The organism is Amycolatopsis sp. NPDC051371 (genome assembly GCF_040682155.1).
Taxonomy (GTDB): Bacteria; Actinomycetota; Actinomycetes; order Mycobacteriales; family Pseudonocardiaceae; genus Amycolatopsis.
The window spans coordinates 117,287-173,991 of record NZ_JBFBAG010000018.1; the positions used below are offsets into that span (position 1 = coordinate 117,287).

55 protein-coding genes and 1 tRNA gene (2 of these 56 running past the window's edge) are annotated in these 56,705 nt (G+C 70.8%); 39 read left to right on the top strand and 17 right to left on the bottom strand.

Features of this window, described 5'->3' with window-relative positions; genetic code table 11:
• The 13 genes from AB0M59_RS22880 to AB0M59_RS22940 form a co-directional block, all read left to right on the top strand.
• On the top strand, positions 1 to 105 hold the 3' portion of the coding sequence (locus AB0M59_RS22880; protein ID WP_364617990.1) for a carbohydrate ABC transporter permease. Its footprint begins 735 nt before the window's first position; only the last 105 of its 840 coding nucleotides appear in the window; its start codon lies beyond the left edge, outside the window; its stop codon occupies positions 103 to 105.
• Positions 106 to 129: 24 nt separating this feature from the next.
• Positions 130 to 1,431: a glycoside hydrolase family 27 protein gene (locus tag AB0M59_RS22885; RefSeq protein WP_364617992.1), complete on the top strand. Its 1,302-nt coding sequence runs from the start codon at positions 130 to 132 to the stop codon at positions 1,429 to 1,431.
• A 166-nt stretch (positions 1,432 to 1,597) separates the two neighbouring features.
• Positions 1,598 to 2,407, top strand: coding sequence for a CoA-transferase (locus AB0M59_RS22890; protein WP_364617994.1), 810 nt, complete (start codon positions 1,598 to 1,600; stop codon positions 2,405 to 2,407).
• Positions 2,404 to 2,541: a hypothetical protein gene (locus AB0M59_RS22895; protein WP_364617996.1), complete on the top strand. Its 138-nt coding sequence runs from the start codon at positions 2,404 to 2,406 to the stop codon at positions 2,539 to 2,541. Before AB0M59_RS22890 ends, AB0M59_RS22895 begins: the two co-directional genes overlap by 4 nt.
• The gene (locus tag AB0M59_RS22900; RefSeq protein WP_364617998.1) at positions 2,538 to 3,290 is read left to right on the top strand and encodes a CoA-transferase subunit beta; all 753 of its coding nucleotides are present in this window, start codon (positions 2,538 to 2,540) and stop codon (positions 3,288 to 3,290) included. Before AB0M59_RS22895 ends, AB0M59_RS22900 begins: the two co-directional genes overlap by 4 nt.
• Positions 3,291 to 3,339: 49 nt before the next feature.
• The gene (locus tag AB0M59_RS22905) at positions 3,340 to 4,521 is read left to right on the top strand and encodes a thiolase family protein (protein ID WP_364618000.1); all 1,182 of its coding nucleotides are present in this window, start codon (positions 3,340 to 3,342) and stop codon (positions 4,519 to 4,521) included.
• A gap of 13 nt (positions 4,522 to 4,534) precedes the next feature.
• Positions 4,535 to 5,272 (top strand): protocatechuate 3,4-dioxygenase subunit beta, encoded by a 738-nt coding sequence (gene pcaH / locus AB0M59_RS22910; protein ID WP_155545231.1) that lies wholly within the window; start codon positions 4,535 to 4,537, stop codon positions 5,270 to 5,272.
• Positions 5,269 to 5,823: a protocatechuate 3,4-dioxygenase subunit alpha gene (pcaG, locus tag AB0M59_RS22915; RefSeq protein ID WP_364618002.1), complete on the top strand. Its 555-nt coding sequence runs from the start codon at positions 5,269 to 5,271 to the stop codon at positions 5,821 to 5,823. The genes pcaH and pcaG overlap by 4 nt, the downstream gene beginning before the upstream one ends.
• Positions 5,820 to 6,623, top strand: a complete 804-nt coding sequence (gene pcaD / locus AB0M59_RS22920; protein ID WP_364618004.1) for a 3-oxoadipate enol-lactonase — start codon at positions 5,820 to 5,822, stop codon at positions 6,621 to 6,623. The genes pcaG and pcaD overlap by 4 nt, the downstream gene beginning before the upstream one ends.
• Before the next feature lie 11 nt (positions 6,624 to 6,634).
• Positions 6,635 to 7,039, top strand: coding sequence for a 4-carboxymuconolactone decarboxylase (gene pcaC, locus AB0M59_RS22925; protein WP_364618006.1), 405 nt, complete (start codon positions 6,635 to 6,637; stop codon positions 7,037 to 7,039).
• Positions 7,040 to 7,049: 10 nt separating this feature from the next.
• Entirely contained in the window at positions 7,050 to 7,880 is an 831-nt protein-coding gene (locus tag AB0M59_RS22930; protein WP_364618008.1) for an IclR family transcriptional regulator C-terminal domain-containing protein, read from the top strand.
• Positions 7,881 to 8,003: 123 nt separating this feature from the next.
• Positions 8,004 to 8,600, top strand: coding sequence for a nucleotidyltransferase family protein (locus AB0M59_RS22935; protein ID WP_364618010.1), 597 nt, complete (start codon positions 8,004 to 8,006; stop codon positions 8,598 to 8,600).
• Positions 8,601 to 8,731: 131 nt separating this feature from the next.
• The gene (locus AB0M59_RS22940) at positions 8,732 to 9,601 is read left to right on the top strand and encodes a MoxR family ATPase (protein ID WP_364618011.1); all 870 of its coding nucleotides are present in this window, start codon (positions 8,732 to 8,734) and stop codon (positions 9,599 to 9,601) included.
• Between the two features lie 51 nt (positions 9,602 to 9,652).
• Here the strand turns inward: AB0M59_RS22940 and AB0M59_RS22945 are convergent, their stop codons facing one another.
• On the bottom strand, positions 9,653 to 9,781 hold the full coding sequence (locus AB0M59_RS22945) for a hypothetical protein (RefSeq protein ID WP_364618013.1): 129 nt from the start codon (positions 9,779 to 9,781) through the stop codon (positions 9,653 to 9,655).
• 80 nt (positions 9,782 to 9,861) lie between these two features.
• Here AB0M59_RS22945 and AB0M59_RS22950 point away from each other — a divergent pair.
• The 12 genes from AB0M59_RS22950 (at position 9,862) to AB0M59_RS23005 (ending at position 24,538) form a co-directional block, all read left to right on the top strand.
• Positions 9,862 to 9,935: transfer RNA gene (locus tag AB0M59_RS22950), tRNA-Arg, on the top strand.
• A gap of 100 nt (positions 9,936 to 10,035) precedes the next feature.
• A complete protein-coding gene (locus AB0M59_RS22955; protein WP_364618015.1) occupies positions 10,036 to 11,148 on the top strand; it encodes a VWA domain-containing protein in 1,113 nt (370 codons plus the stop codon).
• Positions 11,141 to 12,253: an XdhC/CoxI family protein gene (locus tag AB0M59_RS22960; protein ID WP_364618017.1), complete on the top strand. Its 1,113-nt coding sequence runs from the start codon at positions 11,141 to 11,143 to the stop codon at positions 12,251 to 12,253. Before AB0M59_RS22955 ends, AB0M59_RS22960 begins: the two co-directional genes overlap by 8 nt.
• 264 nt (positions 12,254 to 12,517) lie before the next feature.
• Complete coding sequence (locus AB0M59_RS22965; protein WP_364375056.1) at positions 12,518 to 13,042, top strand: (2Fe-2S)-binding protein; 525 nt, start codon at positions 12,518 to 12,520, stop codon at positions 13,040 to 13,042.
• The gene (locus AB0M59_RS22970; RefSeq protein ID WP_364618019.1) at positions 13,042 to 15,483 is read left to right on the top strand and encodes a molybdopterin cofactor-binding domain-containing protein; all 2,442 of its coding nucleotides are present in this window, start codon (positions 13,042 to 13,044) and stop codon (positions 15,481 to 15,483) included. Before AB0M59_RS22965 ends, AB0M59_RS22970 begins: the two co-directional genes overlap by 1 nt.
• Positions 15,480 to 16,334: a xanthine dehydrogenase family protein subunit M gene (locus AB0M59_RS22975; RefSeq protein WP_364618021.1), complete on the top strand. Its 855-nt coding sequence runs from the start codon at positions 15,480 to 15,482 to the stop codon at positions 16,332 to 16,334. Before AB0M59_RS22970 ends, AB0M59_RS22975 begins: the two co-directional genes overlap by 4 nt.
• A gap of 89 nt (positions 16,335 to 16,423) precedes the next feature.
• Positions 16,424 to 17,179: an SRPBCC family protein gene (locus tag AB0M59_RS22980; protein ID WP_364618023.1), complete on the top strand. Its 756-nt coding sequence runs from the start codon at positions 16,424 to 16,426 to the stop codon at positions 17,177 to 17,179.
• A 372-nt stretch (positions 17,180 to 17,551) separates the two neighbouring features.
• Positions 17,552 to 18,847 carry a GGDEF domain-containing protein gene (locus AB0M59_RS22985; RefSeq protein ID WP_364618025.1) on the top strand — a complete coding sequence of 432 codons (1,296 nt, stop codon included), beginning with the start codon at positions 17,552 to 17,554 and terminating at the stop codon, positions 18,845 to 18,847.
• 422 nt (positions 18,848 to 19,269) lie between these two features.
• Positions 19,270 to 20,337: an NAD(P)-binding domain-containing protein gene (locus tag AB0M59_RS22990; RefSeq protein WP_364618027.1), complete on the top strand. Its 1,068-nt coding sequence runs from the start codon at positions 19,270 to 19,272 to the stop codon at positions 20,335 to 20,337.
• 460 nt (positions 20,338 to 20,797) lie between these two features.
• Positions 20,798 to 22,357 carry a discoidin domain-containing protein gene (locus AB0M59_RS22995; protein WP_364618110.1) on the top strand — a complete coding sequence of 520 codons (1,560 nt, stop codon included), beginning with the start codon at positions 20,798 to 20,800 and terminating at the stop codon, positions 22,355 to 22,357.
• A 10-nt stretch (positions 22,358 to 22,367) separates the two neighbouring features.
• Positions 22,368 to 23,597 carry an MFS transporter gene (locus tag AB0M59_RS23000; protein ID WP_364618029.1) on the top strand — a complete coding sequence of 410 codons (1,230 nt, stop codon included), beginning with the start codon at positions 22,368 to 22,370 and terminating at the stop codon, positions 23,595 to 23,597.
• Entirely contained in the window at positions 23,594 to 24,538 is a 945-nt protein-coding gene (locus tag AB0M59_RS23005) for a hypothetical protein (RefSeq protein ID WP_364618031.1), read from the top strand. Before AB0M59_RS23000 ends, AB0M59_RS23005 begins: the two co-directional genes overlap by 4 nt.
• Here the strand turns inward: AB0M59_RS23005 and AB0M59_RS23010 are convergent.
• Entirely contained in the window at positions 24,528 to 25,100 is a 573-nt protein-coding gene (locus AB0M59_RS23010) for a TetR/AcrR family transcriptional regulator (RefSeq protein WP_364618033.1), read from the bottom strand. The genes AB0M59_RS23005 and AB0M59_RS23010 overlap by 11 nt on opposite strands.
• Before the next feature lie 78 nt (positions 25,101 to 25,178).
• On the opposite strand from AB0M59_RS23010, the gene AB0M59_RS23015 reads away from it, so the two are divergent.
• On the top strand, positions 25,179 to 26,570 hold the full coding sequence (locus AB0M59_RS23015) for a cytochrome P450 (RefSeq protein WP_364618035.1): 1,392 nt from the start codon (positions 25,179 to 25,181) through the stop codon (positions 26,568 to 26,570).
• Here the strand turns inward: AB0M59_RS23015 and iolD are convergent.
• The 8 genes from iolD to AB0M59_RS23055 are packed head-to-tail and all read right to left on the bottom strand — an operon-like array spanning position 26,541 to position 34,835.
• Positions 26,541 to 28,376: a 3D-(3,5/4)-trihydroxycyclohexane-1,2-dione acylhydrolase (decyclizing) gene (iolD, locus tag AB0M59_RS23020; protein WP_364618037.1), complete on the bottom strand. Its 1,836-nt coding sequence runs from the start codon at positions 28,374 to 28,376 to the stop codon at positions 26,541 to 26,543. The two genes, AB0M59_RS23015 and iolD, sit on opposite strands and share 30 nt — an antisense overlap.
• Positions 28,373 to 29,263, bottom strand: a complete 891-nt coding sequence (gene iolB / locus AB0M59_RS23025) for a 5-deoxy-glucuronate isomerase (RefSeq protein WP_364618039.1) — start codon at positions 29,261 to 29,263, stop codon at positions 28,373 to 28,375. Before iolB ends, iolD begins: the two co-directional genes overlap by 4 nt.
• Positions 29,260 to 30,189, bottom strand: coding sequence for an aldolase (locus tag AB0M59_RS23030; protein WP_364618041.1), 930 nt, complete (start codon positions 30,187 to 30,189; stop codon positions 29,260 to 29,262). Before AB0M59_RS23030 ends, iolB begins: the two co-directional genes overlap by 4 nt.
• The gene (gene iolC / locus AB0M59_RS23035) at positions 30,186 to 31,115 is read right to left on the bottom strand and encodes a 5-dehydro-2-deoxygluconokinase (RefSeq protein ID WP_364618043.1); all 930 of its coding nucleotides are present in this window, start codon (positions 31,113 to 31,115) and stop codon (positions 30,186 to 30,188) included. The genes AB0M59_RS23030 and iolC overlap by 4 nt, the downstream gene beginning before the upstream one ends.
• Entirely contained in the window at positions 31,112 to 31,891 is a 780-nt protein-coding gene (locus AB0M59_RS23040; protein WP_364618045.1) for an ATP-binding cassette domain-containing protein, read from the bottom strand. Before AB0M59_RS23040 ends, iolC begins: the two co-directional genes overlap by 4 nt.
• Positions 31,888 to 32,931, bottom strand: coding sequence for an ABC transporter permease (locus tag AB0M59_RS23045; protein ID WP_364618047.1), 1,044 nt, complete (start codon positions 32,929 to 32,931; stop codon positions 31,888 to 31,890). Before AB0M59_RS23045 ends, AB0M59_RS23040 begins: the two co-directional genes overlap by 4 nt.
• Positions 32,932 to 32,940: 9 nt before the next feature.
• Positions 32,941 to 33,936, bottom strand: a complete 996-nt coding sequence (locus AB0M59_RS23050; RefSeq protein WP_364618049.1) for a sugar ABC transporter substrate-binding protein — start codon at positions 33,934 to 33,936, stop codon at positions 32,941 to 32,943.
• A gap of 20 nt (positions 33,937 to 33,956) precedes the next feature.
• On the bottom strand, positions 33,957 to 34,835 hold the full coding sequence (locus AB0M59_RS23055) for a TIM barrel protein (protein ID WP_364618051.1): 879 nt from the start codon (positions 34,833 to 34,835) through the stop codon (positions 33,957 to 33,959).
• Positions 34,836 to 34,948: 113 nt separating this feature from the next.
• Here AB0M59_RS23055 and AB0M59_RS23060 point away from each other — a divergent pair, with 113 nt between their 5' ends.
• Together AB0M59_RS23060 and AB0M59_RS23065 are read left to right on the top strand one after the other, a co-directional pair.
• Complete coding sequence (locus AB0M59_RS23060; RefSeq protein WP_364618052.1) at positions 34,949 to 35,968, top strand: LacI family DNA-binding transcriptional regulator; 1,020 nt, start codon at positions 34,949 to 34,951, stop codon at positions 35,966 to 35,968.
• Positions 35,965 to 36,963 carry a Gfo/Idh/MocA family oxidoreductase gene (locus AB0M59_RS23065; protein WP_364618054.1) on the top strand — a complete coding sequence of 333 codons (999 nt, stop codon included), beginning with the start codon at positions 35,965 to 35,967 and terminating at the stop codon, positions 36,961 to 36,963. Before AB0M59_RS23060 ends, AB0M59_RS23065 begins: the two co-directional genes overlap by 4 nt.
• A 377-nt stretch (positions 36,964 to 37,340) precedes the next feature.
• Here AB0M59_RS23065 and AB0M59_RS23070 read toward each other — a convergent pair whose 3' ends face one another.
• A complete protein-coding gene (locus AB0M59_RS23070) occupies positions 37,341 to 37,655 on the bottom strand; it encodes a hypothetical protein (protein ID WP_364618056.1) in 315 nt (104 codons plus the stop codon).
• Positions 37,656 to 37,712: 57 nt separating this feature from the next.
• Positions 37,713 to 39,554, bottom strand: coding sequence for an asparagine synthase (glutamine-hydrolyzing) (gene asnB, locus AB0M59_RS23075; protein ID WP_364618058.1), 1,842 nt, complete (start codon positions 39,552 to 39,554; stop codon positions 37,713 to 37,715).
• 398 nt (positions 39,555 to 39,952) lie between these two features.
• Here asnB and kdpF point away from each other — a divergent pair, with 398 nt between their 5' ends.
• The 9 genes from kdpF to AB0M59_RS23120 all read left to right on the top strand — a co-directional run bounded on the left by kdpF (position 39,953) and on the right by AB0M59_RS23120 (position 48,322).
• Complete coding sequence (kdpF, locus tag AB0M59_RS23080; protein WP_247062298.1) at positions 39,953 to 40,054, top strand: K(+)-transporting ATPase subunit F; 102 nt, start codon at positions 39,953 to 39,955, stop codon at positions 40,052 to 40,054.
• Positions 40,054 to 41,715 carry a potassium-transporting ATPase subunit KdpA gene (kdpA, locus tag AB0M59_RS23085; RefSeq protein ID WP_364618060.1) on the top strand — a complete coding sequence of 554 codons (1,662 nt, stop codon included), beginning with the start codon at positions 40,054 to 40,056 and terminating at the stop codon, positions 41,713 to 41,715. Before kdpF ends, kdpA begins: the two co-directional genes overlap by 1 nt.
• Entirely contained in the window at positions 41,712 to 43,757 is a 2,046-nt protein-coding gene (kdpB, locus tag AB0M59_RS23090; protein ID WP_364618062.1) for a potassium-transporting ATPase subunit KdpB, read from the top strand. The genes kdpA and kdpB overlap by 4 nt, the downstream gene beginning before the upstream one ends.
• 5 nt (positions 43,758 to 43,762) lie before the next feature.
• Positions 43,763 to 44,353, top strand: a complete 591-nt coding sequence (locus AB0M59_RS23095; RefSeq protein WP_364618064.1) for a potassium-transporting ATPase subunit C — start codon at positions 43,763 to 43,765, stop codon at positions 44,351 to 44,353.
• Positions 44,354 to 44,357: 4 nt separating this feature from the next.
• A complete protein-coding gene (locus tag AB0M59_RS23100) occupies positions 44,358 to 46,880 on the top strand; it encodes a DUF4118 domain-containing protein (protein ID WP_364618065.1) in 2,523 nt (840 codons plus the stop codon).
• Positions 46,877 to 47,575, top strand: coding sequence for a response regulator (locus AB0M59_RS23105; RefSeq protein ID WP_364618067.1), 699 nt, complete (start codon positions 46,877 to 46,879; stop codon positions 47,573 to 47,575). The genes AB0M59_RS23100 and AB0M59_RS23105 overlap by 4 nt, the downstream gene beginning before the upstream one ends.
• Positions 47,576 to 47,596: 21 nt before the next feature.
• On the top strand, positions 47,597 to 47,818 hold the full coding sequence (locus tag AB0M59_RS23110; protein WP_364618069.1) for a hypothetical protein: 222 nt from the start codon (positions 47,597 to 47,599) through the stop codon (positions 47,816 to 47,818).
• A complete protein-coding gene (locus AB0M59_RS23115; RefSeq protein ID WP_364618071.1) occupies positions 47,818 to 48,027 on the top strand; it encodes a hypothetical protein in 210 nt (69 codons plus the stop codon). Before AB0M59_RS23110 ends, AB0M59_RS23115 begins: the two co-directional genes overlap by 1 nt.
• 64 nt (positions 48,028 to 48,091) lie before the next feature.
• Positions 48,092 to 48,322, top strand: coding sequence for a hypothetical protein (locus tag AB0M59_RS23120; protein WP_364374985.1), 231 nt, complete (start codon positions 48,092 to 48,094; stop codon positions 48,320 to 48,322).
• A gap of 107 nt (positions 48,323 to 48,429) precedes the next feature.
• On the opposite strand, the gene AB0M59_RS23125 is transcribed toward AB0M59_RS23120, so the two are convergent.
• Positions 48,430 to 49,008, bottom strand: coding sequence for a hypothetical protein (locus AB0M59_RS23125; protein ID WP_364618073.1), 579 nt, complete (start codon positions 49,006 to 49,008; stop codon positions 48,430 to 48,432).
• A 239-nt stretch (positions 49,009 to 49,247) separates the two neighbouring features.
• Between AB0M59_RS23125 and AB0M59_RS23130 the strand changes: the two genes are divergently transcribed.
• Both AB0M59_RS23130 and smc read left to right on the top strand, forming a co-directional pair.
• Entirely contained in the window at positions 49,248 to 49,535 is a 288-nt protein-coding gene (locus AB0M59_RS23130; protein WP_364618075.1) for an acylphosphatase, read from the top strand.
• Between the two features lie 169 nt (positions 49,536 to 49,704).
• Positions 49,705 to 53,307 (top strand): chromosome segregation protein SMC, encoded by a 3,603-nt coding sequence (gene smc / locus AB0M59_RS23135; RefSeq protein ID WP_364618077.1) that lies wholly within the window; start codon positions 49,705 to 49,707, stop codon positions 53,305 to 53,307.
• Positions 53,308 to 53,313: 6 nt separating this feature from the next.
• On the opposite strand, the gene AB0M59_RS23140 is transcribed toward smc, so the two are convergent.
• The 4 genes from AB0M59_RS23140 to AB0M59_RS23155 form a co-directional block, all read right to left on the bottom strand.
• Positions 53,314 to 53,535, bottom strand: coding sequence for a hypothetical protein (locus AB0M59_RS23140; protein WP_364618079.1), 222 nt, complete (start codon positions 53,533 to 53,535; stop codon positions 53,314 to 53,316).
• Between the two features lie 56 nt (positions 53,536 to 53,591).
• Positions 53,592 to 54,092, bottom strand: a complete 501-nt coding sequence (locus AB0M59_RS23145; protein ID WP_364618080.1) for a DUF3455 domain-containing protein — start codon at positions 54,090 to 54,092, stop codon at positions 53,592 to 53,594.
• A gap of 84 nt (positions 54,093 to 54,176) precedes the next feature.
• On the bottom strand, positions 54,177 to 55,742 hold the full coding sequence (locus tag AB0M59_RS23150) for a sodium:solute symporter (RefSeq protein ID WP_364618082.1): 1,566 nt from the start codon (positions 55,740 to 55,742) through the stop codon (positions 54,177 to 54,179).
• A gap of 20 nt (positions 55,743 to 55,762) precedes the next feature.
• Positions 55,763 to 56,705: the 3' portion of an anhydro-N-acetylmuramic acid kinase gene (locus AB0M59_RS23155; RefSeq protein ID WP_364618084.1), read on the bottom strand. Its footprint extends 266 nt past the window's final position; the window shows 943 of its 1,209 coding nt (coding positions 267-1,209); its start codon lies off the right edge, out of view; its stop codon occupies positions 55,763 to 55,765.

Below are 56,705 nucleotides of genomic sequence, written 5' to 3' on the forward strand. Positions count from 1 at the left end.
CTGTTCGCCGGCGCCCTCGTCACCATCGCGCCGCTGGTCGCGATGTTCCTGGTCGCCCAGCGGTTCATCGTCAGCGGGATCGCGGCGAGCGGGCTCAAGGAGTAGGTCCCCCCTATCGAGGAGTGTTCAGTGAAGCGCCTCCTTTCCGTATTTCTCGCTGTCCTGGGTCTTTCGGCTTTCCTGGTGCCGGTGGCCGACGCGCGGACGTCGTTCGTCAAGCCGTTCATGGGCTGGAGCAGCTGGAGCCTCGAGTCGTCGACCCGCGCGGGTTACGGCACTTCGTGGCTCAACGAGTCGCACGTCCGCGACGCCGCTTCGGCCATGGCTTCGAAGCTCAAGTCCGCCGGGTACACCTACGTCAACATCGACTCCGGCTGGAACGCCGACCTGTCGTGGGTGTTCCACACCGACGTCAATGGCATTCCGACGCCGGACCCGGGTCGGTTTCCGTCCGGGATCCCCGCTTTGGCCTCCTACGTGCACGGGCTCGGCCTGAAGCTCGGCCTGTATGCCGTGACCGGGCTCGAAAAGGAGGTCTACGACAAGAACGCGCCCATCCTCGGGACGTCGTGCCACGCGCGGGACATCGCGTACCAGCCGCTGACGCCCTCCAACGGCTGGGGCGGCAACTGGAAGGTCGACTTCACGAACCCCTGTGCGCAGAAGTACTACGACTCGATCGTGGCCAAGTTCGCTTCCTGGGGCGTCGACTTCATCAAGGTCGACGGGACCACCGCGGACAACGTCGCCGACATCAAGGCGTGGTCATCGGCGATCGACCACGCGCGGCGGCCGATGTGGCTGACGGCGAGCGCGTGGCCGGTGCCGCGGTCCATCGGTTCTTCTCTGGCCCCCTACGCGAACGGCGTGCGCGTCGACACCGACGTCGAGTGCTACTGCGACACGGTTTCGACGTGGGACAGCTCGGTGAAGGCACGGTGGGCGGACCTGCCCGGCTGGCAGGGCGTGTTCGGGCCGCAGTACCGGCCTGACCTGGACTCCATGCCGATCAGCAACAACACCGGGTCCGGCATCCAGGACGGGATCTCCGACGTCGAGCGGCAGAGCGTGATGACGTTCTGGTCGATGGCGTCGTCGCCGCTGTACGTCGGGGGAGACATCTATTTCTTGGACGCCTCCGCTGTGTCGATCCTGACGAACCCCGAGGTCATCGCGGTCGACCAGGCCGGTTCCTATCCGACTCAGGTGACCGGCGGCGATCACCAGGTCTGGACGAAGCGCGCGCCGGACGGCCGGACGTACGCGGCTGTCTACAACCTGGGTTCCACGCCCGCTGACATCACCGTGGACTTCGCCGGGGCGCGGTCGGTGCGTGACCTCGTCGCACTCAAGGACCTCGGGCGGTTCCGAGGCTCGTGGACGGCGGTTTCGGTGCCGGCGCACGGCTCGCGGTTGATCCGGATCGGCTGACGTTTCTCTCGAAGGGGACTTTCTTCGCTGGTTGCGCGAGGAAAGTCCCCTTCGTCGTGCCTGCGTCATCCATTGGGTGGAAGACGTCTGGTCGGCGGCCCGGACGTCGTGCTATGTTCGGTTGCAGAACGAGTGTGCGTGATGCGAACGGATGCGGGAGAGTGAGATGGCGGAGCTGCTGTCACTGGAGGAGGCCGTCGGCCGGCTGGTGCACGACGGCGACACCGTCGCGCTCGAGGGCTTCACGCACCTCATCCCGGTCGCGGCCGGACAGGAGATCATCCGACAGGGCCGGCGGGGTCTCACGCTGGTGCGGATGACCCCGGACATCGTGTACGACCAGCTGATCGGCGCGGGCTGCGCGAGCAAGCTGATCTTCTCCTGGGGCGGCAACCCCGGCGTCGGCTCGCTGCACCGCTTCCGCGACGCCGTCCAGCACGACTGGCCGGTACCGCTGGAGATCGAGGAGCACAGCCACGCCGGCATGGCGAACCGGTACGTCGCCGGCGCGTCCGGCCTGCCGTTCGCGGTGCTGCGCGGCTACACGGGCACGGACCTGCCCGCGCAGACCGAGACGATCAAGCCGATCACGTGCCCGTTCACCGGCGAGCGGCTCACCGCGGTCCCGGCGCTGAATCCGGACGTCACGATCGTCCACGCCCAGCGCGCCGACCGTCAGGGCAACGTCCAGATGTGGGGCATCACCGGCGTCCAGAAGGAAGCCGTGCTGGCCGCGAAGCGCTCGATCGTCACGGTCGAGGAGATCGTCGACGAGCTGGAGCCCCGAGTGGGCGCGGTGATCCTCCCGGCCTGGGTGGTGACGGCGGTGGCCGAGGTCCCGGGCGGCGCGAAGCCGTCGTACGCGGCTGGGTACTACGAACGCGACAACTCGGCGTACCAGGCCTGGGACGAGATCGGCCGTGACCGCGAGGAGTTCACGAAGTGGCTGAACGAGCTGACCGGGGTGACGGCATGACGCGCGCTCGGTACGCGCCCGCCGGGCCGGTCGCCGCCTCCTTCCCCGGGGCGGCGGCTCCCGGCCGGGTCCGCGGCACCGCGATCCACCCCACCACCGGCAACGCCCGCAAGACCGCGGAGGCGAAGGCATGAGCACCGACTACACCGCCGACGAGATGATGAGCGTCGCGGCGGCCCGCGCGCTCGGCGACGGGATGTCCTGCTTCGTCGGCATCGGCCTCCCGAGCAAGGCGGCGAACCTGGCCCGCCGCGCGCACGCCCCGAACCTCACGTTGATCTACGAATCCGGCTGCCTGGGCGCGAAGCCGTCGAGGTTGCCGCTGTCGATCGGCGACGGCGAGCTGGCCGACACCGCCGACGCGGTGGTCAGCGTCCCGGAGGTGTTCAACTACTGGCTCCAGCCGGGCCGCATCGACGTCGGCTTCCTCGGCGCCGCCCAGCTGGACAAGTTCGGCAACATCAACACGACCGTGATCGGCTCGGACTACCACGACCCGAAGGTCCGCCTGCCGGGCGCGGGCGGTGCGCCGGAGATCGCGGCGTCGTGCGGCGAGGTGTTCATCGTGCTGCGCCAGAGCCCCCGCGCGTTCGTGGAAAAGGTCGACTTCGTGACCTCGTTCGGCCACGGCTCGGGCAAGGGCGACCGTGAGAAGCTCGGCCTCCCGGGCCAGGGCCCGACGCTGGTCGTCACCGACCTCGGCCTGATGCGCCCCGACCCGGAGACCGCCGAGCTGACGCTGACCGAACTGCATCCGGGTGTGGAGCTCGACCAGGCGATCAAGGCGACGGGGTGGAGGCTGAAGGTCGCGGACGACCTGAAGGTCACCCCCGTCCCGACCGAGCAGGAGCTGACCCTCCTCCGAGAACTGGAGAAGGCGTGACGATGGCACGCTGTCACCCGACCACCCCGCCGCCCCGGAAGGCGAACGCATGACCGACGTCTACGTCCTCGACGCGATCCGCACCCCGTTCGGCCGCTACGGCGGCGCACTGGCCGGCGTCCGCCCGGACGACCTGGCCGCGGGCGTGCTCAAGGCGCTCGTGGCCCGCACCGCCCTCGACCCGTCCACAGTGGACGAGGTGACCCTCGGCGACGCGAACGGCGCGGGCGAGGACAACCGCAACGTCGCCCGCATGGCTGCCCTCCTGGCCGGCTGGCCCACGAGCGTCCCCGGGAACACCGTCAACCGCCTGTGCGGCTCCGGCCTCGACGCGGTGATGCAGGCCAGCCGCGCGATCCAGGTCGGCGACGCGTCGCTCGTGGTCGCCGGCGGTGTCGAGTCCATGACCCGCTCGCCGCTGGTCATGCCGAAGCCGGAGAAGGCGTTCCCCGCCGGCAACCAGACCCTCTACAACACCGCGCTCGGCTGGCGCATGGTCAACCCGGAGATGCCGTCGCAGTGGACGATCTCCCTCGGCGAGTCCACCGAAAAGCTCGCCGAGCGTTACGGCATCGGCCGCGACGAGCAGGACGCCTTCGCCGCCCGCAGCCACGTCAACGCCGCGAAGGCGTGGGACGAAGGCTTTTACGACGACATGGTCGTCCCCGTCGAAGGCGTGGACCTGGCGCGCGACGAGGGCATCCGCCCGGACTCCAGCGTCGAGAAGCTGGCCAAGCTGAAGCCGGCCTTCCGCAAGGAAAACGGCACCGTCACAGCGGGCAACGCCTCCCCGCTGAACGACGGCGCGTCGGCGCTCCTCCTCGGCGACGAAGCGAGCGCGAGCCGCGTCGGCGCGACCCCGCTGGCCCGGATCGCCGGCCGGGGCGCGGCGGGCGTCGACCCGGACGTCTTCGGCATCGGCCCGGTGCGCGCGGCGGAGATCGCCCTCGAGCGCGCCGGCATCGGCTGGGACGACCTGGCGGCGGTCGAGCTCAACGAAGCGTTCGCCGCCCAGTCGCTGGCCTGCCTGCGCGACTGGAAGAAACTCGACCCGGAGATCGTGAACACCCACGGCGGCGCGATCGCGATCGGCCACCCGCTCGGCGCGTCCGGCGGCCGCATCCTGGGCACCCTGGCGCACGATCTGCACCGCCGCGGCGGAGGCTGGGGCCTCGCCGCCATCTGCATCGGCGTCGGCCAGGGCCTGGCCGTCGTCCTCGAAGGCCGGTAAGGGAGACGAAGACGTGGCTACTCCGACCGAATTCAGGCTGCCCCGCTACGGCGAGGACCCCGAGGGCACGCACCCGCCGCTCGGCTACCCCGGTTACCGCTCCACGGCGCTGCGGCACCCCAAGCAGGACCTGGTGCTGCTTCCGCAGATGCTGACCGAGGTCACCGGCCCGCTGCTCGGCCCCGGTCGCCTCGGCGAGCTGGACAACGACCTCACGCGCCAGCACGCGGGCGAGCCGCAGGGCCAGCGGATCATCGTCACCGGCCGGCTGCTCGACGGTGAAGGCCGTCCGGTGCGCGACTCGCTCGTCGAGATCTGGCAGGCGAACGCGGGTGGCCGCTACCGCCACACCGGCGACCGCTGGCCGTCGCCGCTCGACCCGAACTTCGACGGCGTCGGGCGGGCTCTGACCGACAGCGACGGCCGCTACACCTTCACCACCATCAAGCCGGGCGCGTACCCGTGGAAGAACCACGACAACGCGTGGCGCCCCGCGCACATCCACTTCTCGGTGTTCGGCTCGGCGTTCACGCAGCGGCTGGTCACCCAGATGTACTTCCCGGACGACCCGCTCTTCTCCCAGGACCCGATCTTCAACTCCATCCCGGACGAGAAGGCCCGGCAGCGCATGGTCTCGCGCTACGACCACGAGATCACGCAGTCGGAGTGGGCGCTGGGGTTCCAGTTCGACATCGTGCTTCGCGGGCGCGACGCGTCGGTGTTCGAAGAGGAAGAGGACGAAGACGAATGACCAAGCTGCTTCCCACCCCTTCGCAGACCGTCGGCCCGTACCTGTCGATCGGGCTGCCCTGGCCCGACGGCCCGCACGTCGTGCCCGAGGGCACGCCCGGCGCGTTCTGGATCCGCGGCATCGTCCGCGACGGCAACGGCGACCCGGTCCCGGACGCGATGATCGAGACGTGGCAGGCCGACCCGGAGGGCGGGTTCCGCCACCCCGACGACCCGCGCGGCGAGGCGTCCGGCGACTTCCGCGGCTTCGGCCGCTGCCCGACCACCCCCGACGGCACGTACGGGATCCTCACCGTGCTCCCTGGCGTGGTGCCCGGTGAGGGTGGCACTCCGCAGGCCCGCCACATCGACGTGTCGGTGTTCGCGCGCGGGTTGCTCAACCGGTGCGTCACGCGGATCTACTTCGAGGACCAGGACAACTCCGGAGACGCGGTGCTGGCGACGGTGCCGGAGGAGCGACGTGGCACCTTGATCGCGGCGAAGACCGAGGACGGGTACCGCTTCGACGTGCGCCTGCAGGGTGACGGCGAGACGGTGTTCTTCCGGGTATGACGAACGCGAACGGAGGTGACGGCGTGGGTGCCGTCCGGCTGCACCGGGTCGTCGAAGGGCCCGAAGACGGTCCGGTGGTGGTGTTCGGCGGATCGCTCGGCAGCGACCTCCGGATGTGGGAGCCTCAGGTCGTGCCGCTGCTGGAGCGAGGCTTCCGGGTGGTGCGTTACGACACGCGCGGGCACGGCGCTTCGCCGGTGCCGCCGGGGCCGTACGACCTCGAGGACTTCGGCTCCGACTTCCTCGCTCTGCTCGATGACCTCGAGGTCGCGAAAGCGCACCTCGTGGGGCTGTCGCTCGGCGGAATGACGGGCATGTGGCTCGGCGCCCACGCGCCGGACCGGATCGCGAGCCTGGTGCTCTGCTGCACGTCCGCGAAGTTCGGCCCGCCGGAAATGTGGGCCGACCGCGCCCGCACGGTCCGCGCGGAAGGCACCGGCGCGGTGGCCGCCGCCGGCGTCGCCCGCTGGCTGACGCCGGGCTACGCGCAGCGGCACCCGGACCGCGCCGCGTTCCTGCGCTCGATGATCGCCGCCGTCCCGGCCGAGGGCTACGCGGCCTGCTGCGGCGCGATCGAGCGGATGGACCTGCTCGACGTGCTGCCGAAGATCACCGCGCCCACCCTGGTCATCGCAGGCGCCGACGACCCGGCCACCCCGCCGGAGGGCCACGCCGACCTGATCGCGGCGGGCATCCCGGGCGCGCGGCTGGAGGTCGTGCCGGACGCCGCGCACCTGGGCAACTACGAACAGCCCGAAGAATTCACGAGGCTGATCCTCGAGCACTTGGAGGCGCTGTGACACCGAAAGACGTGACCGGAGACCGTCACGAGCAGGGCATGAAGGTCCGGCGCGAGGTGCTCGGCGACGAGCACGTCGACCGCGCTGTCGCGGGCACGACGGACTTCAGCCGCCCGTTCCAGGACTACATCACCGAAGGAGCGTGGGGCTCGGTCTGGGCACGCGACGGCCTCGACCGCCGGACGCGCAGCTGCGTCACGCTCGCGGCGCTGACCGCGCTGCAGGCGCACAACGAGCTGGCGATGCACGTCCGGGCCGCGGTCCGCAACGGCCTCACGGCGGCGGAGATCGGCGAGGTCCTGTTGCACACGGCGGTCTACGCGGGAGCCCCGGCGGCGAACGCGGCGTTCGCCATCGCCCAGCGCACCCTGGCCGAGCTCGGCGAGCCGAGCGCCCTGCCGGCCGACGCCGGATAAGGTGCCGGGCATGGACACGGGGAGGCCCATCGAAGCCGAGCTCGACAGCGAGCCGGCCCACCGCGGCGCCCACCACGTCCAATCGCTGGAGCGCGGGCTGGCGGTGATCAAGGCCTTCCACGCGGACGCGGCCGAGCTGACCCTGAGCGACGTCGCCCGCGCGACGGGCCTGACCCGCGCCGCGGCCCGACGTTTTCTGCTGACCTTGACCGACCTCGGTTACGTCCGCACGGACGGCAAGTACTTCTCGTTGACGGCCCGCGTCCTGGAGCTGGGCTACTCGTACCTGTCGAGCATGACGCTCCCGGAGGTGGCCCAGCCCCACCTGGAGCACCTGTCGGCAGGAGTGCACGAGTCCAGTTCGGTGTCGGTCCTGGAAGGGACGGACATCGTCTACGTGGCGCGGGTGGCGGTCTCGCGCATCATGACGGTGAGCATCAACGTGGGAACCCGCTTCCCGGCGTACGCGACATCGATGGGTCACGTTCTCCTGGCCGGCCTGAGCAAGGCGGAGCTGGAGGCGTACTTCGTGGTGGCGAAGCTCGACCGCCTCACGGACCGCACGGTCACGGCCCCGGCCGGCCTCCGGACGGAACTGGCCAAGGTGACCGGCCAGGGCTGGGCCATGGTCGACCAGGAGCTGGAGGAAGGCCTCCGCTCAGTGGCGGCCCCGATCCACGACCGCACGGGCCGGGTGGTGGCAGCGGTGAACCTGTCGACGCACGCAAGCCGCACAACGGCGGAGTCGGTGACGAAGGATCTGGTACCACCCCTGCTGGAGACGGCCAGGTCCATAGAAGCCGACCTGGCAATCGGCGCTCCCGGCCGAGCCCATGGCTGACGAACCCCCACCGACCCCCGACGCCGGATCGCCCCGCCCGACAGCACCCGCCGCCGGGCGGCCTTCCGGGGCACTCTTTGCCGAGCCGGCCGGCTCAGCCGCACCCCGTGCGGGGCGGTCCGCATGACAGCACCCACCCCCGGCCCGGTTGCCGGCCTCCTCCTCGCCGCCGGGGCCGGCCGTCGCTTCGGCGGGCCGAAGGCCCTCGCCGAACTCGACGGCCAACCCCTCGTCCTGCGCGCACTCGCCACGCTGACCGCGGCCGGCTGCCACCCCGTCCGAGTCGTTCTCGGCGCCGCCGCAGACGAGGTCGGCGCGCTCCTACCCGATCCGGCCCAAGCCGTGCGGGCCGAGGGCTGGGAGACCGGCATGGGCGCGTCCCTCAAGGCCGGCCTGGCCGCCCTTTCCGACGAGCCCGGGCCCGTCGCTGCGCTGGTGCACCTCGTCGACCTGCCGTGGGTGGGCGCCGACATCCTCGCCCGGATCGCCGCCGGCGCGACCACCGAAACCGTCGCCCGCGCGGCCTACGACGGCGTCCCCGGCCACCCCGTCCTCCTCGGCCGCCACTGGTGGGCCGAAATCGCCGAAACCGCCCAAGGCGACCGCGGCGCCCGAGACTGGCTGGCCGGCCGCCCCGACCTCAGACTCATCGAGTGCGGCGACCTCGGCAGCGGCCGCGACGTCGACCACCGCGCCGACCTCCCCAGCGCATCCTCCTGACAACCCACCGCAATCCGCCCCGCGTCACCAGCCGACCCTTCAGGCACGCGAGCGGTCCCGCGGAGAACTCGGCCACCGCCCCTGAGCGACGAAACCCGCGCACAGCCGCCGCGCCGCCTACGATCGACAGCGTGACCGACTCGCCTGAAGAACTCGCCGCCGCGCTGGACGTGACCGGCTATCTCGCCGATGACGGCCTCGCCACCGCCGGGTTCCTCGCCCTCCGCATGGGCCGTCCGCTGTTCTGCGAAGGCGAACCCGGCACCGGCAAGACCTCGCTCGCCCTCGCGCTGGCCACCGCGCTCGACCGGCCGCTCGTCCGGCTCCAGTGCCACGAGGGCATCGACGCCGCCCAGGCGCTCTACGAGTGGGACTTCCCCCGCCAGCTCCTGCACCTGCGCGCCCTCGAAGCCGCCGGGGACGGGCGGGTCGACGTCGAGACCGCCGAGCGCTCGCTCTACACCGAACGCTTCCTCCTCGCGCGCCCGCTGCTGCAGGCCCTGATCACCTCGCCGTGCGTGCTGCTGGTCGACGAGATCGACCGCGCCGACGACGAGTTCGAAGCCTTCCTCCTCCAGTTGCTCGACGAGCACGCCGTGACCATCCCCGAATACGGCGAAGTCCGCGCCGCGGAGCCGCCGCTCGTGGTGCTCACCTCGAACCGGACCCGCGAAGTGCACGACGCCCTCAAGCGCCGCTGCCTCTACCACTGGCTCGAACACCCGGACCTGGCGCGCGAGGTCACCATCCTGCGCCGGCGGATTCCCGACATCGGCGAACTGCTGGCCCGGCAGGTCGCGGAAGCGGTGCACCGTCTCCGCGAGATGGATCTGCTGAAGCCGCCGGGGGTGGCGGAATCACTCGACTGGGCCCGGGCTTTGCAGGCGCTGCATCGCGACGAGCTGGACGCGGCATCGGCGGCGCGGACCCTCGGCGCCGTCCTGAAGTACAGCGAAGACCTCGACCGGGTCCGCGCGAAACTCGACGCGCTGTTCGCCTGACAGTCCACAAAGGACCATAGTTAATTGTGTTGACCACGTGTGCGGGTTCCGTCATGCTTTTTCCAGCACAGCAGGCAACACCGCCGAGAGGAGGAGATCGTGACCGAAGTCCGGCAACACCGATGCGGCGCGATCTCCCGCGCCGTTCGCTGAATCTTCCTGAAGGCTCTTCGCGCCCACCCCTCGCTACCTCGGGTCGGCTGCCGCGAAGAGCGCGGTCTGCGCCTGCCCGGGGAGGGGCGTGCGCGCAGACCGCCCTCGTCCCGGTAGCTCAGCAGGACAGAGCGCGGCGCTACGAACGCCGAGGTCCGAGGTTCGACTCCTCGCCGGGACACCGCGACATCGCCCAGCCAACCGCACGCCCAGCCGCGCCGAACCCATCCCGGCCGGGCGCTCGTCCACCCCTCCGGACCCGGCGAGCGCACAATGGAGTCATGACCACCGCCGCCGATCCCGTCGCCGGGTACGCCGGGTTCGCCGCCGCCCTGCGCGAGGCCGGCGTCGCCTGCGATGCGCGGCGGGTGCAGGCCTACCTGGCCGCCGTCAGCGAGATCGATGTCGCCGAACCCACCCAGCTCTACTGGGCGGGCCGCCTCACCTTGTGCGCCAGTCCCGACGACCTCCCGTGCTACGAAGAAGCTTTCAGCCAGTGGTTCTCGATCGAAACCAGCACCCCGCAGCGCGCGAAGGCCGCGGCGCCGAAGCAGGCCCGGATCGCGCCGCTCATCGACTCCGCGGGCTCCGACGCCGAGGGCGGCGACGGCCCTGATCAGCTGAAAGTCGCCGCGAGCGCGCAGGAAGTCCTGCGCCACCGCGACCTCGCCGCGCTGACCACCGCCGAACGCGAACACCTCCGCGAACTGCTGGCCACGCTGAAGCCCAAACCCCCGAAACGCCCCGCCGCGCGGAAGACGCCGTCGCACCGAGGACGGCTCGATCCCTCGCGGACCCTGCGCGCCATGCTCGCCAGCGGCGGTGAGCCCGTGAAACTCGCGTACGTCCGGCGGGGGAGCAGGCCGCGCCGGGTGGTGCTGCTCATCGACGTCTCGGGGTCGATGAGCCCGTACGCCGACGCCCTGCTCCGGTTCGCGCACGTCCTGACGCGGTCGGCACCCCAGTCCGTCGAGGTCTTCACCCTCGGCACGCGGCTGACCCGGGTCTCGCGCCAGCTGCGTCAGCGCGACCCCGAACGCGCGATGCTCGCGGCGGGTTCGGCGGTGCCGGACTTCGCCGGCGGGACCCGCCTCGGCGAGACGCTGCAGGCCTTCCTCGACCGCTGGGGCCAGCGCGGCGTCGCCCGCCGCGCCGTGGTCACCGTCTTCTCCGACGGCTGGGAGCGCGGCGACACCGGCCTGCTCGGCGAGCAGCTCGCCCGCCTGCGCCGGCTCGCGCACGCCGTATTCTGGGTGAATCCGCACGCCGGCCGTGCGGGGTACGCTCCGGTCCAGTCGGGCATCGTGGCCGCTTTGCCCCACATCGACCGGCTGCTGGCCGGGCACACCCTGGCCACTTTGGAACGACTGCTCGGGGAGATTTCCGATGCGTGACGTACTGGACGACGTGTTCCGCCGCTGGTCCGACGGGGAAACCGTGGGGCTCGGCACCGTGGTCGCCACCTTCTCGTCGGCGCCCCGCGCGCCCGGCGCCGCGATGGTCGTGGCCCCGGACGGCACCGTCGCCGGCAGCGTGTCCGGCGGCTGCGTCGAAGGCGCCGTCTACGAGCTCGCGCAGGAGGTCGTCAGCGAGCGCAAGCCGGTGCTGCAGCGCTACGGCGTCACCGACGACGACGCGTTCGCGGTCGGCCTGACCTGCGGCGGGATCATCGACATCTACGTCGAGCACGTCGACCGCGCGTCGATGCCGGAGCTCGGTGACGTCGTCGCGTCGGTGCGCAGCGGCGAGCCCGTCGCCGTCGTCACCGTCATCGAGCACGAACGCGAAGGCCTCGTCGGCGAGCACATGATCGTCTGGCCGGACCGGACCGCGGGCTCGCTGGGGTCGTCGCGGATGGACGACGCCGTCGCCGACGACGCGCGCGGCCTGCTGGCCAGCGGCCGCACCGGCACCCTGCACTACGGCCCGGACGGGCAGCGCCGCGGCGAGGGCATGGCGGTGTTCGTCAACTCCTTCGAGCCGCCGCCCCGGCTGCTCGTGTTCGGCGCGATCGACTTCGCCGCCGCGATGGCGCGCATGGGCGCCTACCTCGGCTACCAGGTCACGGTCTGCGACGCACGGCCGGTGTTCGCCACCAGCAGCCGCTTCCCGGACGCGCACGACGTCGTCGTCGACTGGCCGCACCGCTACCTGGAGGCGGAGGCCGCGGCCGGCCGCATCGACCAGCGCACGGCCATCGCGGTGCTGACCCACGACCCGAAGTTCGACGTGCCGCTGCTGGAGGTCGCGCTGCGCCTGGACGTCGGCTACGTCGGCGCGATGGGCTCCCGCAAGACGCACGACGACCGCTTCGCCCGCCTGCGCGAAGCCGGGATCACCGAGCCTGAGCTGGACAGGCTGTCGTCGCCGATCGGTCTCGACCTGGGCGCGCGCACCCCCGAAGAGACGGCCGTTTCGATCGCCGCGGAAATCATCGCGTTGCGGTGGGGCGGCGGCGGAAAACGTCTCGCGGAACTGACTGGGCGCATCCACGGCTGACTGCTGCTTTCGGGTCCGGGTGGCGGAGCCCCCGGCCCGGGGCGGAGCCCCGGTTGTTACTGGTCTGGGTGGCCTACAAAAGTTCACCCATCCGGACTTCCGCACATACGGGGTTAGCCCGTGAATTCCGGCGTATCCGCGGAACGGGTAGTTGAACGTGTGACATCAGGACTTGTCCGCGCGAAGGTCGCGTAGCACGCTCGGGAGTCTGTGAGCCCGATCACGGTCGGGCAGGCCGTTCCCGAACCGGCTTTTGGAGGCCTGATGCGCATCACCGTCACTGTCGACGGGACGAAGTACACCGACGAAGTCGAGCCCCGCACCCTGCTCGTGCACCACCTGCGAGAGAAGCTGGGCAAGGTCGGCACCGTCGTCGGCTGCGACACCAGCAACTGCGGCGCCTGCACCGTCCACCTGGACGGGCACAGCGTGAAATCCTGCTCGGTGCTCGCCGTGCAGGCCGACGGCTGTGAGGTCACCACCATCGAAGGCCTCGCCCGCGACGGGCAGCTGCACCCCGTGCAGAAAGCTTTCCACGACAACCACGCGCTGCAGTGCGGGTTCTGCACACCCGGCATGATCATGCAGTCGATCGACCTGCTGGCCGACAACCCGGATCCGGACGAACAGGCCGTCCGCGAAGGGCTGGAAGGCAACCTCTGCCGCTGCACCGGCTACCAGAACATCGTCCGCGCGGTCCGCGACGCCGCGCAGAACATGAGCCCCGGCGCCGGCCCCGAAGCCGAGCGCATCGCCGAGACCAAGCACGCCGGCGTGGGTGGTGACTGATGACCGCCACGATCGAACCGGAAGTCGGAAAGTCCCGGCGCCGCAAGGAAGACGAGCGGCTGATCACCGGCCGCACCCGCTGGACCGACAACATCACGCTGCCGGGACTGCTGCACATGGCGATCCTGCGCAGCCCGTTCGCGCACGCCAAGATCGTCTCGATCGACACGTCGGCGGCGAAGGGCGCGTCCGGCGTCGTCGCCGTCTACACCGCGAAGGACCTCGACCCGGACAGCTCGATCGGCATGCCCTGCGCGTGGCCGATCACGCCGGACATGAAGGCGCCGCGCCGTCCGGTGCTCGCCGCCGACCAGGTCAACTTCGCCGGTGAAGGCGTCGCGGTCGTCGTCGCGCGGTCGTCCGCTGAAGCGCACGACGCGCTCGAGGAGATCGACGTCGAGTACGACGAGCTCCCGGTCATCCTCGACATGGAAGCCGCGATCGCCGAGGGTGCCCCGCTGGTCCACGAGGACCAGGGCAGCAACACCAGCGCCGTCTGGAAGTTCGACTCCGGCGAGGCCGGCACCGGCGGCAACGTCGAGGACGCGATCAGCGGGGCGGAGGTCGTCGTCAAGCGGCGCTTCCGGCAGCAGCGGCTGATCCCGGCGTTCATGGAGCCGCGCGCGTGCGTCGTCGACCCGACGGGCACGCAGATCACCATGTGGTCGGCCACGCAGGTCCCGCACATCCTGCGCGTGATGTCGGCGCTGACGCTCGGCATCCCCGAGCACAAGCTGCGCGTGATCGCCCCGGACGTCGGCGGCGGCTTCGGCGGCAAGATCGGCGTCCTGCCGGAAGAGATGATGTCGCTGCTGGTCGCGCAGAAGCTCGGCAAACCGGTCAAGTGGAACGAGACGCGGTCCGAGACCATGCTCGCCGCCCACCACGGCCGCGACCAGATCCAGGACATCACCATCTCCTCGACCCGGGACGGGCAGGTGACCGGTCTCAAGGTCGAGCTGCTCGCCAACCTCGGCGCGTACAACGGCCTGGTCGGCACCGGCGTGCCGATCCTCGGCGCGTTCATGTTCAACGCGATCTACAAGATCCCGGCGTACCACTTCGCGTGCACGAACGTGTACACGACGACGACGCTGACCGACGCGTACCGCGGCGCCGGCCGGCCGGAGGCGACGTTCGCGATCGAGCGGATCATGGACGAGCTCGCCGTCGAGCTCGGCATGGACCCGATGGAGCTGCGCGAGAAGAACTGGATCAAGCACGAGGAGTTCCCGTACACCACGGTGGCCGGGCTGACCTACGACTCCGGTAACTACGAAGCCGCCACCGAAAAGGCCAAGCAGCTCTTCGACTACGACGGCTTGCGCGCCGAACAGGAGAAGCGCCGGGCGTCGAAGGACAAGGTGCAGCTCGGCATCGGCATCTCGACGTTCACCGAGATGTGCGGGCTCGCGCCGTCGCGGGTGCTCGGCTCGCTGGACTACGGTGCCGGCGGCTGGGAGCACGCGGCGATCCGGATGCTGCCCACCGGCAAGGTCGAGGTCATCACCGGCGCGTCGGCGCACGGCCAGGGGCACGAGACGGCGTGGAGCCAGATCGTCGCCGACCAGCTGGGTGTCGCGTTCGAAGACGTCGAGATCATCCACGGTGACACGCAGTCGTCGCACAAGGGCATGGACACCTACGGCTCGCGGTCGCTGGTCGTCGGCGGGATCGCGGTCGTCAAGGCGGCGGAGAAGGTCGTCGCGAAGGCCAAGCCGATCGCGGCGCACCTGCTCGAATGCGCCGAGGACGACCTCGAGTTCGCGAACGGCAAGTTCACGGTCAAGGGCACGGACACGTCGACCGGTATCGGGGACGTCGCGCTCGCGGTGTTCGCGGCGCACAACCTGCCGGACGGCGTCGAGCCGTCGCTCGACTCGGACGCGACGTTCGACCCGGAGAACTTCTCGTACCCGCACGGCACGCACCTGTGCGCCGCCGAGGTGGACACCGAGACCGGGCGGATCAAGCTGCGCTCGTACGTCTGCGTCGACGACGTCGGGGTCGCGGTGAACCCGCTGATCGTCGAGGGACAGGTGCACGGCGGGCTCGCGCAGGGCATCGCGCAGGCGCTGTTCGAAGGCACCGAGCACGACGACAGCGGCACGCTCACCACCGGCACGTTCGCCGACTACCTGCTGCCGTCGGCGGTCGACCTGCCCTCGTTCACCACCGATCGCACGGAGACGCCGTCGACGACGAACCCGCTCGGCGCCAAGGGCGTCGGCGAAGCGGGCACGATCGCGTCCACCCCGGCGGTGGTCAACGCGGTGATCGACGCCGTGCGGCAGTTCGGTGTGAACGACATCGAGATGCCGTTGACGCCGATGCGGGTGTGGCACGCCATGCGGCACGGCACCACCGACGCCGGCGGCCCCGGCCGCGACGAAGCCGGCGGCGGCCTCGGTTCCCTCGACGCCACCGGAGGTGCGCAGTGATCCCGGCTTCCTTCGACTACGTCCGCCCGTCCACAGTGGATGAAGCGGTGCAGGCGCTGGCGTCGGCGGGCGAGGACGCCAAGGTCATCGCGGGCGGGCAGAGCCTGCTGCCGGTGCTGCGAATGCGGCTGGCGGCGCCGACGACGCTGGTCGACCTCGGGCGCGTCGCGGAGCTGCGCGGCGTGCGCGAGGACGGCGGCGACCTGGTGATCGGCGCGATGACCACGCACTACGACGTCCAGCGGGACGCGCTGGTCGCCGAGCACGCGGCGCTGCTCAAGGAGGCGACCGACACGGTCGCCGACCCGCAGATCCGCCACCGGGGCACGCTGGGCGGCGCGATCGCCCACGCCGACCCGGCCGGGGACCTGCTGGCGCCGGTGCTCGCGCTGGACGCGTCGCTGGTGCTGGCCGGGCCTTCGGGACGCCGGACGGTGCCGGCCGCGGAGTTCTTCCAGGACCTGTTCACCACGGCCCTGGCCGCGGATGAGCTGCTGGTCGAGATCCGCGTGCCCAAGCACACCGGGTGGCGGGCGCACTACGAGAAGTTCAACCGGGTCGCCCAGGCGTGGTCGATGGTCGCGGTCGCGGTCACCGTCCGTACCGAAGCGGGCGTGATCGAGGAGGCTCGTGTCGCGCTGACGAACATGGGCTCGACCCCGGTGCGCGCCTCGGGTGTCGAAGCGGCGCTGGTCGGGGCCCAGGCCTCGGCCGACTCGATCGCCGCGGCGGCTTCGCACGCGGCGGAGGGCACGAATCCGCCGGTCGACAGCAACGCCGACGTCGAATACCGCCGTCACCTGGCCCAGGTCCTGACGGGCCGGGCCATCGCGGCGGCGGCCGGCGCCTGACGTTCGGAGTTCGTCCCCCTGGCCGCCGCTCCGGCGGCGGCTAGGGTGGGCACCGGACACCTCAGGTCTGGCAGAGAGGAGGTCGGCCCGTGCGGCTCGACCACGAATTCACCGTCCCGGCTCCGATCGGCGAGGTCTGGCAGGCGGTCGTCGACCCCGAGCGCGTCGCCCCGTGCATGCCGGGCGCCACGCTGACGAAGGTCGAAGGGGACAAGTTCAGCGGGACGGTGAAGGTCAAGCTCGGGCCGATTTCCCTGCTGTACAAGGGTAACGGCGAGTTCCTGGAAAAGGACGACACCGCACACAAGGTCACGATCAAGGCATCGGGCAAGGACTCCCGCGGATCGGGCACGGCGGCGGCGACGGTGACCCTGACGCTGACGGAGGCCGACGGCGGAACGCACGGCACGGTGGCGACGGACCTGTCGATCACGGGCAAGCCGGCCCAGTTCGGCCGCGGCCTGATCAGCGAGGTGGGCGGCAAGATCCTCGACACGTTCGCGGGGTGCCTGTCGGGCAAGCTGGCGCCATCGGCGGAGCCGGCCCCGGCCCCCGTGGCAGCAGCGCCGACGCCCGAGCCGGTCGCGACGCCCGAGCCGGTGGCCAAGCCGGCTCCCGCGGTGAAGCCCGCCCCGACGACGGCGGAGATCAACACGGACCCGAAGCCGGCGACGGCCTCGTCGGACCGCCCGCCGCTGCGCAGCGTCCCGGCGGCCCCGGAGACGGAAGCGATCGATTTGCTCGACTACGCGGGGCAGTCGGTGCTGAAGCGGCTGGCGCCGGTGGTGCTGGGGATCGCGGCGGTCGTGGGGTTGGTGGCGATCATCCGGGCACTGCGGAAGTAGCGGGTTGACGTTGGGCCTGCCCCTTTGGGGTGGGTCGGGTGTTGTCGCGCGGGTGGCGAGGGCCGCTCGGGTCTGGTGGTTGATCGCCGCGAACGGGAGTTGGTTGCCGGTCTCTTCGCGTTCGGGATCTTGCGAGTGGGGATTTCCGCTTCGGCGTTCTCAAGATCGCTTTTCCTAGGCGATGATCCGGTCGTGAGCCCGTGAGCTGGGCAGATCTACTCTGCGCGGGTCTTCGGGCGGGTGCGTTGCTCGCAATTCGCCCGGACTGGCGACGCGCGTCGCCGGAACGGCTACGCTGGGCTACCTGGTCGGCCGAACTTCGCGCAAGGGGTACGTCACGATGCCGGTCCGTCACTTCCGTGGCTTCGGCTCTTGAGAGCCCAGGCCGCCGTGCGCCGGGAAGCGCTTTCCGCCTGGCCGGGCTGGCCCGCGCGATGGGAGATGTGGACCGGGGCGAAAGCCCGCTGGATCACCTACGCGCTCGGCTGTGAGCTGGTCGCCGTCGTGGCGACCGGGGCCGCGCTGGTCACCGGGTTCGGCGGGTCCGTGCGGCCGGTCTGGTTCGCGGTGCTGGTCGCGCTCGGTGTCGCCCAGGCCGAGATGTCGCGCCGCATCGAACGGCTGCGGCGGTGGATGAGCGGGCAGACCCACATCAACGTCACGTCGGTCTGGTACCTCGCCGGCGTCGTCCTGCTGCCGCCGGCCTGGGTGGCGTTGCTGGCCGTCGTGCTCTACGCGCACCTGTGGATGCGCGTGTGGCGTCAGGTCCGCACGCGGCCCGCGCACCGCTTCGTCGCCAGCACGGCGTGGGCGATGCTCTCGTGCTTCGCCGCATCGTCGGTTCTCGCGGTGTCGGGGCTGCACGGGACGCCGTTGCAGACGGCGCGCGGGCTGTTCGCGCTCTGCCTGGCCGCGGCGGTGTTCGAGCTGGTGAACATCGGCCTGGTCGCGGCCGGCATCTACCTCTACACGAGCCAGCGCTCGGCGGCCGACCTGATCGGCACCTGGGAGGACAACGCTTTCGAGATCGCGACCCTCTGCCTCGGCGGGCTCGCCGCACTGGCGCTGGCCGAGCAGCCGGTGCTGGTGGTGTTCGTCGTCGCGCCGTTGCTGCTGTTGCACCGCTACCTACTGCTGAAACAGCAGCTGCAGGTCGCGGCCGTCACCGACGAGAAGACGGGGCTGCTCAACACCGCCGGCTGGCACGATTCCGCGGTGCGCGAACACACCCGCGCCCAGCGGCGCGGCTCCACCGGCGGCGGCTTCGCGGTGCTGATGATCGACCTCGACCACTTCAAGCGCATCAACGACACGTACGGCCACCTCACCGGCGACGACGTCCTGGCCGCGGTCGCGGTCGCGATCTCCGGGGCGGTGCGCCAGGGCGACACGACCGGCCGGTTCGGCGGCGAGGAGTTCGTGGTCCTGCTGCCGAACATCGGCCGCGCCGACGTGCTCGGCATCGCCGAACGCGTGCGGGCGGCGGTGGGGGAGCTGAACGTGGTGATCTCGACCGGCAGCGGGACGGTCCGCGTGAGCGGCCTGTCGGTGTCGATCGGGGTGGCGCGCCACCCGGAAGCGGGGCCGACGCTCGACGACGTGCTCCGCTCGGCTGACGCCGCTTTGTACCGCGCCAAGGAGGCCGGCCGGAACCGCGTTGCCGTGTGAGTGGTGGTGCTCGGCCGGCTCGAGTGGCTTGGTCGGGAATGTGGCTGCTGCTGGGTGAGGTCGGGCCGCGGCGTGGCTCGGTGGGATGGCTGGTTGGAATCGCCGGGCCGGGCCGGGGTCGGTTGGGCTGCCGTGTGGGCTTGGTCGGGTTGGCTGGTTGCAATCGCTGGGGCTGCGCAGGTCGGGTGTCTGGCTGTGGTCGTGATGGTCGGCCGCGATCTCGGGACGGGTCCGGCTGGCCTGGACGATGACGGTTGTGGCCCAGCCGGCCGGTCGCGATCGCTTCGCCGACTGCGCTCGGTGACGCGTAGAAGCCGTGACGCGCCAGGTCCCGGCCGAGCTGACCGACCGCCCGGCGCGCGACCCAGCGCCATGTGAGCTACGGCGCGAAATACCCCTGGCGGTCAGCCGTTGAAACCCACATGAGCGGTGCGGATCACGAGACCGACGTGGTGGTGATCGGCGCGGGGCAGGCCGGGCTGTCGGCCGCCTATCACCTGCGCCGGGCCGGCTTCGCCAACCGGTCGGGGTTCGTCGTGCTCGATCACGGGAAGCGAGCCGGGGGTGCGTGGCAGTACCGGTGGCCGTCCCTCGTACTCGGCAAGGTGCACGGCATCTACGACCTGCCCGGCATGGCCTTCGGCAGCCCGGACGTGACGCGTCCTGCGTCCGAAGTCGTCTCGGAGTACTTCGCGCGCTTTGAGAGCGTTTATGACCTCCCGGTTTTCAGGCCCGTCGACGTCCAGTCCGTGACGCGGGCGGGGGAACGGTTGGTGGTTTCGAGCCCGGCCGAGTCCTGGGCCGCGCGGGCCGTGATCAGCGCGACCGGCACCTGGGACCGGCCCTTCTGGCCGCGCTACCCGGGCCAGGAGACCTTTGCCGGCCGTCAAGTGCACACGGCGGACTACACCGGCCCCGAAGAGTTCCGCGGCCGGCGGGTCGTCGTGGTCGGGGGTGGGGCGTCGGCCGTTCAGCTACTCATGGAGTTCGCCCCGCTCGCCCGCGCGACGGCCTGGGTGACACGGCGCCCGCCCGTGTGGCGCGACGAGCCGTTCAGTGAGAACTGGGGACGCGACGCCGTCGCGAAGGTCGACGAGCGGGTGCGGGCCGGGCTGCCGCCGGAGAGCGTCGTGAGCGTGACCGACCTCGCCGTGACGCCGGAAGTGCGCGCCGCGCGCGCCGCCGGGATCCTCGAGCGGCGGCCGATGTTCGAGCGCATCACGCCCGACGGGGTCGTCTGGGCGGACGGCTCTCGCTTCGACGCCGACGTCATCCTCTGGGCGACGGGGTTCCGCGCGGCGATCGACCACCTCGCGCCGCTGCACGTCCGCGGACCCGGGGGCGGGATCCGGATGGACGGCACGCGCGTAGTGGGTGAGCCGCGGCTGCACCTCGTGGGGTACGGGCCATCGGCGAGCACGGTCGGGGCGAACCGCGCGGGGCGTGCCGCGGTCGGCGAGATCAAGAAGCTGCTGAGTTCGGACGGCTGAGGCCATACATCCGAAGCTACCCGAACATCCGTGCGATGATCATCGCTGAATCGGGTGAAGCTTGGCCGCGCTGCCGGGTGAGATTTTCGTTGTGAAATAAGGGAAGCGGGCGCGCGGTGTTGGGCGCTGCCCCCGGTTCCCATGCTACCCGCGACCACCGACAAAACCGGGAAAGGTCGGGGGTCTGCGGTACCCATCCCGCGGCACGGGACAGTGCTCCGCTCACCGGAAACCGTGCTGAGCAGCGGAAACCCGGAGAAACTCACCCTCTTGACCGATTCAACGACAAGACACGTCTTGTCAGCCGAAACCGGTCACCGATACAGTCTGCTTAGTTAGGAAACTTTCCTAACAGTTCAACTTCCGTTCACCGACGCCGCAGCCCACCAGCCACCGCCAGGCCCAGAAGGAGCGCGACGTGCCGTCGACCCGTCTACGAACATTCACCCGCCTCACCCCCTTGGTAGCGGCGATCACCCTGTTGCCGGGAGCGATCGCCGCGGCCAGTACCCCGCAAGCCGATGTTCTGCTCTCCCAAGGGAAACCCGTCGCGACCTCCACCGTCGAGAGCTCGTCGTACGCCGGCACGAAGGCCGTCGACGGCAGCAGCACCACCCGGTGGGCCAGCGTCGAAGGCGCCGACCCGCAGTGGCTGCGGATCGACCTCGGCCAGTCCGCCGCGATCCATCGCGTCCTTCTCAACTGGGAAGCCGCCTACGCCAAGAAGTACCGCATCGAAGTGTCCGACGACGGCACGAACTTCGCCGCCGCCACCACCGTCGACAACGGTGATGGCAAGACCGACGACCTCACCCTGAACGCCCACGGCCGGTACGTCCGCTTCGTCGGCGTCACCCGGGCGACGAGCTACGGCTACTCCCTTTGGGAGATGCAGGTCTTCGGCTCCACGGACTCCTCCGGTGACACCCAGGCCCCGACCACCCCGGCCGGGCTCGCCGCCGGCACGACCACCGCCACCAGCGCCGCTTTGACCTGGAGCGCCGCCACCGACAACGTCGGCGTCGCCGGGTACGACATCCTGCGTGACGGCACCGCCGTCGCCACCAGCACCACCCCGTCCTACACCGACACCGGCCTCACGCCCGACACCGGCTACTCCTACGCCGTCCGTGCGCGCGACGCCGCCGGAAACCTGTCGAGCCCGAGCACGCCGATCACCGTGAAGACCAGTGCGGGCAGCGGAACGGGCTTCGTCCTCGCCGCCGCGGGTGACATCGCCGAGCGCTGCACCTCGAGCAGTTCGAGCTGTGCCCACGTGAAGACCGCGAAGCTCGTCGAGAACATGAAGCCCGCGGCCGTGATCACCATGGGCGACAACCAGTACGACGACGCGCACCTCTCGGACTTCAAGTCCTACTACGACAAGACGTGGGGCAAGTTCAAGACCATCACCCACCCCATCCCGGGCAATCACGAGTCCTACGACGACACGCCGTTCAAGGGCTACGAGGACTACTTCGGCGCCGTCGCCAAGCCGCAGGGAAAGCGGTACTACAGCTGGGAAATGGGCAACTGGCACTTCATCGCCCTCGACTCCAACGACTTCGTCACCCACGACGACCTCGCCGAGCCGCCCCAGATCACCTGGCTCAAGCAGGACCTGGCGAACAACAAGAAGGGCTGCGTCGCCGCCTACTACCACCACCCGCGGTGGAGCTCCGGTGACCACGGCGACAACCCGGACAGCGTCGAGCTGTGGAACATCATGACCGCCAACAAGGTCGACCTCGTCCTGAACGGCCACGACCACGACTACGAGCGGTTCGTGCCGCAGAACGCCGACGGCAAGGCGGATGCGAACGGCCCGGTCGAGATCGTCGGCGGTTCCGGCGGCGCGAACCTCTACGACCTGAGCCCGGCCCACGCGACGACCGCCAAGCTGCTCAAGACCTTCGGCGTGCTCAAGCTGTCGATGACGGACACCTCGTTCCAGTCGCAGCTCATCGGCGTCGACGGCAAGGTCCTCGACAGCAGCCCGACCTACACCTGCCACCAGTAGGAGGACGGGCATGTACATCGCGGCAAGCCGTACCTCGGACCTGGCGGCCGGCACCGACCGGAAACCCGCGCTGAAACGCGTCTCCGCCAACGTGGTGGCGCTCGGCATGGTCAGCCTGGTCACCGACGTCTCTTCGGAGATGGTCACCGCCGTCCTCCCGCTCTACCTGGTGCTCGGCCTCGGCCTGAACCCGTTGCAGTTCGGGCTGCTCGACGGGCTCTACGCGGGCGCCACCGCCCTCGTGCGGGTCCTCGGCGGGCACCTCGCCGACCGGTGGCGGCGGCTCAAGGCCGTCGCCGGGTTCGGGTACGGCTTGTCCGCGGTGTGCAAGCTCGGCCTGGTCGCGGCCGGCTCGTCGGTCGCGGCGATCGGCGTCGTCCTCGCCGCCGACCGCACCGGCAAGGGCCTGCGCGCCGCCCCGCGCGACGCCCTGATCTCCCTCAGCAGCACGCCGGACGCGCTCGGCCGGTCGTTCGGCGTGCACCGCGCGCTCGACACCGTCGGCGCGTTCCTCGGCCCGCTGGTCGCGATGGCGGTGCTCGCCCTGAGCCTCGGCAGCTACACCAGCGTGTTCTTCACCAGCTTCTGCGTCGCGGCGATCGCCGTGCTGCTGCTCGCCCTGTTCGTCCGGGACCACCCCGGCGGTGTCGACCGCGCCGCCGTGTCGCTGCGAACGGCGGCAGGTCTGCTCAAACAGAGCGACTTCCGGCGCGTGACGATCTGGGCCGCCCTGCTCGGCCTGGTGACGGTCGGCGACTCGTTCGTCTACCTCGCGCTCCAGCGACGCTGGGAGATCGCGGCGACGTTCTTCCCGCTGCTGCCGCTGGGCACCGCCGGGGTCTACCTGGTGCTGGCCGTGCCGCTCGGCAAGCTCGCCGACCGCGTCGGCCGCTGGCCGGTGTTCCTCGGCGGGCACGTCGCGCTGTGCCTGGCGCTCGTGCTGCTCTGCGGGCCCGCCGCGCTGGTGTTCGCGGTGGTCGCGCTCGGTCTGCACGGTGTGTTCTACGCGGCCACCGACGGCGTCCTGATGGCCGCCGCAGGCCCGCTCATTCCGCGTGAACTCCGGGCCACCGGGATGGCCGTCGTGCAGACGGGGCAGGCCGTGGCCCGCATGCTCTCGTCCGTCCTCTTCGGACTGGCCTGGACGCTCTGGGACCTGCGGCCCGCGGTGCTCGTCGCCGCGGTCTGCCTGGCCGTCGTCGCCCTCGCCGCCGCTCTCGTGAAACCGGTGCGCCCGTGAAGAAACTCGTCCTCGCCCTGCTCGGCACGGCGCTCCTGATCGCCGCGGCCGTCGTCTACACCGTCAGCGCCCGCCACGACACCGCGGACGCCGAACCGGCCGCCCAGCTCACGCTGAGCCCCGGTCAGCTGCTGTTCCGCGACACCGCGACCGGCCGCGTCGGCGCGGTGCCACTCCATGGCAGCGCGAAGAAACCCCAGCTCAGCGGCCTGAAGTGTGATCGCTTCGCGGTGGCGAAGCAGACCGCGGTGTGCCTGGCCGTGCAGCCGGGGACGCTTCCGGCGGTGACCGACGTCCTCGTCCTCGACGACCACCTCGCCGTCCGCCACACCGAAAGCCTGCCCGGCACACCGAGCCGCGCCCGGGTCTCCCCGGACGGCAAGCGTGTCTACTGGACGCTGTTCGTCACCGGCGACTCGTACGCGCAGACCGGCTTTTCGACGCGCGCCGGGCTGTACGAGGTCGACACCGGACGGCTCGTCAAGACGATCGAGGAGCTTCCGGTGTTCGCCGGCGACAAGCGGTACTTCGCCGCGGACGTCAACTACTGGGGCATCACGTTCGCCCCGGACGGCAACCGCTTCTACGCGACCCTCGGCAGCAAGGGCAAAACCTACCTCGTCGAAGCCGACTACCGGCGCTACCGCGGGAAGGTCGTCAGGGAGAACGTCGAGTGCCCGTCGCTCTCACCGGACGCCACCCGCGTCGCCTTCAAGAAGAAGGTGAGCGAAGGCGTCTGGCGGCTGTCGGTCCTCGACCTGGAGACGATGCAGGAAACCGAGCTGGCGGAGCAGAAGAGCGTCGACGACCAGGCGCTGTGGCAGGACGACCACACTGTCCTCTACGGGCTGGACAACGCCGTCTGGGCGGTCCCGGCGGACGGTTCCGGCACTCCGCGGAAGCTCGCGCAAGGTGCCGCGTCGCCGGCCGTCACGGGGTGACGCCGACCGCCGCGAACAACGTCCGCACGCACAGGTCGCGCAGCTCTTCCTGGGTGACTGTCGGCTGGTCCAGCCACTCGAGGATCGTCGTCGCGACGAACGCGAGCCAGCCGCGCACGGCCAGCCGGGTCACCTCGGTCGCCGGGGTCAACAGGCTCACCGCGTCCAGAATGCGGGCCGCGTTCGCGGCCATCCCGGCCTCGCGGATCTCCTGGATCTCGCGGTCGGCACCGCTCGCGGCGCGGTGCACGATCCGGTAGCCGTCGGGGTGGGTGCGCGCGAACTCGAGGTACACGTCGAGCCCGGCCCGCAGCTGCTCCGCCACGGGCAGCGCCGGGTCGGGCTCGCTCATTTCCAGGAGCTGGTCGCGTTGCGCGCGGACGATCGAAGCGAAGAAGTCCTTCTTGGTGGGGAAGTAGTGGTACAGCAGGCCGCGGGAGACCTGGGCGATCTCGGCGACCTCCTCGATCCACACCTCGTCGTACGGCCGCTTCGCGAACAACCCGGCGCCGATCGTGAGGAGCTGCTCGCGCCGCTGTTCGGTGCTCAGCCTCGTCCGCATCCCCCGACCTTACTTGACACGGGTTCAGTAGCGGGGGATCGTGACCCTATTGGATACGAGTTCAATAGGGGGTACGCCGTGGACACCACCGGGCTTCCGCACCGGCCGGGCCGGCTGCCGGTGATCGGCGACCTGATCGGCGCCAACCCGCGCACGCCGCTGCAGGACACGCTGCGCATCGGCGAACGACTGGGGCCGATCTTCACCCGGAAGATCTTCGGCTTCGAGATCGTCTTCGTCGGCGGCGTCGACCTGGTCACCGAGCTGAACGACGAGACGAAGTTCGGCAAGCACGTCGGCATGGGCATCGAGAACCTGCGCGCGCTCGCCGGCGACGGGCTGTTCACCGCCCACACCCACGAGCCGAACTGGCGGCTCGCGCACGACATCCTGCAGCCGGCGTTCTCCGCCGAGGCGATGCGCCGCTACCACCCGGTGATGCTGGACGTCGCGCGCGAGCTGGTCACGCGCTGGGACGCCGCGAGCGGGCCGGTCGACGTCGCCGCCGACATGACGCGGCTGACCCTGGAGACGATCGGTCTCGCCGGGTTCGGCTACCGGTTCGGCTCGTTCGAGCGCAGCGAACCGCACCCGTTCGTCACGGCGATGATCCGCTCGCTGCGGTACGCGCAGCTGCAGAACGTCAAGCTGCCGTTGGTACGGCGCGCGTTCGCCGGGACGGCCGAGCAGAACCGGGCCGACATCGCGACCATGACGAACCTCGTCGACGAGGTCATCGAAGCCCGTCGCCAGGACGGCGAGGAGAGCCGCGACCTGCTCGGCCTGATGCTCACCGAGGGCCACCCGGAGACGGGGGAGCGGCTGGACCCGGTGAACATCCGCAACCAGGCCATCACGTTCGTCGTCGCGGGCCACGAGACGACGTCCGGCGCGCTGTCGTTCGCGCTGTACTACCTGACGCGTCACCCCGAGCTGCTGGCGAAGGCCCGCGCCGAGGTCGACGCGGTGTGGGGCGACCGCGAGCCGGCGTTCTCGGACGTCGCGAAGCTGCGTTACGTGCGTCGCTGCCTCGACGAGGCGATGCGGCTCTGGCCGACCGCGCCGGGTTACTCCCGCGAAGCACGCGAAGACGTCGTGCTCGGCGGCGAGTACCGGATGCGCAAGGGCGACTGGGTGATCGTGCCGCTTCCCCTGGTGCACCGCGATCCCGCGGTCTGGCCGGACCCCGAGCGGTTCGACCCGGACCGGTTCGACCCCGCCGCGGTGAAGAAGCGGCCGGCGCAGGCGTACAAGCCGTTCGGGACGGGTGAGCGCGCCTGCATCGGCCGCCAGTTCGCGCTGCACGAAGCCGTGCTGGCGCTGGGCATGGTGCTGCAGCGCTACGACCTCGAGGTCGATCCTTCCTACGAACTCAAGATCGTGGAGTCGCTGACGCTCAAGCCCAGCGGGTTCACCCTGCGGCCTCGCGTCCGGGCGAACCTAGGAACGCAGGTAGCGCACCTGCCCTGACTTGGCCCGGTCGTACTCGTCGCGCCCGGCCAGGTGCTCGGGCACGCCGACCTCCCACCACGCGCCGGCCTCGGTCCACGACGACGGTTGCGTCTTCACGACGACCACGGCCGGGCGCCGTTCCGACACCGCTGCTTCGCGAGCCTGGGCGTAGGCAGTGCGCAGTGAGTCCACATCGGACGCCGTGAACACGAGGCAGCCCAGCGATTCCGCGTGACGTGCGAAGTCCACTCGCGGCGGCGAAGCGTGCGAAGTCGTGCAGTCGGCGTAGAAGTTGTTGAACGGCTTCCCGCCCTGCCCCTCCTGAAGCCGCGCGATGACCGCGTAGCCGTCGTTGTCGCAGACGACCGCGACGAACGGGTGACCCGCGAAAGCGGCCGAGAACAGCTCGGAGTTCAGCATCAGGTACGAACCGTCGCCCAGCAGGGTCGTCACCAGGCCCGGATGCGCGATCGCCGCGCCCCACGCACCGGACAGTTCGTAGCCCATGCACGAAAAGCCGTACTCGACGTCCATCGAGATCGAGCCGGACCCGCGCCAGCCCCCGATCAGCTCGCCCGGCAACCCGCCGGACGCCGTCATGACGTAGTCGTCCGGCGCCGAGAGGTCGTTCACCACACCGACGACCTGGGCATAAGACGGGACTTCGGCGGCAGCCGAGCGCAGCGAGTCGACGTGCGCGTCCCAGGAAGCCCGCTCGCCCGCGGCTCGCGACGTCCACGCCGGGTCGACCCGCCAGCTCTCCAGCTGGGCGCCCAGGTCGACCAACCCGGCGTCGGCGTCCCCGACGACCGACAAGGCACCGTGCTTCACCGCGTCGAACCGGGCCGCGTTGAGCGCGACCAGGCGGACGTCAGGGGAGAAGACCGTCCACGACGCCGTCGTGAAGTCTTGTAGCCGCGTCCCGACTGCCAGGACGACGTCGGCCGCGGCCGCGAGGACGTTCGCCGACGTCGAGCCCGTGACACCCAACGGTCCGGCGTGCAGGGCGTGCGAGTGCGGCACCAGCGTCCGGCCGGCGGTCGTCTCCACCAGCGGGATCCCGTGCCGCTCGGCGAAGTCCAGCGCGCGTCGCCCGGCCCCGGAGTAGCGGACGCCGCCGCCGAGCACGAGCAACGGACGTTTCGAAGATCGCAGGACCCCTGCCGCCTCGGTGACCGAGCGCCGGTCCGGACGCGGCCGCAGCGGCCGGTGCGTCACCGGTTCGAACAGCGCGTCCGGGAAGTCGTACGTCTCCGCCTGGACGTCCTGCGGCAGCGCCAGGACCACCGGCCCGCTCTCCGCCGGGTCCGTGAGCACCCGTGCGACCTGCGGCAACGTCGAGATCAGCTGCTCGGGCCGGGTGATCCGGTCGAAGTAGCGGCTGACCGCGCGGAAGGCGTCGTTGACCGTCGCGGTCGCGTCGCCGAAGGGCTCGATCTGCTGCAGCACCGGGTCCGGCGCGCGGCTGGTGAACGTGTCGCCGGGCAGGAGGAGCACCGGCAGCCGGTTCGCGTGCGCGACCCCGGCCGCGGTGACCATGTTCAGCGCGCCCGGCCCGATCGACGACGTCACGACGCCGACCTGCCGCCGGTGCGTGGCCTTCGCGTACCCGACCGCCGCGAGTGCCATGCCCTGTTCGGTGTGCCCGCGCCATACCGGGATCTCGCCGCGGTGCTCCTCCAGGGCCGTGCCGAGGCCGAGGACGTTGCCGTGCCCGAAGATCGCGAAGACGCCGGGGAAGAGCGGGACTTCGCGCCCGTCCAGGGTTTCCGACCGCTGCGCGAGGATCCAGCGGACCAGGGCCTGCGCTGTCGTCAGCTTCACTGGACACGTCCTTCGTGGCTCGTCACCGGGCAGCGCGGGTCCAGCTCCTGCGACTCCCACGTCTCGCGGACCCAGCCGTGCGCGGGGTCGTCGCAGAACGCCATCGACCGCTCGTCGGCCGGCCCGGCCAGGACGTTCAGGTAGTACATCGGGTAGCCCGGCGCGGCCACGCACGGTCCGTGGAAGCCGCGCGGGATGAGGAAGACGTCGTGGTCGCGCACGGCGACGTCTTCGTCCAGCTCGCCGTCGAGTGTGTACGTCCGGTGCAGGCCGAACCCCTCGCGCGACGGCGTCACCCCGTCGCGGCCGGCGACGCGGAAGTAGTAGATCTCCTCGTTGACGACCTCGCACTCGCTCGCTTCGTCGTGCTTGTGCGGCGGGTAGGACGACCAGTTGCCGCCCGGCGTGATCAGCTCGCACGCGTTGAGCTTGTCGGCGTGGTCCCACACCCCGGGCACGCCGAAGTTGGTCACCTGCCGCGTCGCCTGCCCGGCGCCGCGCACCTCGACCGGGACTTCTTCGGCAGGTCCGTACTTCGCTTCGAGACGGCGGGTGCAGCGCGCCATCGGCAGCGCGACCTCGAGACCATCGACTGTCGACAACTCGACTTCCGCCTCGCGTGGGACGTAGGCGAAGTCCGTCACGCGCGTGAAGACCGAGTCCCGGCCCCGGAGTTCGAAAACCTGCCCGTCGACGCGCACCGTCGCCGATCCGGCGAGAGGCAGCACGAATGCTTCGAACTCGCCGGTGTGCAGGATCCGCACTTCGCCGGGAGCCAGGGAGAGCACGCGCAGGCCGCTGTAGGTCCAGCCCGCGGTGTCGGGGGTCAGGCGGACCGGGTCGGCGTCGTCGGACAGTGTCCCGAGTGGACGGTGCAGCTTGCTCACTTGGCGGCCTCCAAGACCTTCGCGGCGGCTTCGACGGCGGCACCGACGTCGCCGTCGGGCGGGTAGAGCAGGGTGCGGCCGACGACCAGGCCGCGGACGACGTCGTGGCGCAGCGTCCGGCCCCACGAAGCCAGGTCGGCGGCCGGGTCGCCGGACGGCACGCCGCCGAGCACGACCACCGGCAGCGTCGTCGCGCCCAGTACCGCCGCCGAGTCCGTCGACGGCAGCTTCAGCCAGGTGTGCGCGGACGTCGTCCCGAGCCCGGACGCGACCGTGACGGCCCGCGCCAACGACGCAGGATCCTTCTGCAGCACCAGTTTGCCCTCTGAGCGCGTGTAGGGGAGTGGTTCGACCATCGCCACCAGCCCGTACGCGGCCAGGTCGGTGACGGCGTCGGCACAGGCCTGCAGCGTCGGGATGGTGCCCGGGTCGGAGTCGACGAGCCGCAGCAGCATCTTGCCGCCGTCGAGCCCGCAGTCGACGAGGGTGCGGGCGTCGTAGCCGGTGAAGCGGTCGTCGATCTCCCAGTCCGCGCCGGCGAGGCCGCCGCGGTTCATCGACCCGAAGACGACCTTGTCGTGCAGGGCGCCGAGCAGGAGCAGCTCTTCGACGATGTCCGGGGTGCCCAGGATGCCGTCGACGGCCGGGTTCGCCAGCGCGACGAGCAGCCGGTCGAGGAGGGTCCGCCGGTCGGCCATCGCGAGCGGGTCTTCGCCCACACCCAGCGCCCCTCGAGCCGGGTGGTCGGCTGCGACCAGGAACAGCGTGCCCTGGTCGGACAGTAGCTGCGGACGTCGTTTGCGGGTCGCGTACGCCTGCCGGACCGCGCCCGGGTTCGTGGCGCGGGTGTGCAAAAGGTCGCGCCAGCGCTCGTCGGGCAGCGCCGAAGCACTCGCTCCCGCTGAGGCGCCATCGGGCAGAGTCACAGCAACTCCTCGATCTCCCCGGCGGTCGGCATCGCGTCGGCGCAGGCCAGGCGGGACGCGACGAGCGCACCCGCGGCGTTCGCGTACTCGGCGATCCGCACCGGGTCCCAGTCCGACAGGAGCCCGTGGATCAGCGCGCCGCCGAATCCGTCGCCCGCGCCGAGCCCGCAGACGACCTCGACGCGCTGCGGCGACACTGTCGAGCGGCCGTCCGGAGTCGCTACCAGGACACCTTCGGCGCCCTTCTTGATCACCGCGAGCCGCAGGCCGCGTTCGAGCATGCGGTCCGCGGCGGCGTCCGGGTCCGCGGTGCCGACGGCGACCTCCACCTCGGCGCGGTTCCCCACGGCCACCGTGACGTGGTCGAGCATCCAGCCGATCTCGGTTCGCGCGCTTTCGACGTCCGGCCAGAACATCGGCCGGTAGTCGAGGTCCAGGACGGTGTGCTCGCGGCGTCCCCGGGTTTCGAGGATCTTCCGCTGGGTCGCGCGGGCGGGTTCGGCGGAGACGCCGGTGCCGGTGACCCACAGCAGCGGCACCGACTCGACGACGTCCCAGGGCACGTCCTCGTCGGTGAGCGTGAGGTCGGGCGCGATGGGGGAGCGGTAGAACAGCAGAGGCGGGTCCGCGGGCGGGTTCAGCTCGCAGAACACCACCGGTGTCTGGAGATCTTCGGAAGTGCCCACGTGCGCCGGGGACACGCCGAAGCCCTCGAGGGCCTGCCGGACGTAGTCGCCGAAGCCGTCCGGGCCGACCTTGGTCAGCACCGCCGTGCGCCGGCCGAGCCGCGCGGCGGCGACCGCGACGTTGGTCGCGGTCCCGCCGAGCGACTTGGCGAACGTGCTGACCTCGGCCAGGGGGACGCCGCTCTGCTCGGGGTAGAGGTCGACGCCCACCCGGCCGATCGTCAGCGCTTCGAGACTCACGCCTTCTCCACCTGCCGCAGCTCGTGCTCCAGGGCTTCCAGTTCCGCACCGCCCGCCATCTGCCGGGTCAGCTCGTTGATGTCGATGTCCTTCTTCTCGTACGAACCGAGCGGCGCACCCCGCTTGAGCAGCAGGAACCGGTCGGCGACCGGGTAGGCGTGGTGCGGGTTGTGCGTGATCAGCACGACGCCGAGCCCGCGGTCACGAGCCTGCGCGACGTACTTGAGCACCACTCCGGCCTGCTTGACGCCCAGCGCGGCCGTCGGCTCGTCGAGGATCAGCACCTTCGCACCGAAGTACACCGCCCGCGCGATCGCGACGCACTGGCGTTCACCGCCGGAGAGCGTCCCGACCGGCTGCTCGACGTCCCGCAGGTCGATGCCCATGTCGAACAGCGCCTTCTTGGTCGTTTCGCGGCCTTTCTTCCGGTCGAGCATCTTGAACGGCCCGAACCCGGTCGTCGGCTCCGAGCCGAGGAAGAAGTTCCGCCAGACGCTCATCAGCGGCACCACGGCGAGGTCCTGGTACACGGTCGCGATGCCGCGATCGAGGGCCTCGCGCGGCGAGGCGAACCGCACCGGCTCGCCGTCGACGAGGAACTCGCCTCGGTCGTGCTGGTGCACGCCGGCCAGGATCTTGATCAGCGTGGACTTCCCGGCGCCGTTGTCGCCGAGCACGCAGGTCACCTCGCCGGCGTTGACCACAGTGGACACATCGCGCAGCGCGATGACGCTGCCGTAGGTCTTCCCGATGTCCCTGACTTCGATGAGGCTCATCGACGGACCCTTTCCGCGCGGCGCCGGAAGGCGTTGTTCACCAGGACCGCGGCCAGCAGCATGATGCCGAGGAACAACATGAACCAGTCGCTGTTCCACTGCGCGAACACGATGCCCTGACGCGCCATGCCGAAGATCAGCGCGCCGATCGCCGCACCCACCGCCGAGCCGAACCCGCCGGTGAGCAGGCAGCCGCCGATCACCGCCGCGATGATGTACTGGAACTCCAGCCCGATGCCCTGGTTCGCCTGGACGCTCGCGAAGCGCAGGATGTTGATCGAGCCGACCAGCCACGCGCCGAGCGCGGTGCCCATGAACAGCAGGATCTTCGTGCGCACCACCGGCACGCCGACCGAGCGGGCCGACACCTGCGACCCGCCGACCGCGAAGATCCAGTTGCCGAAGCGGGTGCGCACCAGCAGCCACGCGGCGATCGCCGTGACGACGATCCACCAGATGATCGACGACTGGAACTCGGTGCCGCCGATGCTGAACGTCGACGCGAACAGCCCGCCGGCGGACTCGTAACCGCTGGTCGAGCGCATGCCCGAGACCTGAACGGTGTTGGTCACCCAGCGCGTCACGCCGAGGTTGAGCCCCTGCAGGGCGAGGAACGACCCCAGCGTGACGATGAAGCTGGGCAGGCCGGTCTTCATCACCAACCAGCCGTTGAACGCGCCGACGCCGAGCGCGAACGCCAGCGAGACCAGCAGCGCGAGCCAGACGTTCCACCCCGCCTGCGTCGCCAGGATCGCGGTGACCAGCGACGTCGACGCCGTCATCACGCCGGCCGAGAGGTCGAACTCACCGCCGACCATGAGCAGCGCGACCACGACGGCCATGATGCCCAGGGTCGAGGAGTCGTCGAGCCAGGTCGCCACGCCCAGCGGGCTGAGGAACTGGCTGGTGACGACGGAGAAGAAGACGAACACGAGCACGGCGCCGAGCAGCGCGCCGATCTCCGGCCGGACGACCAGCCGGTCGGTCAGGCTCTTCTTCCCCACGCGTTCGTCGGGTTGCGCCTGGATCGCTGCGGTCATCACGTCCCCTTAGCGCGTGCCGCGCTGCGCGTACGGGGCCACGGTGTCGATGTTGGTCTTGTCGACGAAGCCGGGGCCGGTCTGCACCGGGTGGCCGCCGCCGATGGTGTTGCCGTTTTCCTTGTACAGCTTGAGGAACACGATCGGCAGGTAGCCCTGCTCGTACTGCTGCTGGTCGACGGCGAAGAGGATGCTGCCGTCCTTGATGGCGGCCACGACGTCGGCGTTCAGGTCGAACGTCGCCACCTGCGCCTTCGAGCTGGCCTCCTTCGCCGCGCTCACCGCACGGGCCGCGACCTGCGAGTTCAGCGCCAGCACCGCGTCGATCGACGGGTCGGACTGCAGCGCGCCGCGGATCCGCGCCTGCGCGTCGGTCGGGTTGGAGATGTCGACCTGCAGCGTGGTGACGTTGCCGAAGGCCTGCTTCGCGCCGTCGCAGCGCTGGTTCTGGCCGATGTTGCCGGCCTCGTGGATGACGCACAGCAGCTTCGTCTTGCCGGCCGCCTTGAGGCGCTGGCCGGCGCCCTGGCCCGCGAGGCCCTCGCTCTGCCCGACGTGCGCGATCGCGCCGAACGCCGCGCTGGAGTCCTCACCGGAGTTGATGGTGACGACCGGGATGCCGGCCTTCACCGCGTTCTGGATCGATGTCTGCAGCGCCTGCGGGTTCGCCATGGAGACGACCAGGCCACTGACCTTCTGCGCGACGGCGTTGTCGATCAGCCGGGCCTGGTTGCCGGGGTCGCCGTCGGCGAAGTAGTCGACGCCGACGTTCAGGTCCTTCCCGGCCTGCTCGGCGCCGTTCTTCACGACGTTCCAGAAGGCGTCACCGGAGGTGCCGTGCGTGACGACGGCGATCTTCAGCGGGCCGCCCGTGCTCGGGGCCGCGGCGGACGGGGCGCTCGAGCTGCTGGTCGAGTTGTCGGCGCTCGGGCCGCTGCACGCGGCGAGCACCAGCCCGGTGGCGGCGATCGCCGCCACTCCGGCCAGTTTCTTGATAGAGAACACAGTCACTCCTTTGGGACCGATTAGAGGGAGTCGATGATCTTCGCGAGGTGGGCCAGGCTGCGCTCGGTGTCCCGGCGCGGTGTGTCGTCGGGGCTCGAGTCGCCGAGGGCGGTGTCCTGTTCGAGGACGTACCAGCCGTCGTAGCCGGCCGCCTGGACGGAGCGCACCATCGACGCCACGTCCACGTCCCCCTCGCCGAGCGGGGTGTAGATGCCCCGCCCGACCGCGTCGGTGTAGCCGAGCCGTCCCGCGCGGACCTCGGCCGCGAGGTCTTCTCGGACGTCCTTGAGATGCACGTGCCCCACCCGTTCGGGATACCGCTTGGCCAGCTCGACCGGATCCGTCCCGCCGATCATCAGGTGCCCGGTGTCGAGGCACAAGCCGAGATCGGAATCGGCGAGGAAGCGCTCGACCTCGGCCTGCTGCTCCACGTGCGTCCCGACGTGCGGGTGCAGCACGGTGCGCAGGCCGTGAGCTGCGGCGATGTCACGGATCTTCCCGGCGGTTTCGACGAGTGTCGCCCATTCGGCGTCGGTGAGCTTCGGGCGTTCGTCGTAGCCGTCGATCCCGGTCGCGGCGGCGAGCACGAGGACGTCGCCACCGCACGCGGCGAACAGCGCCGCCGACTCCTCGGCTTCCTTGAGCGCGTTCTCCTGGCTTTCGTGCAGCACGACGGCGAGGAAGCCGCCGACGAGTGTCAGGTCGTGCTTCCCGAGCAGCTCCCGCAGCTCCGCCGGGTCGCGCGGGAGGTACCCGGGCGGGCCCAGCTCGGTCGCCTGGACGCCCAGCTCCGCCATCTCGCCGAGCACGGTCGCCGCGTCCAGCACCCGGCCCCAGCCGGGGACTTCGCAGACGCCCCAGGAGATCGGGGCGGCGGCCACGCGGATCCTCGCTGTCACAAGGGGCCTCCGTTGGTCCGTTGGAGCGCTCTATTGATTAGAGCGCTCTAATCTTGTAGCGTCCGTCACAGCAAGTCAAGGCCGAGTTTCCGGTGATCAGGGGAGGTGCGGTCATGCGTCCGACCATGGAGGACGTCGCCGCGCGGGCGGGGGTTTCCCGCGCACTGGTCTCCCTGGTGATGAGGAATTCACCGAAGGTTTCGGACGTTCGGCGCGCTGCTGTACTGCGTGCGGCCGAAGAACTCGGCTACCAGCCGCACGTCATGGCGCGGTCCCTGGCCAGCCGGACGTCCACTGTGCTCGGTGTGATGGTCAACGACCTGCGCAACGCCTTCTTCGCCGACGTCGTCGAGGGCCTGGACGCGGCCGCGCAGGCCGCGGGCTTCGACCTCGTCCTCAACACCGGCGGCCGCAGTCCCGCGCGCGAGGGGAACGCCTTGCGCAGCCTGCTTTCCTTCCGTCCGGCGGGCGTCATCCTGCTTTCGCCGGTCGTGCCCGCGTCGGCCATCGAAGCCGCGGCCCGGCAGTGCCCGGTGGTGCTCGTGTCACGGACGTCGCGAGCGTCCGGTGTGGACACCGTGAACGACGACGGCGAAGCGGGGTCGGCGCTGGCCGTCGACCACCTCGCCGGCCTCGGGCACCGGCGCATCGCCCACCTCGACGGCGGTGGCGCAGCCGGGGCAGCCCAGCGCCGTCGCGGGTTCCAGGCGGCGATGCGGCGGCACGGCCTGGAGCCGATCGTCGTGCGCAGCGAGCACACCGACACCGCCGGTGAGAAGTCCGTGCGGGAGTTGCTGGCGACGTACTCGCGCGCTGAGCTGCCCACGGGTTTGGTGGCGGGCAACGACTTCAACGCCGTCGGCGCGATCTCGGCTCTCGAAGAGGCGGGGTTGCGCGTGCCCGAGGACGTCTCGGTCGTCGGCTACGACAACACTTCGCTGGCCGCGCTGCGGCACCTTTCCCTGACCACAGTGGACCAACCGCGCACCGAGATGGGCCGGCTGGCCTTCGAAGCGCTGGTCGAACGCGTCCGCGGGGAGCGCACGGAGCCGGTCCGGCACCTGCTGCACCCGTCCCTGGTGGTCCGGGCGACCACCGCCGGATTTTCTGCGACAGGAGGAGCACCACGATGAGGTTGGGACTGGCGGGCACCGGCCGGATCGGCACCGCGCACGCGGAGACGCTGAAGGGCTTCGAGGAGGTCGAGTCGGTCGTCGTGGCCGACGTCGACACCGCGCGCGCCGCTTCCGCCGCCGCGAAGCTGGGTGTCGAGGCGGCGTCCCTCGACGAGCTGTTCGCCGCGGGGCTCGACGGCCTGGTCGTCACGGCCGCCACCGACGCGCACCCGGGCCTGATCATCGCGGCGGTCGACGCGGGCATCCCGGTGTTCTGCGAAAAGCCGGTCGCGGCGGACATCCCCGGAACCCTCGCCGTGATCGACCGCATCGGCGCGTCGGACGTCCCGGTCCAGATCGGTTTCCAGCGCCGCTTCGACGCGGGCTACGCGGCGGCCCGGGCGGCGGTGGCATCGGGCGAGCTGGGGTGGCTGCACACGCTGCGCGCGACGACGTTCGACCCGGCACCGCCGCCGGCGGAGTACGTCGCCCACTCGGGCGGGCTGTTCCGCGACTGCGGCGTGCACGACTTCGACATCATCCGCTGGGTGAGCGGCCGCGAGGTCTCGGAGGTCTACGCGATCGGAGCGAACCGCGGCGAGCACTTCTTCAGGGACGCGGGCGACGTCGACACGGCGGCGGCGACGCTGACCCTGGACGACGGCACGCTGGCGACGGTGTCCCTGACCCGCTACAACGGCGCGGGCTACGACGTGCGGCTCGAGGCATTGGGTTCGGTGTCGGGAGTCGTGGTCGGCCTGGACGACCGGGCGCCGCTGCGCTCGGTGGAGCCGGGAGTGGCGCCGCTGCCGGGACCGGCTTACCCAGGGTTCATGGAGCGGTTCCGGCCCGCGTACACGACCGAGCTGCGGGCATTCCTGGACGTCGTCGCGGGCCGGGCACCTTCACCGTGCGTCGCGGCGGACGCGTTGGAGGCGTTCTACATCGCGGAGGCGTGCGAGCTGTCCCGCCGCGAACGACGTCCGGTGAAGCTGCGGGAGGTCCGGCGCTGATCAAGCTGACACCGCTCGACGAAATCGCGCTGGCCCGGCTGCTGGACGCGGCCGTGGCCGGCGCCGACCCCCTCGAAGTGATGGCGCCGGTGGCCGGCCGCCGGACAACCACGGCGCCCGATCGCTGCTGGCCGGGCTCGGCGCGGACCTCACCACCGAGGGCGACGAAGTCTGCGCGGAGCTGCGCCCTCGGCTGAAGCGGCTGCCGACGTCACGAACGACTCAAAGGTCTTGAATGAGTCATTCAGGACCTCCCAAGACCTGAATGACTCATTCGGGACGCCACCGCGTCCGCCGATGCCGCCGGATGACCGCCGAGCCAGACCCGGCCACCGACTTTGCCGGGGCCCTGTCGCCGGACGTCATGAACGCGTCGTTCATGACGTACGGGCCCGGCGAGAGGGCCGCAGCTTCGGCAGGATCTCCGTCCGGACGTACTCCCGCGCATCCCGCTCGGGGAGGATGTGCGGCCCTTGCACCCACAGGACCCCGTGCCGCACGGCCGCGGCCACCAGCCGCTCCCGCAACGAGCCCACCACCCCCGCGCCCAGCACCAGCGCGTCGACCACACCGAGCCGGGACAACGCGGCTTCCTCCGAAGCGACGCCGTCCGCGGCGAAACCCGCCGCGGACAGCGCCGCCGTCACCCTCGAGACCGTGGCCGGGTTGCGGCCGAACAGCAGCACCTTCATGCCCCGAGCCTCACACCTCAAGGGCACTCGAGGTCAAGCGCCGGGACTACGAGAACCTCAGTCGAGCTCGAGCGTCGGCTGGTACATCTCGATCCAGTGGTACAGGTCGAGCAGCCGGTCCAGGCCCACCCGCGCCGCCGGGTTCATGGTTGCCGGGTCCACTTCGGACACCCGGTGCGCCCACGCCTTGTCCACCAGGCCGAACACCTGGTGACCCGGGTCCGCGAGGACCTCCTTGGTCTGCTGCTGCAACGCCGCCGCGTAGCCCGGGTCCTGCGTCGACGGGTACGGGCTCTTCACCCGCTGGGCCACCGACTCCGGCAGCACGTGCTTGGTCGCGTGCCGCAGGAGGCTCTTCTCCCGGCCGTCGAACGTCTTGAGCGACCACGGCGTGTTGTAGACGTACTCGACCAGCCGGTGGTCGCAGAACGGCACGCGGACCTCCAGGCCCACCGCCATCGACGCGCGGTCCTTGCGGTCGAGCAGCATCCGCACGAAGCGGGTCAAGTGGAGGTTGCAGATGGTCCGCATCCGCGCTTCCACCGCGGACTCGCCGTCCAGGTGGTCGACCGCGGAAACCGCCGTGGCGTACTGGTCCCCGATGTAGGACTCCAGGTTCAGCTTCTGCCGTAGCTCGGTCGTGTACAGCGACGCCCGGTCGTCCATCATCGACGTGCGGAACGCCAGCCACGGGAACGTGTCCGCGTTGACGGTCTTCTCGTCGTGGAACCAGCGGTAGCCGCCGAACACCTCGTCGGCCGACTCGCCCGACAGCGCCACCGTCGACTCGCCGCGGATCGCCTTGAACAGCAGGTACAGCGACGTGTCCATGTCGCCGAGGCCGGCCGGGATGTCGCGGGCCTTCAGCACCGCGCGCCGGACCGCCGGGTCGCTCAGCTCCGCCGGGTTCAGCATGACGTTCTGGTGCGCCGACCCGACCAGCTCCGCGACGTCGCGGATGTACGGCGAGTCCGCGGTGTCCCGCATCTCGTCCGGCTTGAAGTTCTCCTCCTGGCCGAAGAAGTCGACGGAGAACGTCCGCAGCTGCTCGCCCTGCTCGGCGAGGTGGGGCGCGGCGAGGCCGGTGACGGCGCTGGAGTCGAGCCCGCCCGACAGCAGCACGCAGCGCGGGACGTCCGCGACGAGCTGGCGGTGCACGATGTCGGTCATCAGCTCGCGGACGCGGGCGACCGTGGTCTCCTGGTCGTCGGTGTGCTGCTTCGCGTCGAGCTTCCAGTACGTGCGGGTGCGGATGCCCTCGCGGGACACGGTGACGATCGTGCCCGGCTGGACCTCCTCCATGCCCTTCCACAGCGACCAGCCGGGTCGCTTGGTGAACGCCAGCAGCTCGCGCAGGCCGTCGGTGTCGACGACCTTGCTCGCGAGGGGGTTCGCCAAGATGGCCTTCGGCTCCGAGCCGAACAGCACGCCGTCGCGCGTCGGGTAGTAGTAGAACGGCTTGATGCCCATCCGGTCGCGGATCATGACGAGGCGGTCGTCGCGCTCGTCCCAGATCGCGAAGGCGTACATGCCGTTGAGGTGGTCGACGACCTCGTCGCCCCACTGCAGGTAACCGTGCAGGACGACCTCGGTGTCGCTGTCGGTCTCCCACTTGTGGCCGAGCTTCGTCAGCTCTTCCTTCAGCTCGATGAAGTTGTAGGCCTCACCGCTGTAGACCATCGCGACGTCGCCGTTCGGCGTGTGCACGGACATCGGCTGACGGCCGCCGGGCAGGTCGATGATGGCCAGCCGCCGGTGCCCGAGCGCGACGTGCGTGCGCACCCACGTGCCGACGCCGTCCGGACCGCGGCAGGCCATGGTCTCCGTCATGGCGTCGACCACGTCCTGGCGGCGGGTGAGGTCGGCGTCGTAGGAAACCCAGCCGGCGATACCGCACATATGGACCCCTCCCTAGATTTGCTTAGCCGATACAACTATCGGTAACACAGGTGTAACACGGCCCGAAGATCTTGTCTGCCCGAATTGCACGTTCCGCACTTGTTCGGTCACTCGTTGTGTCGCGAGTCACTAACCAACTGCATACGGTGAGTACTGGGCAAACGTTTGCGTGACGCCCGCCACCGGCCATAAAGACCGCGTAAATGGGTGTCGGGAAGGCATCAAGAGGCCGTCAGCCTCGCGCCTGCGCGGGGTTTCCCGGCCGCACAGTGAACGCGTCCGGTCACCGAACCCGGTGACCCGTCTTGAGAGGTGCCTGTGGCCGACTTGCTCTACGCCGTCCTGCTGATCGGCGTATTCGTGGTGCTCGCACTGGCGCTGCGCGGGCTGGAAAAGCTGTGAGCGGCGCCGGGACCGTGGCCAACGTCGTCGGCGGGTTGCTGGCGCTGGGTCTGCTCGTCTACCTGTTCGTCGCGCTGATCAGGCCGGAGAAATTCTGATGTCCGACACCGCGGCCGGGCTCATCCAGCTCGGCCTCCTCCTCGCCGCCCTCGCCGCGGTTTACCAACCGCTCGGCGACTACCTGGCGCGCGTCTTCTCCACCGAGAAGCACTCCAAGCTGGAAAAGGGCCTGTACAAGCTCTTCCGCGTCAACCCGGACTCCGAACAGCGGTGGCCGACCTACGCCGCGGGTGTGCTCGGCTTCTCGTTCGTCTCGATCGTCCTGCTTTACCTGCTGCAGCGGCTGCAGCCGCTCCTGCCGTGGAACCTGGGCCGCGGCTCGGTGAGCCCGGGCGTCGCCTTCAACACGGCGGTTTCGTTCGTCACCAACACGAACTGGCAGTCCTACGTCCCCGAGACGACGATGGGCCACTTCGTGCAGATGGCCGGGCTGACCGTGCAGAACTTCCTGTCCGCCGGTGTCGGCCTGGCCGTGGCGATCGCGGTGACGCGCGGGTTCGTCCGCGCGAAGACCGACCGGCTCGGCAACTTCTGGGTGGACCTCACGCGCGGTACGGTTCGCGTCCTGCTGCCGATGGCGTTCGTCTTCGCGATCGTGCTGGTCGCGCTCGGCGTGGTGCAGAGCCTCAAAGCCGGCGTCGCCGTCACCGACCCCGACGGCAGCCACAGCACGATCGCCCTGGCGCCCGCGGCGAGCCAGGAGGCGATCAAGGAACTCGGCACCAACGGCGGCGGCATCCTCAACGCCAACTCCGCGCATCCCTTCGAGAACCCCAACGTCTGGAGCAACCTCGTCGAGCTGTTCCTGATCCTGGTGATCCCGGTCAGCCTGACCCGCGCGTTCGGCAAGCTCGTCGGCAAACCCCAGCAGGGGTACGTCCTGCTGGGCGTGATGAGCCTGTTGTGGGCCGCGTCGCTGGCGATCATCTGGTTCTCCGAGGCCACCGCGAGCAACCCGGCGGCGCTGGCCGCGGGCGCGAGCATGGAAGGCAAGGAGCAGCGGTTCGGCATCGGGCTGACGTCGATCTTCGCCGACACCACCACCGGTACGTCGACCGGCGCGGTGAACGGCGCCCACGACAGTCTCTCGGGCCTCGGCGGCGGGGGCCCGCTGCTGAACATGCTCTACGGCGAGATCTCGCCCGGCGGCGTCGGCACCGGCCTCTACGGGATCCTGGTCATGGCGATCATCGCGATGTTCCTGGCCGGCCTGATGGTCGGGCGCACGCCGGAGTACCTGGGCAAGAAGCTCGGCAAGCGCGAGGTCACCTGCGCGGCGATCGCCATGCTCGCGATGCCGACCGTGGTGCTCCTCGGCTCCGGGATCGCGCTGCTGCTGCCGGGCACGGCGGGCGCGCTGGGCAACGGCGGCGCGCACGGCCTGTCCGAAATCCTCTACGGCTACGCGTCCACCGGCAACAACAACGGCAGCGCGTTCGGCGGCCTGACCGCGACGAGCGACTGGTTCCAGTCGTCGTTCGGCGTCGCCATGGCGATCGGCCGGTTCGTGCCGATCCTCGCCGTGCTCTGCCTGGCCGGCTCGCTGGCCGCGCAAAGCAAGGTGCCCGAAACCGCGGGGACCCTGCCCACCACCGGGCCGCTGTTCGCCACCATGCTCACCGGCACGGTGGTGCTCGTCGCGGCCCTCACCTTCATCCCGGCGCTCGCGCTCGGGCCCATCGCGGAGGCACTCGCATGACCGTCACCGATGAACGACCTCAGGTGACTCCTGTCGAACCCGCCGGACGAGTCGGCGCCGGGGTGTTCAGCCCGCGTCAGCTCTGGACGTCGCTGCCCGACGCCTTCCGGAAGCTCAACCCCAAGCACCAGCTCGGCAACCCGGTGATGTTCGTGGTGTGGGTGGGTTCCGCGCTCACCACCGTCTTCGCGGTCACCGACCCGAGCGTGTTCACCATCCTGATCGCCGTCTGGCTCTGGTTCACGGTCCTGTTCGCGAACCTCGCCGAAGCCGTCGCCGAAGGGCGGGGCAAGGCGCAGGCGGAATCCCTGCGGAAGTCGAAGAAGGAGACCGTCGCCCGCCGGCTCACCGAATCCGGGGAGGAGCAGGTCCCGGGGATCGAGCTGAAGATCGGCGACCTGGTCGTCGTCGAGGCGGGCCAGGTGATCCCGGGTGACGGCGACGTCGTCGAGGGCATCGCGACCGTCGACGAGTCGGCCATCACCGGCGAGTCGGCCCCGGTCATCCGCGAGTCCGGCGGCGACCGGTCGGCGGTCACCGGCGGCACGACGGTGCTGAGCGACCGGGTCGTCGTCAAGATCACGACCAAGCCCGGCGAATCCTTTGTGGACCGCATGATCGCGTTGGTGGAAGGCGCTTCGCGGCAGAAGACGCCGAACGAGATCGCATTGACCATCCTGCTTTCGACGCTCACGATCATCTTCCTGCTCGCCGTCGTGGCGCTGCAGCCGATGGCCCGCTACTCCGGCAGCGAGCAGTCGGTGATCGTGCTGACCGCCCTGCTCGTCTGCCTGATCCCGACGACGATCGGTGCGCTGCTGAGCGCCATCGGCATCGCGGGCATGGACCGCCTGGTGCAGCGCAACGTCCTCGCGACCAGCGGCCGCGCGGTGGAGGCCGCCGGCGACGTCTCGACGCTGCTGCTCGACAAGACCGGCACGATCACCTTCGGCAACCGCCGCGCCACCGAGCTGATCCCCGTCGGATCGTCCACTCCGGACGAACTCGCGCGTGCCGCCCGGCTGGCCAGCCTGGCCGACGAAACCCCCGAGGGACGTAGCGTCGTCGAGCTGACCGCGGACTACGCGGGCCAGGACGAGCACGGTGAGTTCGTGCCCTTCACCGCGCAGACGCGGATGAGCGGCCTCGACATCGGGAGCCGGCGAATCCGCAAGGGCGCCGCGAGTGCGGTCCGCGCTTGGGTGCGCGACAACGGCGGCGAGTTCCCCGACGAGACCGAGAAGGTGGTCGACGAGATCAGCGCCCAGGGCGGCACGCCCCTGGTCGTCGCCGAGAACACCGTGGTGCGCGGCGTGATCCGGCTGTCCGACGTCGTCAAGCCGGGTATGAAGGAACGCTTCAAGGAACTGCGCGCGATGGGCATCAAAACGGTGATGATCACCGGCGACAACCCGCTCACCGCCAAGGCCATCGCCGCGGACGCGGGTGTCGACGACTACCTCGCCGAGGCCAAGCCCGAAGACAAGATGGCGCTCATCAAGCAGGAGCAGGAAGGCGGGCGGCTGGTCGCGATGACCGGCGACGGCACCAACGACGCCCCGGCGCTCGCGCAGTCCGACGTCGGCGTCGCGATGAACACCGGCACGTCGGCCGCGAAGGAGGCCGGCAACATGGTCGACCTCGACAGCGACCCGACGAAGCTGATCGAGATCGTCGAGATCGGCAAGCAGCTGCTGATCACCCGCGGCGCGTTGACGACGTTCAGCGTCGCCAACGACCTCGCGAAGTACTTCGCGATCCTGCCCGCGATGTTCACCGGCATCTACGCCCAGCTGGGCGGGCTGAACATCATGCACCTGGCCACGCCGAAGTCGGCGATCCTGTCCGCCGTCATCTTCAACGCGCTGATCATCGTCGTGCTGATTCCGCTGGCCCTGCGCGGCGTGCGGTACAAGCCGTCGTCGGCCTCGGCCCTGCTGCGCCGCAACCTGCTCGTCTACGGCCTCGGCGGGATCGTCAGCCCCTTCCTCGGGATCTGGCTGATCGACCTGCTGGTGCGCCTCATCCCTGGAATCGGGTGACTGTCGTGAACACTCTCGTCAAGCAGACCTGGGCCGGGCTGCGCGTCCTCGTCGTGATGACCGTCCTGCTCGGGATCCTCTACCCCCTGGCGGTGTGGGCGATCGCCCGCATCCCCGGCCTGGAGGGCAACGCCGAAGGCTCGGTCGTCACGCAGAACGGCCAGGCCGTCGGGTCGTCACTGATCGGCGTCGACCCGGTGCCGGCCGACCCGGCGCACGACCCGTGGTTCCACACCCGGCCGTCGGCGGTCACCCCCGAGATGCCGTCCGGCGCGTCCAACAAGGGCCCGTACAACGAGGACCTCGTGAAGGCCATCCAGGAGCGGCGCGCCGCCATCGCCGAGCGCGAAGGCGTGTCACCCGGTCAGGTGCCGCCGGACGCGGTGACGGCATCGGGATCCGGGCTCGACCCGGCGATCAGCGTCGCCTACGCCGATCTCCAGATCGCCCGCGTGGCCCGGGTGACCGGGTTGCCGGTGGATCGGGTGAAGCAGCTCGTCGAGGCGAACACGTCCGGGGCCGGGATCGGCGTCCCCGGGGTGAATGTGCTCCAGCTCAACTTGGCCGTGCAGGGTGCGGCCGGAGGGGCACACTGACAGCGTGACCACCGCAAACAGGCCGCGCCGAGGAGAGCTGAGGATCTACCTCGGCGCGGCTCCGGGCGTCGGCAAGACCTTCGCCATGCTCGGCGAGGCACGCCGCCGCCTCGACCGCGGCACCGACGTCGTCGTCGGTCTGGTGGAGACGCACGGCCGCGAGAAGACCGCGGTGCTGCTCGACGGCCTCGAGGTCGTCCCGCGGCGGTACGCCGGCCACCGCGGCCGCGACTTCGACGAGATGGACGTCGAGGCGATCCTCGCCCGCGCGCCCGAGGTCGCCGTCGTCGACGAGCTGGCGCACACCAACGTCCCGGGTTCGCGCAACGCCAAGCGCTGGCAGGACGTCGAGGAACTGCTCGAAGCCGGCATCGACGTGTTGTCGACGGTCAACGTGCAGCACCTGCAGAGCCTCAACGACGTCGTCGAGCGGATCACCGGCGTCACCCAGCAAGAGACCGTGCCGGACGAGGTCGTCCGCCGGGCCGAACAGCTGGAGCTGGTCGACATCACGCCGGAGGCGCTGCGGCGACGCCTCGCGCACGGCAACGTCTACCCGGCCGAGCGGATCGACGCCGCGCTGGGCAACTACTTCCGCCCCGGCAACCTCACCGCCCTGCGCGAACTGGCCTTGCTCTGGGTGGCCGACCAGGTCGACGTCGCCCTGCAGCGCTACCGCGCCGAGCAGCGGATCACCGACACCTGGGAGGCGCGCGAACGCGTCGTCGTCTCCATCACCGGCGGCGCGGAGAGCGAGACGCTCATCCGCCGCGCCAGCCGGATCGCCACCCGGGCGGGCGCCGAGCTGCAGGTCGTCCACATCCTGCGCGGCGACGGCCTGTCCGGGCTCGGCCCCGCCGCGATCGCCCGCTGCCGCACCCTGGCCGAAGAGGTCGGCGCGACCTTTCACACGGTCGTCGGCGACGACGTCCCGACCGCGCTGCTGGACTTCGCCCGCGGCGTCAACGCGACCCAGCTGGTGATCGGCACCTCGCGGCGGTCGCGCGTGGCGCGGCTGTTCGACGAGGGCATCGGCGCCGGCGTCGTGCGGCAGTCCGGATCGATCGACGTCCACATGGTCACCCACTCCGAGGCGGGTGGCCGCTTGCGGGCCCGGCTCAGCGCGAGCCCGCTCGGGTTCTCGCGCCTGGTCGTGGGCTGGGTGCTGAGCGTCGTGCTGCCGGTGCTGGTCACCGTGGTCGGCTTCTTCATCCCGGCCGGGCTCGACTTCGCCACCGACGTCATCTCCTACGTGCTGGCGACGGTCGTCGTGGCGCTGGTCGGCGGCCTCGGCCCGGCGCTGCTCGCGGCCGTGCTCGGCGCCGGGCTGCTCAACTTCTTCTTCACGCCACCGCTGTACACGCTGACCGTGCACACGCCGCAAAACCTCGTGACGCTGATCGCGATGGTCGTGGTCGCGGTGCTCGTCGCGCTGGTCGTCGACCAAGCGGCGCGGCGGGCCACGCAGGCGGCGCGCGCACGGACCGAGGCGGCGCTGCTCGCCTCCTACGCCCGGACCGTGCTGACCCACACGAACCCGATCGAGCGGCTGCTGGAAAAGGTCCGGGAGAACTTCGCGCTGACGTCGGTGACGCTGCTGGAGAAGCAGGACGGCGCCTGGCGTGGCGTCGCGACCGCGGGAGAGCACCCGTGCGCCGACCCGGACGAGGCCGATGTGGACATCGCCGTCACCGCCGACGTCCACCTGACCCTGCGCGGGCGGGCGCTCCCGGCGGCCGACCGGCGGGTCCTGGAAGCCGTCGCCGGGCAGGCGCTGCTCGCCCTGCGCCAGCAGCGGACGGCGGCCGCCGCGGCCCGCGCCGAGCGCAAGGCCGAGGCGACCGAGCTGCGCACGACGCTGTTGTCCGCGGTCGGGCACGACCTGCGCACGCCGCTGACGTCGATCAAGGCGTCGATCGGCAGCCTGCGCGCGCCCGACCTCGCTCTGTCCGAAGAGGACACCGCCGAGCTGATGGAGGCCATCGAGCTGTCGGCCGACCGGCTGGCCGGGCTGATCGACAACCTCCTCGACTCGTCGCGGCTGGCCACCGGCGCGGTGAAGCCGCTCCTGCGTCCGGTGGGCTACGACGAGGTCGTCGCGCACGCACTGTCCAATGTAGACTACTCGGAGGAAGTGCGGGTCGCCGTGGACGACCAGCTCCCGGCGGTGCTCGCCGACCCCGGCCTGCTGGAGCGGGTGGTCGCGAACGTGCTGGACAACGCCCTACGCCACGGCGGCGCCCCGGTTTCGGCGCGGGCTTCCGCGCACTCCGGGCACGTCGAGCTGCGGATCGTCGACCACGGCCGGGGGCTGCGCAAAGGGACCGCGGATTCGGCGTTCGCGCCGTTCCAGCGCCTCGGCGGCGACCGGGACACGACACCGGGCGTCGGGCTCGGGCTGTCGGTGGCGAAGGGGTTCACCGAGGCGATGGGCGGCACGATCCGCGCCGAGGACACCCCGGGCGGCGGGCTCACCGTGGTGATTTCGCTGCCCGCGCACAGCGTCACGTTCGAGGAGGTGCGATGAACGACACGGGCGCCACCGTGCTGGTGGTCGACGACGAGCCGCAGATCGTGCGGGCGCTGCGGATCAACCTGAACGCCCGCGGCTACAAGGTGATCACCGCGCACGACGGCACCGCCGCGCTCAAGGCGGTGGCCGAGACCAAGCCCGACGTGGTCGTGCTCGACCTCGGGTTGCCGGACCTGGACGGCACGGAGGTGATCGCGGGTCTGCGCGGCTGGACGACGGTCCCGATCATCGTGCTGTCCGCCCGCGGCGACTCGGCCGACAAGGTCGAGGCCCTCGACGCCGGCGCGGACGACTACGTCACGAAGCCGTTCGGCATGGACGAGCTGCTGGCCCGCCTGCGCGCGGCGGTCCGCCGCTCGGCGGTGACGGGCGCCGACGACGTGGACGCGGTGGTGGAGACGTCGTCGTTCAGCGTGGACTTGGCCGCGAAGAAGGTCCGCCTCAGCGACGGCGCGGAAGTCCACCTGACGAAGACGGAGTGGGGCGTGCTGGAGCTGCTGGTCCGCAACCGCGGGCGGCTCGTGGCGCAGAAGCAGCTGCTGCACGAGGTGTGGGGCCCGTCGTACGAACGGGAGTCCCACTACCTGCGGGTGTACCTGGCCCAGCTGCGTCGGAAGCTGGAGCCGGAGCCTTCGCGGCCCCGGCACCTGCTCACCGAGCCGGGCATGGGGTACCGCTTCGAGGTCTGAGGAAGCGGGTACCTCGTTCAGGTGACTGAGGGGAAGTGGATACCCGGCGGCCGGTTGCCGGCGAAGGCCGCTCTCGCGCTGGCGATCTTCTGGACCGTGGGCGCGATCGGTTCCGGCTTTCTCGCCTGGGACGGGGGAGTGTCGGAGTGGCAGAGCGTGGTCCAGGTCGTGGTGACGGTGGCCTGGCTGGTCTTGGCCGGGTGCTATTGGTTCCGGTACGTCCAGGCGCGCGGGAACCGCTGATGACCGAGCCGGAGTCCCCGCCGCGGCGCGCCCGGACGGCCCGCCTGCCGGCGCTGCTCGCCCTGGCGGCGATCGGTTGTCTCGCGGGCGTGGGGGTGGCGGCCGCGTTCGGCGTCGAGGAGCCGTGGACTCGCGGCATCCTCGGAGCCTGCGTGACGCTCGGGGGCGCGGCCGCGGAGTCGTTGCGCCGCCGCCTCGGCGGCACTTGACCTCTCGCGCCCGGATTACCGCTTCGACGTCTAGGACGGCTTTCGGCGGGGTACCTCACCGGGCATGGACGGGTCGAAGACGTGGCTGCTCGGCGGTGAGCGCATCCCGCTGGTGATCCTGTTGACGCTGGCCGTGGGGGCGACCTTCGGGGCGTCCGGCTGGATCCTCACGGCCTTCGACGGCGATGCCGTCGGCTGGGCGAGGTGGCTGCGCGTCGCGGCCGCGGGCGCCGGGGCCCTGCTGACGGTCTATCTGTGGAGGCTGTTCGCGCATCGGCTCAAGCGCGGCGGCTGAACCGCCCGCCCGCCCGCCCCAATGTGGCCTTCGGTGCGTTCAACGCAACCAAGGCGGCCTTCGGTGCGTTCAACGCACCCAAGGCCGCCTTGGGGCGTCGGAATCTCTTACTGCGCGTGCGCGGTGCTTCCGCCCGACGTCGGGGAGTCGCTCGTGCTCGGCGACGGCGAGCCCGCGCTGCTGGTCCCGCCCCCGCCGGTCGTCGTGCTCGGCGGCGGGTCGTCTGGCGTCGTCGTCGGTGTCGTGGTCGGCGGCGTCTTCGTCGTGGTCGGCGGGGGCTTCGGCGTCGTCGAGGTCACGGGTGGCGGGTCGCCGGTGTCGTCGCGCGGCGGCGGGGGCGGCGAAGCCTGGGTGACGACCGTCGTCGTGGTCTTGCCGTCCGGGCTGATCGACACGACCGTGCTCGGCGCGGTCGAGGACGTCGCCGACGACTCCGACGTCGGGGCGCCGGCGGTCGACGGGCCTGCCGAGGACGGGGTGTTCGGCACCGTCTGCAGGCCGGCCTGCGAGGTGCCCTGGCCGCCGGTGCCACCGGTGCCGCCCGCGGTGCTGGCGGGGTCCGGGCCGGCGAGCTCGGCGACCGCGGCGAACGCGGTCGCGACCACCAGACCGGCCACCCCGAGCACGACGTACCCGGTGCGGTTCGGTTTGCTGCTCTTCGGCGGGGCGGTGTCGATCCTGGTCACGTGCGAGCTCGATGCGGACCCGTCGGGGCGGGGCATTACAGGCTCCTCGGGGGTTCGGGAAGAGGCGCGGTGTTCTCAAGGATGCAGCGAGGCCGTGAATCGATCACTGCTTCCCCCGGCGGGGGAACCCGGGAGGACGACCTCGGCGGCGAGGCTATCACCGTCGGTGCCCTATTCGCCCAGGTAGTGGGCCTGTGCGATCACTGTGCGCAGTCGAAGAGTCCGAAAGGGAGGAAAGCGTGAGTGAGGAACAAACGAACACGCGGTTGACGGCGTGGGTGCGCGGGCGCGTCCAGGGCGTCGGTTTCCGCTGGTGGACCCGCAGCCGGGCGCTCGAACTCGGGCTGGTGGGCAGCGCCCGGAACATGCCTGACGGGCGTGTCGAGGTCATAGCGGAGGGTGATCGAGACCACTGTGAGCGGTTGCTGACCGCCCTGCGGTCCGGAGAATCACCCGGAAGTGTGGAAAACGTCGCCGAGCGCTGGTCCGACCCGAAAGGGGGACTCGGCGGGTTCGTCGAGCGGTAGCGAGGGCCTTGGTACTTCCGGGGCGGGTGTGGCGCACGAGGTTGCTGAGACCGCTGCGGCTGTGCTAAGGCGCGCCGATGAGGGGGCGCGTCCGGCGGCCCGCCGGGACCCCCGGGTAGCCTTGGACGATTGAATCGCCAGTACCGGCAGCCAGAGGGGTCAGCACCCAGTGCACCTGAAAAGCCTGACGCTCAAGGGCTTCAAGTCCTTCGCCTCGGCCACCACGCTGCGCTTCGAGCCGGGCATCACCTGCGTGGTCGGGCCGAACGGCTCCGGCAAGTCCAACGTGCTGGACGCCCTGCGCTGGGTCATGGGCACCCAGGGCGCCAAGGACCTGCGCGGCGGCAAGATGGAGGACGTCATCTTCGCCGGCACCGCGGGCCGCGCCCCGCTCGGCCGCGCCGAGGTCACCCTCACCATCGACAACGCCGACGGCGCCCTGCCGATCGAGTACGGCGAGGTGTCGATCACCCGCCGGATGTTCCGCGACGGCGCCAGCGAGTACGAGATCAACGGCGACCGCTGCCGCCTGATGGACGTCCAGGAGCTGCTGTCGGACTCCGGTATCGGCCGCGAGATGCACGTCATCGTCGGGCAGGGCCAGCTCTCGGCGATCCTCGAATCCAAGCCCGAAGAGCGCCGCGCCTTCATCGAAGAGGCCGCCGGCGTCCTCAAGCACCGCAAGCGCAAGGAACAGACCCTGCGCAAGCTGGCCAACATGCAGGGCAACCTCGACCGCCTCGGCGACCTCACCACCGAGCTGCGCCGCCAGCTCAAGCCGCTGGGCAAGCAGGCCGAGATCGCCCGCCGGGCCCAGGCCGTCCAGTCCGAACTGCGCGACTCCCGCCTGCGCCTGCTCGCCGACGACCTGGTCACCCAGCGCGGCGCGATCACCCGTGACGAGGCCGACGAGAAGACCGCCCGCCAGCGTCGCGCCGAGGTCGAGCAGACCCTCGAGATCGTCTCCGCCGAGGAGACCGAGCTGGAGTCGTCGCTCGCCGAGGACGCGCCGCTGCTGCAGACCGCCCAGGAGACCTGGTACAAGCTTTCCGCGCTGGCCGAGCGCCTGCGCGGCACCGTCCGGCTCGCGATCGAGCGGCAGCGCCACCTCTCGGCCGACGTCTCGACGTCGACCGGCGGCCGCGACCCCGAGGAGCTCCTCGAAGAGGCCGAGCGCGTCGCCGAGCAGGAAGAAGAGCTGAACGAGGCCGTCATGGAGGCCCGGGAGCTGCTCGCCCAGACCGTCCTGCGGCGCGAGGACCTCGAACAGCGCGTTCAGGCCGCCGAGCGCGCGCACTGGGCCGCCGTCCGCGCCATCGCCGACCGCCGCGAGGGCATGGCCAAGCTGACCGGCCAGGTCGAGGCGCTGCGCAGCAAGAACGGCGCCACCTCCGACGAGATCGACCGCCTCAGCGTGTCCCTCGAAGAGGCCGCCGAACGCGCCGAGATCGCCGTCGAAGAGCTGGAGATGGCCAAGGCCGAGGGCGGCGTCGAGGAATCCGACGACGCCGGCCTGATGGACCGCCACGACCGCGCGGTCGAGGCCAACAACGCGGCCAAGGCGCGCGTCGAAGAGCTGGTCAAGGCCGAACGCACCGCCGAGCGCGAGATCGCGTCGGAGAAGGCGCGCGTCGAGGCGCTGTCGATGGGCCTGCGGCGCAAGGACGGCGCGGGCGCGCTGCTCGGCGCGGCCCACGAGCTGCCGGGCCTGCTCGGCTCGGTCGCCGCGCTGCTCACCGTCGAGCCGGGGTACGAGGTCGCGCTGGCCGCGGCGCTCGGCCCGGTGGCCGACGCGGTCGCCGTCACCGGCGGCGAAGACGCCCTGCGCGCACTGAAGTACCTGAAGGAAACGGACTCCGGCCGGGCGGGCATCCTGCTCGGCGGCCCCGAGTCCACTGTGGACACCTACTCGTGGCCCTCGCTGCCGGAAGGCGCGCGCTGGGCCCGTGAGGTCGTCACGGCGCCGGCGCAGCTGCGGCCCGCCGTCGAGCAGGCCCTCGACAAGCTGGCCCTGGTCCGCGACCTCGACGCGGCCCGCCACCTGGTCGCCGTGCACCCGGACGTCCGCGCGGTCACCGCCGAAGGCGACGTCTTCGGCTCCCGCTGGGCGATCGGTGGCTCGGGCAAGCGCGAGAGCGTCATCGAGGTCCAGGCCGCCGTCGACGAAGCGGGCGAGCGGCTCCGGCTGGCCGAGCGCTCGCTGGAGCGCTACGCCGCCGAGCTGGAAGGCGCCCGCGCCGAGCAGCAGGCCCGCCGCGAAGAGGTCTCGCAGGCCAAGGACGCGCTCGGCGAGGCCAAGGTCCGCAAGGCGCGCTCGTCGGAGCGGCTCAACCGGATGCAGCAGGCGGCCCGCCAGGCGCAGGCCGAGGTCGAGCGGTTCTCCGGGCAGCGCGCGAAGGTCGAGCAGAGCCGCGAGCAGGCCCTGCAGCAGCTCGCCGAGCTGGAGGAACGGCTCGCCGCCGTCGCCGAGCAGCCCGTCGAAGACGACCCGGACACCGCCGAGCGCGACGCCGCCGTCGAAGAGCTGGCCGTCATCCGTCAGGAGGAGATGGAAGCGCGGCTCGCGCAGCGCACCGCCGAAGAGCGGGCGCGCGGCATCGCGGGCAAGGCCGAGGGCCTGCGCCGCGCCGCGCACGCCGAGCAGCAGGCCCGCGAGCGCGCCGAGCGTGCCGCCGCGAACCGCAAGCGCGGCGCCGAGATCGCCAACGCCGTCGTCAACGGCGGCGAGATCGCCCTCGAACGCATCGAGCAGTCGGTCCAGCGCGCGGCCACCGAACGCGACCAGGTCCAGGCCCGCCGCCAGAGCCGCGAAGCCGCGCTGACCGGCGTCCGCGCCAAGGTCCGCGAGCTCACCGGCGAGCTGGAGAAGCTGACCGACGCCGTCCACCGCGACGAGGTGCTGCGCGCCGAGCAGCGGCTGCGGCTGGAGACCCTGGAAGCCAAGATCGCCGAGGACTTCGGCATCGGCCTCACCGACCTCGTCCAGGAGTACGGCCCGGACGTCCCGGTCCCGCCGAGCGCGGGCGAGATGGCCGAGTACGAAGCGGCCAAGGACCGCGGCGAGGACGTCACCCCGCCGCCGCCCATGCCCTACGACCGCGACACCCAGGCCCGCCGCGCCAAGCGCGCCGAGAAGGACCTTTCCCTGCTGGGCAAGGTGAACCCCCTGGCCCTGGAGGAGTTCGCGGCGCTGGAGGAGCGCTACAAGTTCCTCTCCACGCAGCTGGAGGACCTCAAGGACACCCGCAAGGACCTCGAGGCGGTCATCAAGCAGGTCGACGAGAAGATCCTCGAGGTCTTCGCCGGCGCCTACGCGGACGTGGCCCGCGAGTTCGAGACGGTGTTCAGCGTGCTGTTCCCGGGCGGCGAGGGCCGGATGGTCCTCACCGAGCCGGACGACCTGCTGGCCACCGGTGTCGACGTCGAAGCGCGCCCGCCGGGCAAGAAGGTCAAGCGGCTGTCGCTGCTCTCCGGTGGCGAGAAGTCGCTGGTCGCGGTCGGCATGCTGGTCGCGATCTTCCGCGCCCGGCCCTCACCCTTCTACGTGATGGACGAGGTCGAGGCCGCGCTGGACGACACCAACATGCGCCGGCTGATCGGGCTGCTGGAGCAGCTGCGCGACTCGTCGCAGCTGATCATCATCACCCACCAGAAGCCGACCATGGAGATCGCCGACGCGCTCTACGGCGTGAGCATGCAGGGCGACGGCATCACGAAGGTGATTTCGCAGCGCCTGCGGACGGCCGAGGACGAGCCGGTCCCGGTCGGCTGACCCGGTTCACATCTCGTCTTCGCGCGGCGCGCGCTCGTCCGGCTTCGCCCGGGCGTCGAAAGTGCCCAGGTCGTTGCCGACCCAGCGCCCGTCGTCGACCCGCGCCCGGCGGCCGCGCGGGGTGATGAAGCCGCGATTGACGCCCCGTTTGCGGTCGGATCGGTCCATGACCAGCGCGACGACGAGGACCACGACGAGCACCACGCCGATGCCGATGAAGAACCCCATGTGAGACCCCCTCTCCCGCTCCCAGGTTACGGGAGCGGGAGAAGGTCCACATCCGCTTATCCGGCGACCCAGAATGCGTAGTCGGCCGAGTAGCGGACCGCCGTCTGGGCGCCTTCGGTGCAGGCTCCCGCCGGAGCCACCCCGCCGCGCGTGTTGAGCCGCTGGATGTAGGTCACCTTGCCGAAGACGCCGTCACCGCTGTTCAGGTTCGCCTTGAGCAGCAGCTGCGGGATCGCGTCCGGCTGCGGCGAGTTCGCCACCGCCGCCGCGCCGACCGTGCTGCCATCCACAATGGACGTCCACACCGGACCCTTGCTGTGCAGGGCGACCGGCTTGCCGTGTCTGGACAGCACCGCCGCGGGCTGGATCAGCGTCCACGCGCCCGCGGTGCACCCGTAGATCTGCACGCCCTCGGCCGGGTAGCTCGCCAGTGCGCGGTTGCCGGCCGGGACCTTGATCGCGTCCGGCACCTTCGGGCCCGCCGGGCTGGCCGAAGCCGTCGCCGCGCCGCCGAGCACCAGGGCGCCGACCGCGAGCGCCACCGTCATCCGTTTCATGAACCCACCTTCGATCCTTCCCGCCGCTTCCCGGCGGGCACCCGATCACCGACACGGGCGCCCACCGGAAACGGTTCAGAAGGATCAGGCGGCGGGAACCTCTTCCGCTTCGCCGACAGCGTTGGCCTCGGCCGCCTTCGGGTCCGGCGTCCGGTGGCGCAGCGAGAGCAACCCGCCCACGACCAGCGTGATCACCACGCCCAGCAGCGTGTACCAGGGGTAGGCGAGAGCCACGCGATCGCCGGCCGCCTTCGAGAAGTCGATCCCGATCAGCCCACCGGTCTTCGCGCTGAACTTCACCCCGAGGATCACGAACGCCATCACCACGACCGTGGCGACGAACGCGATGATCGCGTCCAGTTGCCGGGCCTTCTTGATCAGCAGGCCGAGCAGGAACGACCCGAGCAGCGCGCCGTAGGTGTACCCGGTGATGGCCAGGCCCAGCTCGATGACCGAGTTCTTCGTGGTGGAGAACAGCGACGCGAAGAGCGCGAACACGACCGCCCAGATCAACGTCCACATGCGACCGTGCTGCAGCAGCTTCGAATCCTCCGCCGAACGCTTGGTGAAGCGCTGGTAGAGGTCGGCCACCGTCGACGTCGAAAGAGCGTTGAGCGCCGACGCCAAAGCACCCATGGTCGAAGCGAGGACACCGGCGATGAGCAGGCCGGACACGCCGACCGGCAGGTCGTCGATGATGAACCGCGAGAACACGTCGTCCGGGCTCTGCAGGCCGAGCTGCGCGACCGACTTGCGGCCGTTGAACACCCACAGCATCGCCCCGACCAGCAGGAACAGCGCGAACTGGATGGTGACGATGATCCCGCTGCCGATGAGCGCCTTCTGGCCGTCGCGCAGGCTGCGCGTGGCCATCAGCCGCTGCGCGATCAGCTGGTCCGCGCCGTGCGAAGCCATCGACAGCGCCGCGCCGCCGAGCACCGCCGTGATGAAGGCGTACGGGCTGGTCAGCAGGTTCTTCGTGAAGTCGACGAGCATGAACTTGCCGTCGTCGGACGCCTGGCTCATCCAGTCGCCCGGCAGCTTGTTGAGCAGCACGATCGCGGCCACCGCCGCGCCGCCGAGGTACAGCGTGAGCTGGATGACGTCCACCCAGACGACCGCCTTGATCCCGCCGATGTAGGCGTAGATCAGCGTCAGCGCGGTCAGGATCACCACGATCACCCAGTAGTCCAGGTGGATGTTGTAGTGCCCGAGGATCACCTTGATCGGGATCGCGCCGGCGAACAGGCGGACGCCTTCGGCCAGCAGCCGGGTGATCACGAACGTCACCGACGCCGTGCCCTGCAGCCCGGAGCCGAACCGCTTCCCGAGGAACGCGTACGCGCTCACGAGGTTGCCCTTGAAGTACCGCGGCAGCAGCACGAACGCGGCGATGACCCGGCCGATGATGTAGCCGAAGGCCAGCTGCAGGAACAGGAACGCGTTGCCGAAGACGAGCCCCGGCGTGCTGATCACGGTGAGCGTCGAGGTCTCCGTGGCCACCACGGACAGCATCACCGCACCCCACGGGAGGCTGCGCTCACCGACGAAGTAGTCGGCCGCCGACCGTTGTTTCCGGCCGACGAGCACGCCTATCAGCGGCATCGCCGCCAGGTAGACCACGATGATGGCGAGGTCAACACCGCGCATGGACTTCTCCTACTGTCTGTTCATCCGGCCTTCTCCGCGACTCGCAACCGCGTCACGGTGCCCCCCAGCGGGGCGGGAAGGATCAGGGGCCCGGCGCCCGGGACGAGCGCGCCGAGCAGGCGCGGCCCGCGGGCACCGGTCGCGGACGGCACCGTACCGGGTACGCCGCACCAGGTGAGCCAGCCGAGCAGCGCGGTGAGGTACGCCTCCTTGCCGGCGCCGGGCAGGCCGAGGTCGTCGCTGGTCTTGAGCACCGCGTCGGGCAGGTTCCGGGCCAGCGCCGTCATCAGGGCCGGGTTCGCGACACCGCCGCCGGAGGCGATGACCGTCGTGACGCCGTGGCGCAGGCACTCACCGGCGACGGTCACCGCGGTGAGCTCGGTCAGCGTCGCCAGGAGGTCACCGGAGCCGACCGGCGGCAGCCCGGCGAGGGCGGCGTCGAGGTAGGGCGCGTTGAAGTACTCCTTGCCGGTGGACTTCGGGGGCGCGGCGGCGAAGTACGGATCGGCGAGCAGCCGGTCGAGCAGGTCGGAGCGCACGGACCCGCCGAGCGCGAGGCGGCCGTCGACGTCGCTGCGGCGCCCGGTGACGCGGTGCGCCGCGAGGTCGAGCAGCGCGTTGGCGGGCCCGGTGTCGTAGGCGATCGCCGGCTCGCTGTCGGCGACCACGGTGATGTTCGCGATGCCGCCGAGGTTGAGCGCGGCGACCGGGTGTCCGGTGTCCTGGGCCAGGCCGCGCAGCCACAGCTCGTCGAACGTGCTCGCCAGGGGCGCGCCGTGGCCGCCCGCGGCGACGTCCCGGGCCCGCAGGTCGGCCAGCACCGGCAGCCCGGTGCGCTCGGCGATCCAGGCGGGCTGGCCGAGCTGCAGCGTGCCGCGGACGTGGCCGTCCTCGACCCAGTGGAACACCGTCTGGCCCAGCGAGGCGACGAGGTGTGCGTCGCCCCCGGCCAGTTCTTCGGCG

What these genes read in the sequence shown, in the direction of transcription:
- AB0M59_RS22890 (WP_364617994.1), top strand. Translation starts at nt 1,598, where the DNA reads ATGGCGGAGCTGCTGTCACTGGAGGAGGCCGTCGGCCGGCTGGTGCAC.
- AB0M59_RS22895 (WP_364617996.1), top strand. Translation starts at nt 2,404, where the DNA reads ATGACGCGCGCTCGGTACGCGCCCGCCGGGCCGGTCGCCGCCTCCTTC.
- AB0M59_RS22900 (WP_364617998.1), top strand. Translation starts at nt 2,538, where the DNA reads ATGAGCACCGACTACACCGCCGACGAGATGATGAGCGTCGCGGCGGCC.
- AB0M59_RS22905 (WP_364618000.1), top strand. Translation starts at nt 3,340, where the DNA reads ATGACCGACGTCTACGTCCTCGACGCGATCCGCACCCCGTTCGGCCGC.
- pcaG (WP_364618002.1), top strand. Translation starts at nt 5,269, where the DNA reads ATGACCAAGCTGCTTCCCACCCCTTCGCAGACCGTCGGCCCGTACCTG.
- pcaD (WP_364618004.1), top strand. Translation starts at nt 5,820, where the DNA reads ATGACGAACGCGAACGGAGGTGACGGCGTGGGTGCCGTCCGGCTGCAC.
- AB0M59_RS22930 (WP_364618008.1), top strand. Translation starts at nt 7,050, where the DNA reads ATGGACACGGGGAGGCCCATCGAAGCCGAGCTCGACAGCGAGCCGGCC.
- AB0M59_RS22935 (WP_364618010.1), top strand. Translation starts at nt 8,004, where the DNA reads ATGACAGCACCCACCCCCGGCCCGGTTGCCGGCCTCCTCCTCGCCGCC.
- AB0M59_RS22955 (WP_364618015.1), top strand. Translation starts at nt 10,036, where the DNA reads ATGACCACCGCCGCCGATCCCGTCGCCGGGTACGCCGGGTTCGCCGCC.
- AB0M59_RS22960 (WP_364618017.1), top strand. Translation starts at nt 11,141, where the DNA reads ATGCGTGACGTACTGGACGACGTGTTCCGCCGCTGGTCCGACGGGGAA.
- AB0M59_RS22965 (WP_364375056.1), top strand. Translation starts at nt 12,518, where the DNA reads ATGCGCATCACCGTCACTGTCGACGGGACGAAGTACACCGACGAAGTC.
- AB0M59_RS22970 (WP_364618019.1), top strand. Translation starts at nt 13,042, where the DNA reads ATGACCGCCACGATCGAACCGGAAGTCGGAAAGTCCCGGCGCCGCAAG.
- AB0M59_RS22990 (WP_364618027.1), top strand. Translation starts at nt 19,270, where the DNA reads ATGAGCGGTGCGGATCACGAGACCGACGTGGTGGTGATCGGCGCGGGG.
- AB0M59_RS23000 (WP_364618029.1), top strand. Translation starts at nt 22,368, where the DNA reads ATGTACATCGCGGCAAGCCGTACCTCGGACCTGGCGGCCGGCACCGAC.
- AB0M59_RS23010 (WP_364618033.1), bottom strand. Translation starts at nt 25,100, where the DNA reads ATGCGGACGAGGCTGAGCACCGAACAGCGGCGCGAGCAGCTCCTCACG.
- AB0M59_RS23040 (WP_364618045.1), bottom strand. Translation starts at nt 31,891, where the DNA reads ATGAGCCTCATCGAAGTCAGGGACATCGGGAAGACCTACGGCAGCGTC.
- AB0M59_RS23045 (WP_364618047.1), bottom strand. Translation starts at nt 32,931, where the DNA reads ATGACCGCAGCGATCCAGGCGCAACCCGACGAACGCGTGGGGAAGAAG.
- AB0M59_RS23060 (WP_364618052.1), top strand. Translation starts at nt 34,949, where the DNA reads ATGCGTCCGACCATGGAGGACGTCGCCGCGCGGGCGGGGGTTTCCCGC.
- AB0M59_RS23065 (WP_364618054.1), top strand. Translation starts at nt 35,965, where the DNA reads ATGAGGTTGGGACTGGCGGGCACCGGCCGGATCGGCACCGCGCACGCG.
- AB0M59_RS23070 (WP_364618056.1), bottom strand. Translation starts at nt 37,655, where the DNA reads ATGAAGGTGCTGCTGTTCGGCCGCAACCCGGCCACGGTCTCGAGGGTG.
- asnB (WP_364618058.1), bottom strand. Translation starts at nt 39,554, where the DNA reads ATGTGCGGTATCGCCGGCTGGGTTTCCTACGACGCCGACCTCACCCGC.
- kdpA (WP_364618060.1), top strand. Translation starts at nt 40,054, where the DNA reads ATGTCCGACACCGCGGCCGGGCTCATCCAGCTCGGCCTCCTCCTCGCC.
- kdpB (WP_364618062.1), top strand. Translation starts at nt 41,712, where the DNA reads ATGACCGTCACCGATGAACGACCTCAGGTGACTCCTGTCGAACCCGCC.
- AB0M59_RS23105 (WP_364618067.1), top strand. Translation starts at nt 46,877, where the DNA reads ATGAACGACACGGGCGCCACCGTGCTGGTGGTCGACGACGAGCCGCAG.
- AB0M59_RS23115 (WP_364618071.1), top strand. Translation starts at nt 47,818, where the DNA reads ATGACCGAGCCGGAGTCCCCGCCGCGGCGCGCCCGGACGGCCCGCCTG.
- AB0M59_RS23120 (WP_364374985.1), top strand. Translation starts at nt 48,092, where the DNA reads ATGGACGGGTCGAAGACGTGGCTGCTCGGCGGTGAGCGCATCCCGCTG.
- AB0M59_RS23140 (WP_364618079.1), bottom strand. Translation starts at nt 53,535, where the DNA reads ATGGGGTTCTTCATCGGCATCGGCGTGGTGCTCGTCGTGGTCCTCGTC.
- AB0M59_RS23145 (WP_364618080.1), bottom strand. Translation starts at nt 54,092, where the DNA reads ATGAAACGGATGACGGTGGCGCTCGCGGTCGGCGCCCTGGTGCTCGGC.
- AB0M59_RS23150 (WP_364618082.1), bottom strand. Translation starts at nt 55,742, where the DNA reads ATGCGCGGTGTTGACCTCGCCATCATCGTGGTCTACCTGGCGGCGATG.